General features: G+C 40.6%; 54 protein-coding genes, 1 tRNA gene and 16 pseudogenes (2 of these 71 cut by a window edge). 11 read left to right on the forward strand and 60 right to left on the reverse strand.

Going from position 1 to position 57,671, the window contains the following annotated elements:
* The 3 genes in view from NYR89_RS08185 to glyQ are tightly spaced (at most 49 nt apart) and all read right to left on the reverse strand, a layout consistent with a single transcriptional unit that may run on beyond the window.
* Positions 1–128 carry the start of a PDDEXK nuclease domain-containing protein gene (locus NYR89_RS08185; RefSeq protein ID WP_279445434.1) on the reverse strand. The gene continues 898 nt to the left of window position 1, outside the view, so 128 of the gene's 1,026 nt are visible here — the first part of the coding sequence; it begins with the start codon at positions 126–128; the stop codon falls past the left edge of the window.
* A 23-nt stretch (positions 129–151) separates the two neighbouring features.
* On the reverse strand, positions 152–775 hold the full coding sequence (locus NYR89_RS08190; RefSeq protein WP_279445435.1) for a DUF1349 domain-containing protein: 624 nt from the start codon (positions 773–775) through the stop codon (positions 152–154).
* A gap of 49 nt (positions 776–824) precedes the next feature.
* Entirely contained in the window at positions 825–1,733 is a 909-nt protein-coding gene (glyQ, locus tag NYR89_RS08195) for a glycine--tRNA ligase subunit alpha (protein ID WP_279445436.1), read from the reverse strand.
* 191 nt (positions 1,734–1,924) lie between these two features.
* Here glyQ and NYR89_RS08200 point away from each other — a divergent pair, with 191 nt between their 5' ends.
* The 3 genes and pseudogenes from NYR89_RS08200 to torD all read left to right on the forward strand — a co-directional run bounded on the left by NYR89_RS08200 (position 1,925) and on the right by torD (position 5,631).
* The gene (locus NYR89_RS08200) at positions 1,925–2,545 is read left to right on the forward strand and encodes a pentahemic C cytochrome (RefSeq protein WP_279445437.1); all 621 of its coding nucleotides are present in this window, start codon (positions 1,925–1,927) and stop codon (positions 2,543–2,545) included.
* A 9-nt stretch (positions 2,546–2,554) separates the two neighbouring features.
* Positions 2,555–5,035, forward strand: a pseudogene (torA, locus tag NYR89_RS08205) (trimethylamine-N-oxide reductase TorA).
* On the forward strand, positions 5,035–5,631 hold the full coding sequence (gene torD, locus NYR89_RS08210) for a molecular chaperone TorD (protein ID WP_279445438.1): 597 nt from the start codon (positions 5,035–5,037) through the stop codon (positions 5,629–5,631). Before torA ends, torD begins: the two are co-directional and overlap by 1 nt.
* A gap of 42 nt (positions 5,632–5,673) precedes the next feature.
* On the opposite strand, the pseudogene NYR89_RS08215 reads toward torD, so the two are convergent.
* The 6 genes and pseudogenes from NYR89_RS08215 to NYR89_RS08240 form a co-directional block, all read right to left on the reverse strand.
* Positions 5,674–6,526, reverse strand: a pseudogene (locus NYR89_RS08215) (ATP-grasp domain-containing protein).
* 55 nt (positions 6,527–6,581) lie between these two features.
* A pseudogene (locus tag NYR89_RS08220) lies at positions 6,582–7,687 on the reverse strand (ABC transporter substrate-binding protein).
* Positions 7,688–7,695: 8 nt separating this feature from the next.
* Positions 7,696–8,127, reverse strand: a complete 432-nt coding sequence (locus tag NYR89_RS08225; protein ID WP_279445439.1) for a pseudoazurin — start codon at positions 8,125–8,127, stop codon at positions 7,696–7,698.
* A 9-nt stretch (positions 8,128–8,136) separates the two neighbouring features.
* Positions 8,137–8,904 (reverse strand): ABC transporter ATP-binding protein, encoded by a 768-nt coding sequence (locus NYR89_RS08230; RefSeq protein ID WP_279445440.1) that lies wholly within the window; start codon positions 8,902–8,904, stop codon positions 8,137–8,139.
* A gap of 15 nt (positions 8,905–8,919) precedes the next feature.
* Positions 8,920–9,957: a FecCD family ABC transporter permease gene (locus NYR89_RS08235; RefSeq protein WP_279445441.1), complete on the reverse strand. Its 1,038-nt coding sequence runs from the start codon at positions 9,955–9,957 to the stop codon at positions 8,920–8,922.
* A gap of 2 nt (positions 9,958–9,959) precedes the next feature.
* Positions 9,960–11,075: an ABC transporter substrate-binding protein gene (locus tag NYR89_RS08240; RefSeq protein WP_279445442.1), complete on the reverse strand. Its 1,116-nt coding sequence runs from the start codon at positions 11,073–11,075 to the stop codon at positions 9,960–9,962.
* Positions 11,076–11,301: 226 nt separating this feature from the next.
* Between NYR89_RS08240 and NYR89_RS08245 the strand changes: the two genes are divergently transcribed.
* A complete protein-coding gene (locus tag NYR89_RS08245; RefSeq protein ID WP_279445443.1) occupies positions 11,302–12,495 on the forward strand; it encodes a ribosomal protein uL16 3-hydroxylase in 1,194 nt (397 codons plus the stop codon).
* 189 nt (positions 12,496–12,684) lie between these two features.
* On the opposite strand, the gene rplS is transcribed toward NYR89_RS08245, so the two are convergent.
* The 34 genes and pseudogenes from rplS to rpsJ all read right to left on the reverse strand — a co-directional run bounded on the left by rplS (position 12,685) and on the right by rpsJ (position 31,221).
* The gene (gene rplS, locus NYR89_RS08250) at positions 12,685–13,035 is read right to left on the reverse strand and encodes a 50S ribosomal protein L19 (protein WP_279445444.1); all 351 of its coding nucleotides are present in this window, start codon (positions 13,033–13,035) and stop codon (positions 12,685–12,687) included.
* A 25-nt stretch (positions 13,036–13,060) separates the two neighbouring features.
* A pseudogene (trmD, locus tag NYR89_RS08255) lies at positions 13,061–13,814 on the reverse strand (tRNA (guanosine(37)-N1)-methyltransferase TrmD).
* A gap of 56 nt (positions 13,815–13,870) precedes the next feature.
* A complete protein-coding gene (gene rimM, locus NYR89_RS08260) occupies positions 13,871–14,398 on the reverse strand; it encodes a ribosome maturation factor RimM (RefSeq protein ID WP_279445445.1) in 528 nt (175 codons plus the stop codon).
* A gap of 33 nt (positions 14,399–14,431) precedes the next feature.
* Positions 14,432–14,680, reverse strand: coding sequence for a 30S ribosomal protein S16 (gene rpsP / locus NYR89_RS08265; RefSeq protein WP_279445446.1), 249 nt, complete (start codon positions 14,678–14,680; stop codon positions 14,432–14,434).
* A 240-nt stretch (positions 14,681–14,920) separates the two neighbouring features.
* Positions 14,921–15,304 (reverse strand): 50S ribosomal protein L17, encoded by a 384-nt coding sequence (rplQ, locus tag NYR89_RS08270; RefSeq protein WP_279445447.1) that lies wholly within the window; start codon positions 15,302–15,304, stop codon positions 14,921–14,923.
* A gap of 35 nt (positions 15,305–15,339) precedes the next feature.
* Positions 15,340–16,329, reverse strand: a complete 990-nt coding sequence (locus tag NYR89_RS08275; RefSeq protein ID WP_279445448.1) for a DNA-directed RNA polymerase subunit alpha — start codon at positions 16,327–16,329, stop codon at positions 15,340–15,342.
* A 67-nt stretch (positions 16,330–16,396) separates the two neighbouring features.
* The gene (gene rpsD / locus NYR89_RS08280) at positions 16,397–17,023 is read right to left on the reverse strand and encodes a 30S ribosomal protein S4 (RefSeq protein WP_279445449.1); all 627 of its coding nucleotides are present in this window, start codon (positions 17,021–17,023) and stop codon (positions 16,397–16,399) included.
* A gap of 28 nt (positions 17,024–17,051) precedes the next feature.
* Positions 17,052–17,441, reverse strand: a complete 390-nt coding sequence (gene rpsK / locus NYR89_RS08285) for a 30S ribosomal protein S11 (protein WP_279445450.1) — start codon at positions 17,439–17,441, stop codon at positions 17,052–17,054.
* Between the two features lie 16 nt (positions 17,442–17,457).
* Entirely contained in the window at positions 17,458–17,814 is a 357-nt protein-coding gene (gene rpsM, locus NYR89_RS08290) for a 30S ribosomal protein S13 (RefSeq protein WP_005599322.1), read from the reverse strand.
* Positions 17,815–17,950: 136 nt separating this feature from the next.
* Entirely contained in the window at positions 17,951–18,064 is a 114-nt protein-coding gene (gene rpmJ, locus NYR89_RS08295) for a 50S ribosomal protein L36 (RefSeq protein ID WP_005599318.1), read from the reverse strand.
* Positions 18,065–18,089: 25 nt separating this feature from the next.
* Positions 18,090–19,412, reverse strand: a complete 1,323-nt coding sequence (secY, locus tag NYR89_RS08300; RefSeq protein WP_279445451.1) for a preprotein translocase subunit SecY — start codon at positions 19,410–19,412, stop codon at positions 18,090–18,092.
* 3 nt (positions 19,413–19,415) lie between these two features.
* Positions 19,416–19,850, reverse strand: a complete 435-nt coding sequence (rplO, locus tag NYR89_RS08305; RefSeq protein ID WP_279445452.1) for a 50S ribosomal protein L15 — start codon at positions 19,848–19,850, stop codon at positions 19,416–19,418.
* Positions 19,851–19,854: 4 nt separating this feature from the next.
* Entirely contained in the window at positions 19,855–20,034 is a 180-nt protein-coding gene (gene rpmD / locus NYR89_RS08310) for a 50S ribosomal protein L30 (protein WP_005599315.1), read from the reverse strand.
* Positions 20,035–20,040: 6 nt separating this feature from the next.
* Positions 20,041–20,541: a 30S ribosomal protein S5 gene (gene rpsE, locus NYR89_RS08315; RefSeq protein WP_279445453.1), complete on the reverse strand. Its 501-nt coding sequence runs from the start codon at positions 20,539–20,541 to the stop codon at positions 20,041–20,043.
* Between the two features lie 14 nt (positions 20,542–20,555).
* Positions 20,556–20,908, reverse strand: a pseudogene (gene rplR / locus NYR89_RS08320) (50S ribosomal protein L18).
* Between the two features lie 14 nt (positions 20,909–20,922).
* Positions 20,923–21,456: a 50S ribosomal protein L6 gene (gene rplF, locus NYR89_RS08325; RefSeq protein WP_279445454.1), complete on the reverse strand. Its 534-nt coding sequence runs from the start codon at positions 21,454–21,456 to the stop codon at positions 20,923–20,925.
* A gap of 16 nt (positions 21,457–21,472) precedes the next feature.
* A complete protein-coding gene (rpsH, locus tag NYR89_RS08330) occupies positions 21,473–21,865 on the reverse strand; it encodes a 30S ribosomal protein S8 (protein ID WP_279445455.1) in 393 nt (130 codons plus the stop codon).
* A 36-nt stretch (positions 21,866–21,901) separates the two neighbouring features.
* Positions 21,902–22,207 (reverse strand): 30S ribosomal protein S14, encoded by a 306-nt coding sequence (rpsN, locus tag NYR89_RS08335; protein ID WP_279445456.1) that lies wholly within the window; start codon positions 22,205–22,207, stop codon positions 21,902–21,904.
* 11 nt (positions 22,208–22,218) lie between these two features.
* Positions 22,219–22,758 carry a 50S ribosomal protein L5 gene (gene rplE, locus NYR89_RS08340; RefSeq protein WP_047977345.1) on the reverse strand — a complete coding sequence of 180 codons (540 nt, stop codon included), beginning with the start codon at positions 22,756–22,758 and terminating at the stop codon, positions 22,219–22,221.
* Between the two features lie 17 nt (positions 22,759–22,775).
* Positions 22,776–23,088: pseudogene (gene rplX, locus NYR89_RS08345) on the reverse strand (50S ribosomal protein L24).
* Positions 23,089–23,098: 10 nt separating this feature from the next.
* Positions 23,099–23,470 (reverse strand): 50S ribosomal protein L14, encoded by a 372-nt coding sequence (rplN, locus tag NYR89_RS08350; RefSeq protein ID WP_005619403.1) that lies wholly within the window; start codon positions 23,468–23,470, stop codon positions 23,099–23,101.
* A gap of 265 nt (positions 23,471–23,735) precedes the next feature.
* Entirely contained in the window at positions 23,736–24,869 is a 1,134-nt protein-coding gene (locus tag NYR89_RS08355; protein ID WP_279445457.1) for a leucine-rich repeat domain-containing protein, read from the reverse strand.
* Positions 24,870–25,016: 147 nt separating this feature from the next.
* On the reverse strand, positions 25,017–25,523 hold the full coding sequence (locus NYR89_RS08360; protein ID WP_279445458.1) for a hypothetical protein: 507 nt from the start codon (positions 25,521–25,523) through the stop codon (positions 25,017–25,019).
* A 730-nt stretch (positions 25,524–26,253) separates the two neighbouring features.
* Positions 26,254–26,508, reverse strand: coding sequence for a 30S ribosomal protein S17 (gene rpsQ, locus NYR89_RS08365; protein ID WP_010945713.1), 255 nt, complete (start codon positions 26,506–26,508; stop codon positions 26,254–26,256).
* A complete protein-coding gene (rpmC, locus tag NYR89_RS08370; protein WP_279445459.1) occupies positions 26,508–26,699 on the reverse strand; it encodes a 50S ribosomal protein L29 in 192 nt (63 codons plus the stop codon). Before rpmC ends, rpsQ begins: the two co-directional genes overlap by 1 nt.
* Positions 26,699–27,110: pseudogene (gene rplP, locus NYR89_RS08375) on the reverse strand (50S ribosomal protein L16). Before rplP ends, rpmC begins: the two are co-directional and overlap by 1 nt.
* 13 nt (positions 27,111–27,123) lie before the next feature.
* Positions 27,124–27,831 (reverse strand): 30S ribosomal protein S3, encoded by a 708-nt coding sequence (gene rpsC, locus NYR89_RS08380; protein WP_279445460.1) that lies wholly within the window; start codon positions 27,829–27,831, stop codon positions 27,124–27,126.
* Between the two features lie 18 nt (positions 27,832–27,849).
* Positions 27,850–28,182 (reverse strand): 50S ribosomal protein L22, encoded by a 333-nt coding sequence (gene rplV, locus NYR89_RS08385; RefSeq protein WP_279445461.1) that lies wholly within the window; start codon positions 28,180–28,182, stop codon positions 27,850–27,852.
* 10 nt (positions 28,183–28,192) lie between these two features.
* The gene (rpsS, locus tag NYR89_RS08390; RefSeq protein WP_005539416.1) at positions 28,193–28,468 is read right to left on the reverse strand and encodes a 30S ribosomal protein S19; all 276 of its coding nucleotides are present in this window, start codon (positions 28,466–28,468) and stop codon (positions 28,193–28,195) included.
* A 27-nt stretch (positions 28,469–28,495) separates the two neighbouring features.
* Positions 28,496–29,317: a 50S ribosomal protein L2 gene (gene rplB, locus NYR89_RS08395; RefSeq protein ID WP_014992368.1), complete on the reverse strand. Its 822-nt coding sequence runs from the start codon at positions 29,315–29,317 to the stop codon at positions 28,496–28,498.
* A 20-nt stretch (positions 29,318–29,337) separates the two neighbouring features.
* The gene (gene rplW / locus NYR89_RS08400; protein ID WP_279445462.1) at positions 29,338–29,643 is read right to left on the reverse strand and encodes a 50S ribosomal protein L23; all 306 of its coding nucleotides are present in this window, start codon (positions 29,641–29,643) and stop codon (positions 29,338–29,340) included.
* Entirely contained in the window at positions 29,640–30,242 is a 603-nt protein-coding gene (rplD, locus tag NYR89_RS08405; RefSeq protein ID WP_279445463.1) for a 50S ribosomal protein L4, read from the reverse strand. The genes rplW and rplD overlap by 4 nt, the downstream gene beginning before the upstream one ends.
* Positions 30,243–30,257: 15 nt before the next feature.
* Positions 30,258–30,884, reverse strand: a complete 627-nt coding sequence (gene rplC, locus NYR89_RS08410; RefSeq protein ID WP_005599280.1) for a 50S ribosomal protein L3 — start codon at positions 30,882–30,884, stop codon at positions 30,258–30,260.
* A gap of 25 nt (positions 30,885–30,909) precedes the next feature.
* Positions 30,910–31,221: a 30S ribosomal protein S10 gene (gene rpsJ, locus NYR89_RS08415; RefSeq protein ID WP_279445464.1), complete on the reverse strand. Its 312-nt coding sequence runs from the start codon at positions 31,219–31,221 to the stop codon at positions 30,910–30,912.
* A 411-nt stretch (positions 31,222–31,632) separates the two neighbouring features.
* Between rpsJ and NYR89_RS08420 the strand changes: the two genes are divergently transcribed.
* On the forward strand, positions 31,633–32,277 hold the full coding sequence (locus tag NYR89_RS08420) for a TfoX/Sxy family DNA transformation protein (protein WP_279445465.1): 645 nt from the start codon (positions 31,633–31,635) through the stop codon (positions 32,275–32,277).
* A gap of 164 nt (positions 32,278–32,441) precedes the next feature.
* A pseudogene (gene fumC, locus NYR89_RS08425) lies at positions 32,442–33,836 on the forward strand (class II fumarate hydratase).
* A gap of 118 nt (positions 33,837–33,954) precedes the next feature.
* On the opposite strand, the gene NYR89_RS08430 reads toward fumC, so the two are convergent.
* Positions 33,955–35,022, reverse strand: a complete 1,068-nt coding sequence (locus NYR89_RS08430; protein ID WP_279445466.1) for an MFS transporter — start codon at positions 35,020–35,022, stop codon at positions 33,955–33,957.
* Positions 35,023–35,043: 21 nt separating this feature from the next.
* On the reverse strand, positions 35,044–36,612 hold the full coding sequence (gene murJ, locus NYR89_RS08435) for a murein biosynthesis integral membrane protein MurJ (protein WP_279445467.1): 1,569 nt from the start codon (positions 36,610–36,612) through the stop codon (positions 35,044–35,046).
* 372 nt (positions 36,613–36,984) lie between these two features.
* Here murJ and rpsT point away from each other — a divergent pair.
* Positions 36,985–37,250 (forward strand): annotated as a pseudogene (rpsT, locus tag NYR89_RS08440) (30S ribosomal protein S20).
* A gap of 56 nt (positions 37,251–37,306) precedes the next feature.
* On the opposite strand, the gene trkA reads toward rpsT, so the two are convergent.
* From trkA to selA, 4 genes and pseudogenes are all read right to left on the reverse strand, one after another.
* Positions 37,307–38,683, reverse strand: a complete 1,377-nt coding sequence (gene trkA / locus NYR89_RS08445) for a Trk system potassium transporter TrkA (protein WP_279445468.1) — start codon at positions 38,681–38,683, stop codon at positions 37,307–37,309.
* A 48-nt stretch (positions 38,684–38,731) separates the two neighbouring features.
* Positions 38,732–40,030 carry a 16S rRNA (cytosine(967)-C(5))-methyltransferase RsmB gene (rsmB, locus tag NYR89_RS08450; RefSeq protein ID WP_279445469.1) on the reverse strand — a complete coding sequence of 433 codons (1,299 nt, stop codon included), beginning with the start codon at positions 40,028–40,030 and terminating at the stop codon, positions 38,732–38,734.
* Positions 40,031–40,043: 13 nt separating this feature from the next.
* Positions 40,044–41,879: a selenocysteine-specific translation elongation factor gene (gene selB / locus NYR89_RS08455; RefSeq protein WP_279445470.1), complete on the reverse strand. Its 1,836-nt coding sequence runs from the start codon at positions 41,877–41,879 to the stop codon at positions 40,044–40,046.
* Positions 41,876–43,262 (reverse strand): annotated as a pseudogene (gene selA / locus NYR89_RS08460) (L-seryl-tRNA(Sec) selenium transferase). Before selA ends, selB begins: the two are co-directional and overlap by 4 nt.
* Positions 43,263–43,328: 66 nt before the next feature.
* Between selA and NYR89_RS08465 the strand changes: the two are divergent.
* Together NYR89_RS08465 and mioC are read left to right on the forward strand one after the other, a co-directional pair.
* Positions 43,329–43,423 (forward strand) — tRNA-Sec (locus NYR89_RS08465).
* Positions 43,424–43,438: 15 nt separating this feature from the next.
* Positions 43,439–43,882, forward strand: coding sequence for an FMN-binding protein MioC (mioC, locus tag NYR89_RS08470; protein WP_279445471.1), 444 nt, complete (start codon positions 43,439–43,441; stop codon positions 43,880–43,882).
* Between the two features lie 70 nt (positions 43,883–43,952).
* On the opposite strand, the pseudogene NYR89_RS08475 reads toward mioC, so the two are convergent.
* From NYR89_RS08475 to NYR89_RS08485, 3 genes and pseudogenes are all read right to left on the reverse strand, one after another.
* Positions 43,953–45,410: pseudogene (locus tag NYR89_RS08475) on the reverse strand (FGGY-family carbohydrate kinase).
* Between the two features lie 75 nt (positions 45,411–45,485).
* The gene (locus tag NYR89_RS08480) at positions 45,486–46,514 is read right to left on the reverse strand and encodes an ABC transporter permease (protein WP_279439589.1); all 1,029 of its coding nucleotides are present in this window, start codon (positions 46,512–46,514) and stop codon (positions 45,486–45,488) included.
* A gap of 8 nt (positions 46,515–46,522) precedes the next feature.
* On the reverse strand, positions 46,523–48,013 hold the full coding sequence (locus tag NYR89_RS08485; RefSeq protein ID WP_279445472.1) for a sugar ABC transporter ATP-binding protein: 1,491 nt from the start codon (positions 48,011–48,013) through the stop codon (positions 46,523–46,525).
* 217 nt (positions 48,014–48,230) lie between these two features.
* Here NYR89_RS08485 and NYR89_RS08490 point away from each other — a divergent pair.
* Positions 48,231–49,168 (forward strand): annotated as a pseudogene (locus tag NYR89_RS08490) (substrate-binding domain-containing protein).
* A gap of 93 nt (positions 49,169–49,261) precedes the next feature.
* Here the strand turns inward: NYR89_RS08490 and NYR89_RS08495 are convergent.
* From NYR89_RS08495 to yiaK, 6 genes and pseudogenes are all read right to left on the reverse strand, one after another.
* A pseudogene (locus NYR89_RS08495) lies at positions 49,262–50,247 on the reverse strand (TRAP transporter substrate-binding protein).
* Positions 50,248–50,362: 115 nt separating this feature from the next.
* Positions 50,363–51,349: a TRAP transporter substrate-binding protein gene (locus tag NYR89_RS08500; protein WP_279445473.1), complete on the reverse strand. Its 987-nt coding sequence runs from the start codon at positions 51,347–51,349 to the stop codon at positions 50,363–50,365.
* Between the two features lie 141 nt (positions 51,350–51,490).
* Positions 51,491–52,764: pseudogene (locus NYR89_RS08505) on the reverse strand (TRAP transporter large permease subunit).
* Positions 52,761–53,243 (reverse strand): TRAP transporter small permease, encoded by a 483-nt coding sequence (locus tag NYR89_RS08510; RefSeq protein WP_279445474.1) that lies wholly within the window; start codon positions 53,241–53,243, stop codon positions 52,761–52,763. The pseudogene NYR89_RS08505 and the gene NYR89_RS08510 overlap by 4 nt, the downstream one beginning before the upstream one ends.
* A gap of 149 nt (positions 53,244–53,392) precedes the next feature.
* A complete protein-coding gene (locus NYR89_RS08515; RefSeq protein WP_279445475.1) occupies positions 53,393–53,857 on the reverse strand; it encodes a NanQ anomerase/TabA/YiaL family protein in 465 nt (154 codons plus the stop codon).
* Positions 53,858–53,939: 82 nt separating this feature from the next.
* Positions 53,940–54,937 (reverse strand): annotated as a pseudogene (gene yiaK / locus NYR89_RS08520) (3-dehydro-L-gulonate 2-dehydrogenase).
* Between the two features lie 229 nt (positions 54,938–55,166).
* Here yiaK and NYR89_RS08525 point away from each other — a divergent pair.
* Positions 55,167–55,718 carry an RBBP9/YdeN family alpha/beta hydrolase gene (locus NYR89_RS08525; RefSeq protein WP_279445476.1) on the forward strand — a complete coding sequence of 184 codons (552 nt, stop codon included), beginning with the start codon at positions 55,167–55,169 and terminating at the stop codon, positions 55,716–55,718.
* A gap of 69 nt (positions 55,719–55,787) precedes the next feature.
* Here the strand turns inward: NYR89_RS08525 and nagA are convergent.
* Together nagA and nagB are read right to left on the reverse strand one after the other, a co-directional pair.
* A pseudogene (gene nagA / locus NYR89_RS08530) lies at positions 55,788–56,931 on the reverse strand (N-acetylglucosamine-6-phosphate deacetylase).
* Positions 56,932–56,982: 51 nt separating this feature from the next.
* Positions 56,983–57,671, reverse strand: partial view of a glucosamine-6-phosphate deaminase gene (gene nagB, locus NYR89_RS08535; protein WP_279445477.1) — the 3' portion only. 115 nt of this gene lie beyond the right edge of the window; the window shows 689 of its 804 coding nt (coding positions 116–804); the start codon falls outside the window, past its right edge; the stop codon is at positions 56,983–56,985.

A 57,671-nucleotide genomic window follows, 5' to 3' on the forward strand; every position in this document is an offset into this window, starting at 1 on the left:
CGCCCAATTTCCCAATAACTCTGAACCATTGCTGTATTAACTGTTTGGCGAACTTGGCTTTTGGCTTGTTCGATAATTTGGGCAATGTTTTGAATTAAGTTGTCATTCGCTGTGATTTGCTTACTCATTCGTTTGCTCCACACACTTCCACTTAATCATCATCAGGCAATTGCCCCACGTGGGCTTGCCACTCACAAGAGGTTATTTTTAAATCGGTAAATACCGCTTTAAATGAGGAATCTTCAGGACTACAGGCATAAACACCGAAGTGGATTTTCCCTGTGGCGTTTGCCATATGGCAAATTCGCATTTGGCTGAAATTCACGCCGTCTAGCGAACATTCAATACGAAAATCTTGTCCCCTACGGCTAAGACGATACCACATTGCTTTTACACTTGCGGGAATTTCTGTGGTAGCCCAATCGGAATAACCTTGATTGGTTACCACCGAACCTAAATGCTGAAAATCACCGTTTTCATATTCCACCGAGGCTTTGAGCCAATTTTCGCTGTCGAGATACATTACCACACCACATTGGTCAAAGCGGTGTTGGCTACCTGAAAAATCGGTTTTTACCACAAAGGAAAAGTATTGCTCTTCCGTGTCAATTTGTAGCATTGGGGCATTATCATTTTTGAAATGATAGTAAGTTTTCTGCCACAAATCGGTGTGCGGTTCGGTGGTAATTTCGATCTTTCCTTCGCTAATGAAATAAGATTTCGGTTCATTCCACCACATTAATTTACTGCTCTCAAACTGCATTTTCTGGCTCATTTGCAAAATCTCCGAGACATTTCACCGCTTGTCGCAAACACACCCTACATTATTTTTTACAGCCTGGGAAACCAAGAGCCTCACGGCTTGCGTAATACGCCTCTGCCACACCTTTGGTTAAGGTGCGAATGCGTAAGATATAACGTTGGCGTTCGGTTACCGAAATCGCTTTGCGAGCGTCTAACATATTGAAGCTGTGTCTTGCTTTTAAAATGCGTTCGTAAGCCGGTAATGGTAACGGTTTTTCTAATGCTAATAATTCAGTCGCTTCTTTTTCGTATTGTTCGAACGCTTTGAATAAGAAATCCACATCTGCGTATTCAAAGTTGTAAGTTGATTGCTCTACTTCGTTTTGGTGGAATACGTCGCCGTAAGTAGTTTTTCCAAGTGGACCGTCGGACCATACTAAGTCGTACACGCTGTCCACGCCTTGAATATACATTGCTAAACGTTCTAAACCGTAGGTCACTTCGCCAGTGACTGGTTTACACTCTAAACCACCCACTTGTTGGAAGTAAGTGAATTGGGTCACTTCCATACCGTTTAGCCACACTTCCCAGCCTAAGCCCCACGCACCTAACGTTGGGTTTTCCCAGTTGTCTTCCACGAAACGAATATCGTGTTGAGTCGGGTCGAAACCTAACATTTTAAGTGAGCCTAAATAGAGTTCTTGAATGTTATCCGGAGACGGTTTGATGACCACTTGGAATTGGTAGTAATGTTGTAAACGGTTTGGGTTTTCGCCATAGCGACCGTCAGTCGGGCGGCGTGAAGGTTGAACGTAAGCGAACGCCATTGGCTCAGGGCCTAAAGCACGAAGTGCGGTCATCGGGCGAGAAGTACCTGCGCCCACTTCCATATCAAACGGCTGAACAATAGTGCAACCTACGTTTGCCCAGTAATCTTGTAGGGCTAAAATCATACCTTGGAATGTTTTTACATTAAATTTTGTTGTCATTTTGCTATTCCTAAAAAATTCGTTCAAAAATACTGGTTATTATAGCCTGTAAGCGGTCGAATTTTGGAAATTTTTTGCAAATTTCTTTCCGAATAATAATAGTTATTATTTTATGACTTATATCAACATAGTTTTAAGCCTCTTTTTGTTAAAATAGCTGAATAATTAAACATTATCCTCCGAGGTTTTCTATGAAATCTGTTTGGTCGCTTGGCGTAAGTTTGCTGACATTCTGTTCTGCAAGTTTCGCCAAAAATTCAACCGCTTACACTCCCTCCGAATTAGCCCTTTTCGCTGACGAATCACTCAAGCAATCCATTGGGCGACTTGAAGCCGGTGTGCCGATTAAACTATTGCAATCCAAACAAGACGCCTCACAAATTGAGTTGGAAATGTGGCGTAAAACCAAAGGTTTCGGCCGCATTTGGTATAACCAATTTTCTAAACAAATTACCGATGCGGTAATGGATAAAGACTTTATGCAAAATAACCCTACGTTTGAAGTGCTTGAGAAGAAAGAAGATCCGCTTACCGGTTTAGTGTGGCAGAAAGTCAAACTACAAGCGTGGGTAAAAAATTCTAAATTCATTGATAGCCTGACCGATTTTTGGGCGAATGCGGAACAAACCTTTAAGACCGAATGTAGCGTTTGTCACAAACAACGTGATACCAAAATGCACGATGCGAATGAATGGGTTGCCGTATTTAACGGTATGGTCGGCTTTACCGATATGGACGAACCGACCCGTAAACAGGTGCTACGTTATTTACAAATGCACGCTTCAGACAGCCAACCGAAAGCCGCTAAATAAGGAGTTTGTATGTCATCATCACTTTCAACTTCACGCCGTCAATTCTTAAAAAATATGTCGCTGATGGCGGCTTCTATGGTAATGCCGAATTTTCTTGTGCCAAGAGCAAATGCTGAGGCTTCACAAGCGGTCGAAAACGGTTGGAAAATTACCGGTGCACAATGGGGAGCGGTACGAGCAAAAATTGAAAACGGTCGCATTGCCGAAATTAAGCCATTTGAGTTAGACAAACACCCGACCGAAATGATCAACGGCATCAAAGACTTGGTGTACGGTGAAGCACGTATTCGTTATCCAATGGTGCGCTTGGATTGGCTCAAAAACCGTCACAACAGCAACAGAACACAACGTGGCGATAACCGTTTTGTGCGTGTCAGTTGGGACGAAGCGCTTGACCTTTTCTATGAAGAACTTGAGCGTATTCAGCAAAATTACGGCCCTTGGGCATTACATACCGCCAACGTCGGTTGGCGTTCTTCCGGTCAATTCCATAGTCGCGGTAACCATATGATCCGCGCAATTGCGATGCACGGCTCGAGCGTTGGCACTGTCGGCGATTACTCGACCGGTGCGGGACAAACCATTTTGCCTTATGTGTTAGGTTCAACCGAAGTGTATTCACAAGGAACATCATGGGAAGTTATTCTTAAAGAAACCGAGAATTTAATTTTCTGGGCAAGCGATCCTGTCAAAAACTTGCAAGTCGGCTGGAATTGCGAAACACACGAATCTTACGGCTATTTGGAACAGCTCAAACAAAAAGTAGCGGAGCAAAAAATCAATGTGATTAGCATTGATCCGGTGAAAAGCAAAACGCAAAACTTCCTTGGTTGTAAACAGCTTTACATCAATCCGCAAGCGGATGTGCCGTTTATGTTGGCGATTGCTCACACCTTATATCGTGAGAATTTATACGACAAAGCGTTTATTGATATGTACACGCTCGGCTTTGAACAATTTGTGCCTTACTTACTCGGCGAAACCGAAGACAAAATTGAGAAAACTGCCGAATGGGCGACTCCGATTTGCGGTATTGAAGCGGAAGAAATCCGTAAATTTGCCCGTATGTTAGCCGGTAAACGTACCCAACTGATTTTCGGTTGGGCGATTCAACGCCAACAGCACGGCGAACAGCCTTACTGGATGGGTGCGGTTTTAGCCGCTATGCTCGGACAAATCGGGCTTGCCGGCGGTGGTATCAGTTATGCACACCATTACAGCTCTATCGGCGTGTCTAGTTCTGGTGCGGCAATGCCAGGCTCCTTCCCGTCTAATTTGGACGAAGGACAAACCGCTAAATATACTAATAAAGATTACCAAGGTTATAGTGAGGTGATTCCGGTCGCTCGTACTACCGATTCTTTACTTCACTCCGGCGAAACCATTGATTACAACGGCAGAAAAATTACCTATGCACCGTATAAAATGGCAATTTTCTCCGGTTGTAACCAATGGAGCCAAATCCGATTTGAATAAGATGAAACGTGCCTTCCAAAAATTGGAAACTGTGGTGTCGATTAACTATAGCTGGACCGCAACCTGTCGTTTCTCCGATATTGTTTTACCGGCTTGTACGCCGTTTGAACGTAACGATATTGATGCCTACGGTTCTTACAGCAATCGAGGCGTTTTAGCGATGCAAAAATTGGTTGAGCCGTTATATGAATCCCGCCCTGATTTTGAAATTTTCAAAGACTTATGTCGCCGATTCGGCAAAGAAAAAGAATATTGCCGAGGCATGGACGAAATGGCGTGGTTAGAACGTTTATACAAAGATTGTCGCAATGAAAACCGTGGTAAGTTTGAGATGCCACCTTTCGCTGAATTTTGGCAAAAAGGTTATGTGCTGTTCCCAGAAGGCAAACCTTGGGTTCGTCACGCTGATTTCCGTGAAGATCCGGAATTACACGCACTCGGTACACCTTCCGGCTTTATCGAAATCTTTAGCCGTAAAATAGCGAGTTTCGGTTATGCCGACTGTAAAGGTCACCCGATGTGGTTTGAAAAAGCGGAACGTTCGCACGGTGGGCCGAAATCGGATAAATATCCGTTCTGGCTACAATCCGTGCATCCGGATAAACGCTTACATTCACAATTGTGTGAAGCCAAATCGTTACGTGAAACCTACAGCGTGCAAGGACGAGAACCGTTTTATATGAATCCGCAAGATGCGCAAAATTAGGCATTAAAGACGGCGATTTAGTACGTGTCTATAACGAACGCGGGCAAGTATTAGTAGGTGCGGTGTTATCCGATAACTTCCCAAGCGGTGTCGTGCGTTTACAAGAAGGAGCGTGGTTCTCACCGCTTGATGAAAGCGTGGGAGCGATTGATACTTACGGTCGCCCGAATACGCTAACACTGGATATCGGTGCTTCAAGTTTATCACAAGCGACTTGCGTCAGCACCTGTTTAGTGAATGTAGAAAAATGGCAAGGCGATGCACCGGCGGCGAACGGTTTCAGCGGTCCGACAGAGGTAACTCGTTAATGGCAACGCAATTACTCAGTTCGGAAGAACGACTATTTTGTTATCGCTGGTTCCATTCGTTACTCGCCAAAGAGCTATCGGAACCGCGACTACAGGCATTACAAGCGGGTCAATTTGCCTCATTTTTTGCATTTCTTACCGAGCTTGGTTTTCAGCCACAGGTTGCCGACTTGCAAAATGAATTGGCAAAATTGACCGCTTACGATTCACCTCGCTTAGAACTGGCGGCAGATTTTGCACAATGCTTTTTATTGGAGGGCAAATTAAGTGCGGCGCCGTACGCCTCTTACTATTTGGATGAACGAGATCTTAGTGAAAATCTTACGGTAATGGATCAATGGCTAACGAAATTTCAGCTTAAAATCAATCGGTTACATAATGAACCGAGTGATCACCTCTGTATTTATTTAGAAGTATTGATCAAACTGATTGAAACGGAACAGCCGGTTCAGGTTCAGCAACAATTTATCCGACAGCAATTACTCGGCTGGCTACCGCAATGGGCGGAGAAAACCGCCCAAATTCACAGTAGTACCGCGTTTTATCAAATCATTAGCAATTTGTTGCTTGGTTTTCTACAACAAGATATTGCTTAACCATAAAGCTTAACGGACGCTAATTTAGCGTCCGTTAAGCGGTCAAATTTCTGTTATTTTTTGCATAAGTACCTGTGCAAATCGTCTTTGCCGCTTGCGGATCCGTATGCAGGTACAACGCCGGTTCGATCAATTCCAATTCATTCAGCAAAAATCGATCACCAATAATAGTGCCGTCCACCCGTGCATAGCTTGGTATTTCAGGCAATCTCATCAAAACATCTCGTGCTTGTCGAATAATATTTTGTGGAGGAACTACTGGTAAGATTGTTACGCCATAAGCTGAATTTGCCCGCCATTCGCCTTTGGGCGGTTGGCGTCTTACCGCATGACTAAACTCACCGGCAAAGAAAATCAAACTGGTTTCGCCATACTCCGCCACTTCCGCAATATAGGGTTGTAACACGATTTGTTGTCCCAAATAGGAGCTAAAATTCGGTATGGGTTGATCCGCTTGCCATTTGATGACCGCATTACCGCTCTGCCCGATCGCTGGTTTGATCACCACAGCTTGTCCGTTTTGGTGATACGGCTGACAAGCGGTCTGGATTTGGGCGAGATCCGCCAATAACAGTTGGCTTGGAATCACATCTACGCCCATTTGCTGTAAATCCAGTAAATAGCTTTTGTGCATATTCCAATCCATTAACCGAACGGGATTTGCAAATTTTTGCCCGAATTCGACCGCTTGTTGCGACCATTGGCGGAAGCATTCCGACTGTTGGGCGTAGTCCCACGCACAAAGCGGTAAGATAACATCAGCTTGCGGCTGATTTTGCCAGCAGTCCACTTTGACTTGCAGTCCGTTAGCTTGTAATAAGCGAATCAGCGGTTGTAAATTATCAGGAAGATTGGGGTAAGTTTGGCAGGTAATAATAGCTATCGAATGTGACATAATCGGCTCAAAAAAGGCAAGTGAGCCAAAGCCCACTTGCCATTAAATTGAATGGTTATTTTAACTTAATAAAAAATGTGCCTTGCGGTACAACCGGCAAATATTGGCGGTGGAAATCCAAATAGGTTTTCTCCGGATCAATATCTTTAAACTGTTCAGGATAAAGCGTTTTTGCCATAAATTGTGCGCTAGCTAAGTCGGTAATCGAGCGAGATGCTGTGTGATAAATGCCGTACACATTGCCTTTTTCACCGCCGGTACATTCGACCAACCGGCACGCTGAGTAAAACCGGCAAGGCGTTTTTGTGCATCCGCTTCACTGATATTAATCCCCATCGCCATAATTTCGGCATTTTTATCAGTACCCATTTCCGTACCGGAAATAATTACTACTTCCGGATTAGACGATAAGAATTGTTCCGGATTAATCGGTCCCCAGTTTTCAATAAACGGTGCGGCAATATTATCGCCTCCGACCGTATTCGCAATCGCTCCCCACATATTTTTACCGAAAGTGAAGCTATATTCCGCCGGACCTTTGTTACCAAATTCAACGTAAATTTTCGGTGGTTTTTGACCGCTTGCCGCTACACGTTTTTGGATCTCTTTGATACCTTCTTCATATTCGCTGGCGATCTGATTTGCACGTGTTTCCGTACCGGCTAGTTGCCCGAAAAGTTGGATACTCTTCGTGTGTTTCGCTACGGTTTGTGCATTGAAATCCACCACAACGATCGGAATACCCGCCTGTTCGATACGGGGAATATCGGCGGCGATCGTTTGATATTGCCAATCGGCTAACACCAATACATCCGGTTTTAACGCTAAGGTTTTTTCTAGCGAGAATGTACCAGTATTGATATTACCGATATCCGCCATTTCCGCTAAATTCGGTAACGCTTTACTAAACAATGCCCAACTACCTGGATTAAATTTTTCCCAAAACTCACGCGAAATGCCGACGACATTTTTAAAATTCTCCGAACCGGTTGCGGCAATATAATCCGGATAATAAAAGCCAAGTACAATACGTTTCGCCGGTACATCAACTTTCACTTGGCGATCCAATACGTCTTGTAACACTTTTACTTCCGCTTGTGCTGAAACACCGGCAAATAGTAACGTGCTAGCAATAAGATGTTTAAAATACTGCTTTTTCATTGTCATCCTTATTTCACTTGCTCGAGATATTCAAATAAACGGCCTTTATGCTCTGTGGTACGCTTTTCAATTTTCTCAACTTCTTTGGTCGCATTTTCTAAATTGGTCGGTTTGCCTACTTGGATAATACCGCTCATATTCATCATACGATGTGGAGGGCAAACATATACGTAAACCCCTTCATGAGTAAGCGTTAAACTAAATTGTTCATCTTCTTTCGAGAGGAATTTCTCTGCGCCTTCCGGCACTGCTTTACTTTGCACCCAATGACCTTTATTAGTCGGCACGAAAGTGACCGTATCGCCAACTTCCGCTTTTAAAAAGCCCGGTTCAAACACCATACCACCGTCTTTACCGTTATCTAACATTTTAACTTCGTGATCTGCGACCAATACACTGCCTGAAAAAGCGAGTAAGGTTGCTAATAATACTTTTTTCATTTTTTACTCCTAATGTGAATGACGTAACGGACGAATCACCGGTTGTCCAGTACTGTCATATAAAATTTCAATCTCAACGTTATACAACTGACGAATAAGATCAGCCTGTAACACTTGTTTTGCGTCACCGAAAGCTTGTAATTTACCGTTACCCAATAAAATCACCTGATCAGAAAATTGTGCGGCAAGGCTCAGGTCATGCAATACCATGATCGTAATCAGATTATTTTGTTGCGTATATTGGCAAACGTGTTCCAATAAATTGATTTGGTGGTGCATATCCAACGCACTGACCGGTTCATCCAACAATAAGATTTCCGGCTGACGCAATAATACTTGGGCAAACATCACCATTTGTCGCTGACCGCCACTTAGCCGCATGACATCTTGATGAGCGAGATGTGCAATGCCGAGTTTCTGCATAATGGTGGCGACTTCGGTCAACAACTCGTCACTCACGTGCATATTTAGAGCTTCCATTCTGCCGAGTAAAATCACTTCTAATGCGGTTAACGATGCGTCAACTTGCGTATCTTGCGGCATATAGCCGATACGTTTACGCCATACCGAAATAGCTCGTTTATGCAGTGTCTGATCCGCATAATGAATTTGCCCTTTACAGCCGATTTCACCAAAAATCGTTTTTAATAGTGAGGATTTGCCCGCCCCGTTTGGACCTAATACCGTATAGACTTTACCCTTTTCGAGCGATAAATCTAATTGGTCGGCAATAACAAGCGAGCCTCGCTTAATATGTACATTTGCAAGTTTTAACATAAATTCTACCGCTTGTTATTTCTTAGTAAGCACAATCCAAAAGAAGAAAGGCACGCCAACAAATGAGGTAATAATGCCCACCGGAAACAATGCGCCGGGTACAATCACTTTGGATAATACCGATGCAACCGATAAAAACAGCGCGCCGATAAGCATTGCACCGGGTAGGAAAAAGCGTTGATCTTCGCCCAATAACATCCGCGCCACGTGCGGTGCGACCAAACCGATAAAGCCGATAATGCCGACAAAACTAATCGCAGTGGCAGTCATAATCGCTACCAAGACTAACGTTTTTAAACGCAAGCGTTGCAAGTTGATCCCTAGACTCAGCGCACGTGCCTCACCTAAACGTAAAGCGGTCAATTTCCATAAATCTTTTGCAAGTAAGCTAACGCACACAATGGTAACCACAGTTGCAATCGAGAGGTTTTCCCAAGTCGCTTTGGTTAAACTACCGAATAACCAAAACAGAATTTGTTGCGAAATTTCCGGTGCGGCAATAAATTGAATCAACGATAGCAGTGATTGGAATAAAAACAATAACGCAATACCGACTAATACCAACATCGCCGAACTAAAACGGCGCATTGAAGCAAACACAAATAAAATACCGGATGCCAACATGGTCATCACAAAGGCGCCTAATGGTACGGCAAACGCCGAAGGTAAACCGAAACCACCGAATGCAATGACCGTTGAAGCACCTAAACCAGCCGCTGCGGCTAAACCTAAGGTATAAGGGCTTGCCATCGGGTTATTCAGCAAGGTTTGAATCTCCGCACCGCCAACGCCCAATGCCGCCCCAACTACCAATGCCATTAATGCCATGGGTAAACGTAAGTCATAAACGATAACGTTTGTGGTAGTTTCCACATCTTCAAAACGTAATAACGCTTTTACCACTTCATCCAGCGGTAACATAGAAGGGCCGGTGACAATATCAAATACCAAACCGATTAAACTAATCGCAAGGAAAATAAGAACAATAAACCAACGCTTGCGTTCCAGCTTGCGTTGGTTTTGAACGATATTTTCAATCGTTATCTGGCTCATGACTATTTACTCTCTGAATAGAGGTAGAAAGTCCCTTGCGGCACGAGAGGTAAGTTTTTACGGTAAAACTCTTGATAAGTTTTGGTCGGGTCTAAATCTTTGAATAGTTCCGGATAAATTGCTTTCGCTACAAATTGAATTGAAGCACTATCGGAAAGTGTACGCGAATTGGCATGATATACACCATATAAGCGATGGTTTTTAATTGCCGGCAATTCAGACCAACCTGGGCGTTTAGCAAAACCGGCTAAGCGTTTTTGCGCTTCTTGTTTATCAATATTAAAGCCTGCCACCATCGCTTGTGGATTTTTCTTCAACTCGGTTTCACGTCCGGAAATAATCACCACATCCGGTTTAGTCGCAACCACCAATTCCGGATTAATCGGGCTATAAAATTCCACCGCATTTTTTGCAATATTTTCCGCACCGACCAAATCAATCATTGCCCCCCACATACTTTTACCGAAGGTAAAACTATGCTCCGCCGGCCCTTTATTACCGAATTCAACATAAACTTTCGGTTTCGGTAAATTTGCCCTCGCAACACGATCTTGAATATCTTTCACAATCGCTTTGTATTCATCGTTTAACTGTTTTGCTTTAGCTTCTTGTCCGGTTAATTGACCGATAATCTCGGTGGATTTAACGTGTTTATCGACCGTTTGCGCTAAATAGTCCACCACCACGACCGGAATCCCCGCTGTTTCTAACGGTTCTAAATCCGAATCTAACGCTTTAAATTGCCAATCCGCCATCAGCACAAAATCCGGTTTAAGTGCTAAGATTTTCTCGATCGAGAAAGTCCCGACTTCTACTTCACCGATATCTTCTAACTGATTTAGTTTCGGTACCGCTTTGCTAAATTCCGCCCAACTTGCCGGCGCCCAATCAGACCAAACCGCTTTAGAAAAGCCCACCACATTATCTAACGCCTTTTCACCACCGACCGCCATATAATCTTGATAGTTAAACGCAAGTACCACTCGTTTAGCCGGCAATTCAACCGTCACTTTACGCTCAAGTATATCGGTAATTTCAGTTGGCTTCGCATTAGCCAATCCGGATAATGCAGATAATGTTGCCAATGCAACTGCTGTTAATTTTATTGCTCGTAACATAAACACACACCTTATAAAAAATTAAACTCAAATCATTCTTTCTATATTTATTTTAATATATTTTCAGCAAATGAAAATCATTACTAACTAATCCTAATCAAATTTTGTGATATTGATCACAAAAGTAAGCTACTTTCCTCACCAATAAACTGACATAACACAAGAAATTCAAACATTTATCAGGTAGAATAGTTTTAATCAAAGAGAAAAGACATGAGGAGCATCTATGAACATTCCATTCTGCTTACCTGAAAATATTAGCCCGGAAACTTTCTTACGTGATTATTGGCAAAAACGACCGCTGTTAATCCGTAACGGCTTACCGCAAATTGTCGGATTATTCGAGCCGGAAGATATTATGGAGTTAGCGTTAGAAGAGGAAATCACTGCTCGCTTAATCAAATGTGAAAATGAGCAATGGTCGGTCAAAACCAGTCCGTTTACGGAAAGCGATTTACAAGATTTACCGGCGCAATTCTCAGTTATGGTACAAAACTTAGAGCAATGGTCACCGGAACTCGGTGCATTGTGGCAAGCGTTTAGCTTCTTACCGCAATGGCAACGTGACGACATTATGGTCTCTTGCTCACCTAAAGGTGGTACCGTTGGTAAACATTATGATGAATACGATGTTTTTCTCGTGCAAGGTTACGGTCAGCGCCGTTGGCAACTCGGTAAATGGTGCGATCCTTCCACCGAATTTAAACCAAACCAACCTATCCGTATTTTCGATGATATGGGCGAATTGGTGTTAGATGAAGTGATGAATCCGGGCGATGTGCTTTATGTGCCTTCTCGTATGGCTCACTATGGTGTATCGGAAACCGAAGGGCTAACATTCTCATTCGGTTTACGCTACCCGAATGCGGCGGATTTACTCGAAAACTTCTGCAAAACATTGGAACACCATTCGGAAGTGATTGCAGGCTCGGAATTTAATATCCCGTTCCGCCTTGCACCACATGAACAACCGAATGCGTTACTTGATCCGAAAATGGTAAAAGTGTTGAAGCATCAATTAATCGACTTATTACAAAACTCTGATCAATTTGATGAAATCTTTACTCACAGCGTTGCTACTGCGGTAAGTTCTCGTCGTTACGATCTACTACAAACGGATAACGAATACTATCCGGATGAAGTACAAGGTATTTTGGAAGAAGGTGGTTGGATTCAACAAGATGCGAATGTCAAAATGCTTTATACCGAAAATCCGCAACGTATTTATGTAAACGGTGAGTGGATTGACGAGCTAAATGAAGCGGAACAAAACTTGTTAATTCGTATTGCCAACGGTGATGCAATCTCTTGGAACAAGCTAGCGTCAAAAGTAAAAAACCAAGAAGAGCTTGAATTATTGTTAGATACTATTTGTGATTGGCTTGATAACGGTTGGGTGATTTTAGAAGAATCGGAATAAACCGTTCATTTTATTTTTAGTGTTCAGCAAAGGCGGGTAAATACCTGCCTTTATTTTTACAAGCGGTCTGATTTCCATAAACTTTTGCAAAAGATTAGCTAAAATTGACCGCTTGTTACATTACGTACATAAAAGAAAAGGCCTGGGTTTCCCCAAGCCTTTTTATCTTTCGCATTAAGCGTGTGCGAATTATTCGCCAAGACGCTCTTTGATACGTGCAGATTTACCTGAACGCTCACGTAAGTAGTAAAGTTTAGCTTTACGTACCGCACCTTTACGTTTAACAGAGATGCTGTCAACTACCGGTGAGTGAGTTTGGAATACACGTTCAACGCCTACGCCGTTTGATACTTTACGTAGAGTGAATGCAGAGTGCAAGCCACGGTTACGAATTGCAATAACCACGCCTTCGAACGCTTGCAAACGTTTTTTACTACCTTCTACTACCCATACCTTAACTTCTAATGTGTCGCCTGGACGAAAGCTAGGTACGTTTTGTTTTAACTGTTCTTGTTCGATTTGTTTGATGATGTTACTCATTTTAAAAACCTTCTAAATCCTAGAATTAACTGATTTTGTGTTGTTTCTTAATTTTAGCTAACAACACGCGTTGTTCGTCAGTCAGAGCTAGGCCATCCAATAGCTCAGGGCGTCTTAACCACGTACGTTCAAGCGATTGTTCTAATCGCCATTTACGAATATTTTCGTGATGACCCGACATCAGCACTTCAGGAACAGGAATACCGTCTAACACTTCTGGGCGAGTATAATGTGGACAATCCAATAAACCTGTCGCAAATGAATCTTCATCTGCAGAGGCCTGTTTGCCTAACACTCCGGGCACAAATCTCGCAACAGCATCAATCAATGTCATTGCGGGCAATTCGCCCCCTGTAAGCACATAATCACCGATTGACCATTCTTCATCAACTTCTGTTTGAATCAATCGTTCATCAACTCCTTCATATCGTCCACAAATTAAAATGAGTTTCTGATTTGAAGCCAGTGTTTTCACACCTTGTTGATCCAGCTTACGCCCTTGTGGTGAGAGATAAATAACTTTTGCCTCTACACCGTCTTCTGCTTTTGCCGCGCTTTGCCGCATGAATCGCATCACGCAAAGGTCGCACCATCATTAACATTCCCGGCCCACCGCCATAAGGGCGATCATCAACCGTTTTATGTCTATCAAACGTGAAATCACGAGGATTCCAACATTGAATTTTCAGAAGATCTTGTTTTACTGCACGTCCTGTCACCCCAAAATCGGTAATTGCTTTAAACATTTCAGGGAACAGTGAAATGATACCAATCCACATAAATTATCCTCAAATGTTCTTACTACTTAAAGCTAAAGCTCACTGCATACCTGAGGTTAGAAACCAGCGTCCCAATCCACCGTAATTGTTTTGGTGGCGAGATCTACTCTTTTAACTACTTGTTCATATAAGAACGGAATTAATCGTTCTTGCTTACCAAAAGCATCTTTATTGTTAGCGCGTACAACCAAAACATCATTTGAACCTGTTTCCATTAATTCAGTCACAATGCCCATCGTATAGTTTTCAAGATTCACTACTTGGCAACCGATTAAATCGTGCCAGTAATAATCTCCTTCTTCCAATTCAGGAAACACAGACAAATCTACACCAATTTCGGCATTCGTTAGTAACTGTGCAGTTTCACGATCGTCGGTACCTTTCAATTTCACAATCAAATCATTGCTGTGGTAACGCCAACTTTCTAATTCGACTGGTTGCCATTGTCCCTTAATTTTTAAGAACCAAGGCTGATAATCGAAAATGCTTTCAGCTTCTTCAGTTGATGAATAGAGACGTAACCAGCCACGAATCCCATAGGTAGCCCCTAGTTTTCCGACAACTTCAATTTTTTGTTCGCTCATACTATTCACCTACTTTGCAAAATTTTTAAGAAATTAAGCCGCTTGACGAGCTTCTTTCACTAAAGATGCAACACGGTCTGAAAGTTCAGCACCTTTAGCAACCCAAGCATCAACTTTAGCCACATCTAAACGTAAACGTTCAGCTTGACCAGCCGCTAATGGATTGAAGAAACCGATACGCTCGATGAAACGACCGTCACGTGGTGAACGGCTGTCAGCTACCACGATTTGATAGAATGGGCGTTTTTTAGCTCCGCCACGAGTTAAACGAATGGTTACCATAACCTTCCTCTAAAATGTTGATAGTAAAAATAAAACCCTCGTTCGAGGTGAGGGTACTGATATACTTTAACTATCTAAAAAAGATAGAAAAAGCGGATAGATTATACTGATTTTTAGCAAAATTACAAGAAAAGATCTTCTCTGCAATCATTCAAATATAACAAAGAAACTGCTCAGCTCATTCTTGTTAAAAAAGAAAAGCCCGAGAAATACTCGGGCTTTTACTAAGCTATTTAGCTATTATTCCGCAATTGCTTCAGCAACTTCTGGACGATCAACTAATTCAATGTAAGCCATTGGCGCATTGTCGCCTGCACGGAAACCACATTTTAAGATACGAGTATAACCACCCGCACGTTGTGCAAAACGTGGACCTAATTCATTGAATAATTTAGCAACTGTTTCTACGTTGCGTGTACGAGCAAAAGCTAAGCGACGATTTGCAACGCTATCTTCTTTTGCTAAAGTAATTAATGGTTCAACTACACGACGTAACTCTTTAGCTTTAGGTAAAGTTGTTTTAATGATCTCGTGACCGATTAAAGCACTTGCCATATTACGAAACATCGCTTGGCGATGGCTACTGTTACGGTTTAATTGACGTCCACTCTTACGATGGCGCATAACCTATTCCTTCTTAGAAAATCTAATACCTAAAATTAGTCTTCAGCAATACTTGCTGGAGGCCAATTCTCAAGGCGCATACCCAGTGATAAGCCACGAGAAGCAAGTACATCCTTAATCTCAGTAAGTGATTTCTTACCAAGATTAGGCGTTTTTAATAACTCAACTTCTGTACGTTGTACTAAATCACCGATATAGTGAATTGTCTCTGCTTTCAAACAGTTAGCAGAACGAACTGTCAACTCTAAATCATCTACTGGACGGAGTAAAATCGGATCAAATTCCGGTTTCTCTTCCTTAATTTCAGGTTGACGAACATCACGTAAATCAACGAATGCATCTAATTGTTCTGCTAAAATTGTAGCAAGACGACGAATGGCTTCTTCTGGATCGATTGTGCCATTTGTTTCCATCTCAATAATGAGTTTATCTAAGTCTGTACGCTGTTCAACACGTGCGGCTTCAACATTATAAGCAATGCGATCTACCGGACTGAAACGAGCATCGACTAATAAACGACCAATTGGTCGATCTTCATCTTGAGAATGTACACGAGCAGACGCTGGTACATAACCACGACCACGTTGAATACGGATACGCATACTAATTGATGCGTCTTTATCTGTTAAATGACAGATAATATGGTGTGGATTTACAATTTCTACGTCACCATCATGCGTAATGTCGGTCGCAGTTACAGGGCCAATTCCAGACTTATTTAGTGTCAAAATAATATCATCTTTACCTGACACTTTTACCGCTAGACCTTTAAGGTTTAACAATACTTCAAGAATATCTTCTTGTACGCCTTCTTTGTCGCTGTATTCATGTAATACACCATCAATTTCAACTTCTGTAACGGCACAACCCGGCATAGACGAAAGTAAAATGCGACGAAGTGCGTTACCTAATGTATGGCCAAAACCACGTTCTAACGGCTCTAAGGTCACTTTTGCGTGAGTTGAACTAATTTGCTCAATATTCACTAAGTGCGGCTTTAAAAATTCTGTCACAGAACCCTGCATTTTATCCTCTCTTTGTTTTTAAGCTTTATTTACTAATTTAATAATATAATTTTTAAAAAATTAACTATTATTTAGAGTAAAGCTCAACGATCAGATGTTCGTTAATATCTGCTGATAAGTCAGAGCGTTCAGGAGTACGTTTAAATACACCTTCCATTTTAGTTGCATCAACTTCTAACCAAGTCGGTTTTTCACGTTGAGTTGCTAATTCTAATGATGCTTTAATACGTGCTTGTTTTTTAGATTTCTCACGAACAGCAACTACATCATCAACAGAAACTTGATAAGAAGGAATATTCACTACACGACCGTTTACTACGATAGATTTGTGGCTTACAAGTTGACGTGCTTCTGCACGAGTTGCGACAAAACCCATACGGTAAACTACGTTGTCTAAACGACCTTCTAATAATACTAATAAGTTCTCACCTGTATTACCTTTTAAGCGGTTTGCTTCTGCATAGTAATTACGGAATTGACGTTCTAAGATACCATAGATACGGCGAACTTTTTGTTTTTCACGTAACTGACTACCATAGTCAGATAAACGTGGCTTGCGTGCACCGTGTTGACCTGGTGCTACATCAAGACGATTTCTACATTTTGATTCAATCGCACGAACGCCTGATTTAAGGAATAAATCAGTACCTTCACGACGGCTTAGCTTGAGCTTAGGACCCAAATATCTTGCCATTTTCTTTCTCCAATTATTCTAACGTCAATTATACGCGACGTTTTTTCGGTGGACGACAACCGTTATGAGGAATCGGAGTCACGTCAGTAATATTCGTGATACGGAAACCTGCGGCATTTAATGCACGGATTGTCGATTCACGACCTGGACCCGGACCTTTAACCATAACTTCCAAGTTCTTTAAGCCGAATTCTTTAACAGCTTCAGCACAACGTTCTGCGGCAACTTGTGCGACAAACGGAGTTGATTTACGAGAACCACGGAAACCTGAACCACCTGCAGTTGCCCATGCTAGAGCATTACCTTGACGGTCAGTAATAGTCACGATTGTGTTATTGAAAGATGCGTGGATATGAGCTACGCCATCTGCAATCTGTTTTTTAACGCGCTTACGTGCGCGAACTGGTGTTTTAGCCATTATTTATCTACTCCGATTATTTTTTGATCGGTTTGCGTGGACCCTTACGAGTACGCGCATTAGTCTTAGTACGTTGACCACGTACCGGTAAACTACGACGATGACGTAAACCACGATAGCAACCTAAGTCTAAAAGACGTTTGATGCTTAATGTTACTTCACGACGTAAATCACCTTCGACAGTAAATTTACCAACTTCTTCACGCAGTTTTTCAATCTGCTCTTCAGACAATTCTCTGATCTTTACATCTTCAGCAATACCCGTTGCCGCACAGATAGCTTTAGCACGAGTTTTACCGATACCGTAAATTGCAGTTAATGCGATTACAGTGTGTTTTTGATCAGGAATGTTAATGCCTGCAATACGGGCCACTATGCACTCCTATTATTTAAGTTTATTGATATGCTGATCTTGAAAAGCCCGTTTCAGGATACTCAAACAGCATATCAGGACGAATGAGCTGAGCAGTATACCTGCTCAGCGGGTTCTTTGCAAGAAAGAATACTAATTAACCTTGACGTTGTTTGTGTTTAGGATCGCTACAAATTACGCGAACAACACCTTCACGTTTAACAACTTTACAGTTACGGCATAATTTCTTAACTGAAGCACGAACTTTCATTGCTTATCCTTTTTGATCTAAGGGACTATTGCCCTAAGCCTTTCAAATTGGCTTTCTTCAACACAGAATCATATTGTAATGACATTAAATGACTCTGAACCTGTGCGATGAAATCCATAATAACTACCACTACGATTAATAAAGAAGTTCCGCCTAATTGAAACGGTACTTTCCATAAAGATGTAATGATATAAGGAACCAAACAAACAAAAGCAATATACAACGCACCAATTAAGGTCAAACGTGTCATTACTTTATCAATATAACGAGATGTTTGTTCGCCTGGTCGATAACCTGGTACAAACGCACCTGATTTCTTCAAATTATCCGCTGTATCACGTGGATTATACTGCATTCCAGTATAAAAGAATGCAAAGAAAATTACTGCCATTGTGAATAACACAATATATAAAGGTTGTCCTGGCTGTAATAATTGGGATAAATCAAATAACCACTCAAGCCCTTCGCTCTGACCAAACCACTGCGTAATACTTGCAGGGAATAAAATGATACTAGATGCAAAAATCGCAGGAATTACACCTGCCATATTAACTTTCAAAGGTAAATGAGATGTTCTAGCAGGTGCCATCATTCTACCTTGTTGGCGACTTGCATAATTTACCACAATTCTTCTTTGTCCGCGTTCAACAAAGACAACAAAATATGTTACTGCAAATGCGATTACAGCTACTAATAAAAGTACAAGTAGAGAAATTTCGCCTTGACGAGCTTGCTCAATTGTCTGCCCAATTGTCGCCGGTAAATCAGCAACAATACCTGCAAAGATAATCAAAGAGATACCGTTACCGATACCACGCTCAGTGATTTGTTCACCTAACCACATTAGAAACATTGTTCCAGTGACTAAGCTAATTACAGAAGTTACATAGAATAAGATACTTGGATTAGGAACTAATCCCTGTAACATATTCGGTAGGGCAATAGAAATACCAATAGACTGAATAAATGCTAATAACAATGTGCCATAGCGAGTATATTTACTAATTTTACGACGACCTGCTTCACCTTCTTTTTTCAATTCAGCTAAAGGAGGATGAATTGCAGTCAATAATTGTACAATAATTGACGCCGAAATATAAGGCATAATACCTAGAGCAAATATAGATGCTCGGCTTAAAGCACCACCAGAGAACATATTAAACATATCAATGATGGTGCCTTGCTGTTGTCGAACTAATTCGGATAATACAGAAGCATCAATGCCAGGAACAGGTATAAAAGAACCGATACGGAAAACGATTAACGCACCTAAAACAAATAATAATCTTGATTTAAGCTCGCCAGTCCCTTTTTGTGTACTACCTTGGTACCCTGGTTGCTTTGCCATCTATTATTCCTCGATAGAACCGCCAGCAGCTTCGATAGCAGCTTTAGCACCTTTAGTTACACGTAAGCCTTTAACAACAACCGCTTTTTCAACTTTACCTGCTAAGATTACTTTAGCAGATAAAATATCTTTCGTGATTACGTTAGCCGCTTTAAGTGCATCTAAAGTAACTTCGTTACCATCTACTTTAGCTAAGTCGTTTAAACGAATTTCAGCAACGTGGAATGATTTTAATGAAGTAAAACCAAATTTTGGTAAACGACGGTATAAAGGCATTTGACCACCCTCGAAACCACGACGAACACCGCCGCCTGTACGAGATTTTTGACCTTTATGACCGCGACCACCAGTTTTACCTAAACCTGAACCGATACCACGACCTAAACGTTTAGCACTGTGCTTAGCACCTTCAGCCGGAGAAAGAGAATTTAAACGCATTCTATTATTCCTCCACTTTAACCATATATGACACTTGATTAATCATACCGCGAACCGCTGGAGTATCGATTAATTCAACTGTATGACGAATATGACGAAGACCTAAGCCTTTTAACGTTGCTTTATGTTTCGGTAAACGAGCGATAGAGCTACGAGTTTGAGTTACTTTAATTGTTTTTGCCATATTCAATTACCCCAAAATTTCTTCAACAGTTTTACCACGTTTAGCGGCAACCATTTCAGGTGATTTCATATTTGCAAGTGCATCAATTGTTGCACGAACAACGTTGATTGGGTTGGTTGAACCGTATGCTTTAGAAAGAACGTTGTGAACGCCTGCTACTTCTAACACAGCACGCATTGCACCACCAGCGATGATACCAGTACCTTCGCTAGCTGGTCGCATGAATACGCGTGAACCAGTGTGTGAACCTTTAACAGGGTGTTGTAATGTACCTTCGTTTAAAGCTACGTTAATCATATTGCGACGAGCTTTTTCCATCGCTTTTTGGATCGTTGCTGGAACTTCACGTGCTTTACCGTAACCAAAACCAACACGACCGTTACCATCACCTACTACTGTTAAAGCAGTGAAGCTCATGATACGACCACCTTTTACGGTTTTAGATACACGGTTAACCGCGATTAGCTTTTCCTGCAGTTCACCAGCTTGTTTTTCGATGTTTGACATCTCAAATTCCTCTATTAGAACTGTAGACCAGCTTCACGAGCAAGCATCTGCTAATACTTGCACACGACCGTGGTATTTGAAACCTGAACGATCAAATGCAACTGCTTGAATACCTTTAGCTAAAGCACGCTCTGCAACTAATTTACCAACCACTGCAATGCGTCTTTATTACCAGTGTATTTAACTTGCTCTTTAATTACTTTCTCAACAGTTGAAGTGCCGCTAGTACTTCTGAGCCATTAGGTGCAATAACCTGCGCATAGATATGGCGAGGTGTGCGATGCACAACCAAACGGGTTGCACCTTGCTCTCTCATTAAATGACGTGCACGGCTTGCACGACGGATACGAGCTACTTTCTTATCCATAGTGTTACCTTACTTTACTTTTTCTTCGCTTCTTTTGTACGAACTACTTCATCAGAGTAACGTACACCTTTGCCTTTATAAGGCTCTGGACGGCGATATGCACGAATATCAGTCGCTACTTGGCCGATTAACTGTTTGTCTGCACTCTTAAGAATAATTTCTGTTTGAGATGGACATTCACCAGTCACGCCAGCTGGCAACGCATGTTCAATTGGGTGTGAATAGCCTAAACTTAAAGCAACTACGTTACCTTTCATTTGTGCTCTATAACCAACACCTACTAATTGCAATTTTTTAGTAAAGCCTTCAGTAACACCGATAACCATAGCATTAACAAGTGCACGAGCAGTACCTGCTTGAGCATCTGCATTTGCAACACCAGCACGTGGTGCGAAAGTTAATGCGTTAGCATCTTGATTTACTTCAACTGCATTATGAATTTCACGAGATAACTCGCCGTTTTTACCTTTAACTGTTAATAGCTGACCGTTGAGTTTTACTTCAACACCGGCAGGAATATTAACAGGTGCTTTTGCAACACGAGACATTCTTCCTACCTCTCTATTATGCTACGTAACAGATAATTTCACCGCCGAGGCCCGCTTGACGCGCCGCACGGTCGGTCATTACACCTTTAGATGTAGAAACAACTGCGATACCTAAACCACCCATAACTTTTGGTAATTCGTCTTTACGTTTGTAAATACGAAGACCTGGACGGCTTACGCGTTGGATACTTTCTACAACTGGTTTGTTTTGGAAATATTTTAAAGTGATTTCCAATTCAGGTTTTGAACCTTCAACAATTTTGAAGCTCTCAACATAACCTTCTTCAGCTAAAACGCTTGCAATAGCAACTTTTAACTTAGATGAAGGCATACTGATTGCAACTTTATTCGCGACTTGACCGTTACGAATACGGGTCAGCATATCTGCGATTGGATCTTGCATGCTCATGTATTTACTCCCATGATTCCAAATTAAAAGAGGTTATTACCAGCTTGCTTTCTTAAGGCCTGGAATTTCACCGCGCATTGCGCCTTCACGTACCTTAATACGGCTTAAACCAAACTTACGAAGTACACCGTGTGGACGACCAGTTTGGCGGCAACGGTTACGCTGACGGCTAGGACTTGAATCGCGTGGAAGTGTTTGTAATTTTAACACTGTCGCCCAACGATCTTCGTCTGAAGAATTTACATCAGAGATGATTTTCTTTAATTCTTCACGTTTAGCGTAGAATTTATCAGCTAATTTAGCACGTTTAACATCACGTGCAATCATTGATTGTTTTGCCACGATAACCTACCTTATTTACGGAATGGGAAATTGAAAGCCGCTAATAAAGCTTGGCCTTCTTCATCGCTTTTCGCAGTTGTGGTAATAGTAATATCTAAACCACGTACACGATCTACTTTATCATAGTCGATTTCTGGGAAAATGATTTGTTCACGAACACCCATACTGTAATTACCACGACCATCGAATGACTTCGCATTTAAACCGCGGAAGTCACGGATACGTGGAACAGCGATAGTAATCAATCTTTCAAAGAATTCCCACATACGTTCGCCACGTAGGGTTACTTTGCATCCGATTGGATATCCCTGACGGATTTTAAAGCCTGCAACAGATTTGCGTGCTTTAGTAATTAAAGGTTTCTGACCGCTAATTGCTGTTAGATCTGCTACTGCGTTATCTAAAAGTTTTTTATCGGTCAATGCTTCACCCACACCCATATTCAGGGTAATCTTTTCGATTCGTGGGACTTGCATGACAGATGAGTAGTTGAATTTCGCTTTCAATTCATTAACTACTGTATCTCTGTAGTAATCATGCAGTTTCGCCATCGCATTACTCCAGTTAATTAAATAATTTCATTATTAGATTTGAAGAAACGTACTTTTTTACCATCTTCGAATCTAAAACCTACACGGTCAGCTTTATTTGTTTTCGGGTTGAAAATTGCAATGTTTGACGCATCAATTGCGGCCTTCTTTCTTCACTAAGCCACCAGCTTTACCTAAAGCAGGAACTGGTTTTTCATGTTTAGTGATGATTTTAACACCTTCAACAATCACTTTACCGTTTGGTAACACTTGAGTTACCTTACCACGTTTGCCCTTATCTTTACCGGTAAGAACAATTACTTCATCATTTTGACGGATTTTAGCGACCATTACATTCCCCTTACAGTACTTCTGGAGCTAATGAAATGATCTTCATAAACTTCTCAGAACGAAGTTCACGAGTCACAGGTCCAAAAATACGAGTACCGATTGGTTGCTCAGTGTTATTGTTTAAAATTACACAAGCATTACCATCGAAACGAATAACTGAGCCATCTGGGCGACGAACACCCTTCTTGGTGCGCACAACAACTGCTTTTAACACATCACCTTTTTTAACTTTACCGCGTGGAATTGCTTCTTTCACAGTAACTTTGATGATATCGCCGATAGCGGCGTAACGACGGTGCGATCCACCTAGAACCTTGATACACATTACGCTACGAGCCCCTGAGTTATCAGCAACATCCAGCATAGTCTGTTCTTGGATCATATTAGTGCTCCGTTAAATAAAAAAACACCCTTTCGGGACGAAAACCTACCTACCCTATGTAAGTAGGTGGTGGATTATACCCCAACAGCTCGTCATAAATCAAACAAAATTTACTAACAAGCGGTAATATTTCGCCAAATTATTGCAAATTAGCACAATGTCATATTGTGATAAATTTGCAAAATACAAGCAATTTTAGACTGCTTGTTTGTTTTGTGCCTAAATGAAAAAACCGAACCAGTTTACTGATTCGGTTTGGGTTATACTAATATAACTTTTTATCTGCTTCTTCAAATCTCTCTTTTAGTTTCTTAAATACCTCACTATCACGAATTGCACTCGAATCCGTCAAACCTATTGAAATATAGTCTTCTCGATTAATAAAGCTTTCTAAAACTCCTAACTGATCTTCAGAAATATTATTACCCCTAATATCCAAACCATGTAAGTTAGGCAATTGAGTTAATAAATCGAACTCATCCCAACTAATATTGATAGACGTTTTTGGCAAGTAAAGTGTTTCTAAGTTTAGTAATGTCGCTATTTGAGCTAAAGCATCAGCTGTTACTTGTCTTTCATCAAGATATAACCCTTTCAGTTTAACCAGTTTCCCACAGTCAAATGCCTCAATCGCATTACAGTGATATTTCTCATCAAAATATCTACCGCCTAAATAAAGCGTTTCTAGATTTGAGAGTTGGCTAATTTCTGCCAATAAATGTGCAGACATATTGAGTTCGTGTAACGTTAAATCTTTGAGGTGCGTTAATTTGCTCAATGCAACATTTTCAAATGCTTTATCTTGCTTCTCTGCTTGACCATAAGAACCGCTAAAAAACAATCTTTCTAAATTTGGAATCGTCACGATTGCCGATAACAATTCCGCACTTACAGATTCATAATTTAGATTAAGTGTTTTGAGTGAAGTCAGGTTACTTAAATCAATACCCGATTCTTTTACTGCTACGTCATTGCCAGATAAATCCAGCTCTTCTAGTTTAGTAATCCTATTAATACCTAAGTTTAGATCTTCCAAACTAACCAATTTAGTTAATGGCTCAAAAGTATCCACCCCGCTTAGTAAATTGTTTTCTAAATTAAGGCTACACAAATTAGTCAGCGTTGATAATTCATTTAAACCACCTAAATCCTCAGAGATCTCATTACGAGATAGATTTAACCAGTAGAGTTGGGTAAGCTTACCTATGCCTTTTGGAACCGCTTCAAGATAATTGTAATAGAATGATAAACCCTCTAGCTGTTTTAGATAAGCCAATTTGTCAAGATCTTCTAAACCAAACAAATCGTCAGGTACCGTAATATCTTCTAGCGATCCGTCTGTAAAGTCACCTTCTTCATCGTAGTAGCCTGTGAAATAAGTCGCAACGAAGTTACCCATTATTGCTCTATCGTTCAGATCGACTTCACATTCCAATTCGTCGTTGTCGTTCCAAGTAGGGAATTCATCACAAATCTCATCTTCAAATTCCCACTTGCCATTACTTTTTAATAAAAGGAATTTTACAGAATTAGATAAACTAACCCACTAATCCCAATCAGCGTCAGAAATAAGATTATCTTCATCGAAGGGTTTACTGGGCGTAGTGGTTTGTTGAACATTTTGCACTTCATCGCCTTGCGAATCCCCATTCAAGAAATTGATTAAACGGCTACCGAATTGTTGTGTCGTCCAGCCATTGTCATATGCCATGCCGATTTTCTCAGCAATTTGGCGTAGCCCCGCTTTGGTATTATCGCAGGTAATCGCAATGCTATTATCTTCCGCTTGCTCAATCACAAAGTTACCGTGCTTGGCAGACTTTTTCACACCGCTTTCATCTTCAACTCGCACGTTGCGTTCTACGCCATTAAGATGATTAATCAATTTGCTACCCAAAGATTGCGTATTTTCTGCATCATAAGCCATTCCGACTTCGTCAGCAATTTGGCGTAACCCTTCTTTGGTGTTATCACAAGTGATAGAAATTGCGTTGTTTTTATCTTGTGCAATGACAAAATTGTCGTATTTTGCAGATTTTTTAATTTCAGACATAATTTTTCCCTTATTGGAATTTTGAAATAATTTAAATTTGAGTTGTTGCAATAAGGTAGCCACATTTAAGAAGCTACCTTTAAATTGTTAAAGAGCTTTTGAAGAAATTTGTCTCCCTTTTTCGTCGAAAGTGAAAACTGTCTTATTTCTCACAACACTCAACGTAGTTGAGGTATAACCGTGTAGCTCACATGGTTTACAAAAAAGCTGTCTATTTCCGTTATAAACATAAACGGTGGAACCTTTTTGAACTGCTGATGTAATTGCCATCATTTTCTCCATTGTTGGCTAATTAAATAAATAAAAAGATAAGAATTAATAATTTGATTAAATATGAAAAACTTTCGTAAAAAAGAAATTTTGTGCTATTTAAGCAAATAATTCATCGGTGATGACCTCAACGCCTCTTTATCTATTCATCAGCCTAGCAACAAAATCAAAAAACTCCTTGGAGGGATAATCAATGAAATGGATTTTACAGTTGTTTTTTTTTTGCACAATATTTTATCATAAAATCGCCAAACAACTGATTGAATATCAAGCAATCGATTACTTTTGGCAATAATGTTGATAGTAAAAATAAAGGCTAAGATTGAAAAATCTTAGCCTTTTCACGATTAAATCACAAAAATACAAGCGGTCTAATTTAGGAAAAAATTGACAAATGAAAGGGAATACAAAAACAAAACCCCCAGCATTGCGCTGAGGGTTTTTTAATTAATTTTGTTGATTAAGCTACTGCTTTTTCAACAACACGAACTAATTTATGTGATTTAGTTTTAGAAACAGGACGACATTCCTGAATTTCTACTACATCACCTAATTTAGCTTCGTTGTTTTCATCGTGTACGTGTAATTTAGTAGTACGACGAATGAATTTACCGTATAAAGGGTGTTTCACTGTACGTTCGATAGCAACTACAAATGATTTGTCCATTTTGTCGCTAACTACTTTACCTTGTACTGTACGAATTTTATCAGTCATTACTCACCCGCCTTTTCGGTTAATACAGTTTTAACTTGTGCAATACTACGACGCACTTGTTTTAACTGATGGGTTTGTTGAAGCTGACCGGTGGTCGCTTGCATACGCAATTTGAATTGTTCACCTAAAAGGTTGATTAATTCAGCATTCAGCTCTTCAACATTTTTGTTACGTAGTTCTTGAGCTTTCATTACATCACCGTCTTAGTTACAAATGTGGTTTTAACTGGTAATTTCGTCGCCGCTAACGCAAATGCGTGACGTGCGATTTCTTCAGAAACACCATCCATTTCATATAAAACTTTACCCGGTTGGATTAAAGCTACCCAGTACTCAACGTTACCTTTACCTTTACCCATACGGACTTCTAATGGTTTTTCAGTAATTGGTTTGTCTGGGAACACACGGATCCAGATTTTACCTTGACGTTTAACCGCACGTGTCATTGCACGACGTGCTTGCTTCGATTTGACGAGCTGTTAAACGGCGGCGACCAACTGCTTTTAAACCGAATGTACCGAAGCTCACTTCTGTACCGCCCGCGATACCACGGTTACGGCCTTTGTGTACTTTACGGAATTTTGTGCGTTTTGGTTGTAACATTCAGTGATTCTCCTTATTTACGACCTTTGCCACGTGGCGCCTTTTTAGGCTGTGCCGCTGGTTCTTTTTCAGATTCAATCACTGCGACCATACCACCGAGGATTTCACCTTTGAAGATCCACACTTTAACGCCGATTACGCCGTAAGTTGTGTGAGCTTCTGCAGTGTTATAGTCGATGTCTGCACGAAGTGTATGTAATGGCACACGGCCTTCACGATACCACTCTGAGCGAGCGATTTCTGCACCACCTAAACGACCGCTAACTTCAACTTTGATACCTTTAGCACCTAAACGCATTGCGTTTTGTACTGCACGTTTCATTGCACGACGGAACATTACACGACGTTCAAGTTGAGAAGCGATGCTATCTGCTACTAATTTCGCATCTAGCTCAGGTTTTTTCACTTCAGCGATGTTGATTTGAGCAGGAACGCCAGCAATTTGAGATACTGCGTTACGTAATTTTTCAACATCTTCGCCTTTTTTACCGATAACGATACCAGGACGAGCTGTGTGGATAGTTACACGAATGCTTTTTGCAGGACGTTCAATAGTGATACGTGATACTGAAGCGTTCGCTAACTCTTTATTTAAGAATTTACGTACTTTGAAATCGCCGTCTAAGTTATCAGCGAAATCTTGTGTATTCGCGAACCAAGTAGAGTTCCATGGTTTAACAATACCAAGGCGAATACCATTAGGATGTACTTTCTGACCCATTTGTTATTCTCCTACCGATTAACGATCTGACACAACCACAGTAATGTGGCTTGTACGTTTTAAGATACGATCTGCACGACCTTTAGCACGTGGCATAACACGTTTCATGCTTGGACCTTCATCTACGAAGATTTTAGCAACTTTAAGATCGTCTACATCTGCACCATCATTGTGCTCTGCGTTTGCAATAGCTGACTCTAATACTTTCTTAACTAAAGCGTACGCTTTTTTGTTAGTGAAAGTTAAAATTTCTAATGCTTGCGCAACTTTTTTACCGCGAATTAGGTCAGCAACTAAGCGAGCTTTTTGTGCAGAGGTACGAGCGTAACGATGTTTAGCAATAGTTTCCATCTTTTACCTCTTATTTCTTAGCTTTCTTATCTGCGGCATGACCGCGGTATGTACGAGTCGGTGCAAATTCACCTAATTTATGACCGATCATTTCGTCTGATACATAAACTGGAACGTGCTGACGACCATTATGGACTGCGATGGTCAAACCAATCATTGATGGAATGATCATTGAACGACGGGACCAAGTTTTAATTGGTTTTTTATCCCCGCTTTCCACCGCCTTCTCTACCTTCTTCAACAAGTGTAGGTCAAGGAAAGGACCTTTCTTGAGGGAACGTGGCATTGGACTATCCTATATTATTGAATAAAATTATTTGCCACGACGACGTACGATATATTTATCAGTACGTTTGTTGTGACGAGTTTTCTTACCTTTGGTTTGAACGCCCCAAGGTGTAACAGGGTGTTTACCGAAGTTACGACCTTCACCACCACCGTGTGGGTGGTCTACCGGGTTCATCGCAGTACCACGAACTGTTGGGCGAACGCCTCTCCAGCGGTTAGCACCTGCTTTACCAAGAACGCGAAGCATATGTTCTGAGTTACCTACTTCACCGATGGTTGCAGTACACTCAGCTAATACTTTACGCATTTCGCCTGAACGAAGACGTAAAGTTACATAGTTACCTTCACGAGCGATAATTTGTACATAAGCACCAGCAGAACGTGCAATTTGACCACCTTTACCAGGTTTTAATTCAACGTTATGAACTGTAGTACCTACTGGGATATTACGCATTGGTAACGCATTACCTGCTTTAATTGGAGCTGAAGCACCTGCTTGAATCGTATCACCAACAGATAAACCTTTTGGTGCTAAGATATAACGGCGTTCACCATCTTTATAAAGCACTAATGCAATGTTCGCAGAACGGTTTGGATCGTATTCTAAACGCTCAACTACTGCTGGGATATCTAACTTGTTACGTTTGAAATCCACTAAACGGTAGTGTTGTTTGTGACCGCCACCAATGTGACGAGTTGTGATACGACCTAAATTGTTACGACCACCAGTTTTAGATTTGCTATCTAATAAAGGTGCATAAGGTTTACCCTTATGTAATTCTGCGTTAACAACTTTAACTACGTGACGACGACCAGCGGAGGTCGGCTTACATTTAACGATAGCCATTTATAAATTCTCCTCCGTAATTACTCTGCCGCACCTTCAACGAAGTCAAGTGATTGACCTTCTTGAAGAGTAACATAAGCTTTTTTCCAGTCACTACGACGACCTGATTTAGCACCGTGACGTTTAGTTTTACCTTTAACAACAACAGTACGTACAGAATCCACTTTCACTTCAAATAGTTGCTCAACTGCGTTAGCAATTTCAACTTTGTTAGCATCTAATGCCACTTTGAAAACGATAGTGTTGCCTTTTTCAGCATTATTCGTCGCTTTTTCAGAGATATGTGGTGCTTTAAGCACTCTTAGCAAACGTTCTTGTTGAATCATGCTAACATCTCCTCAATTTGTTTTACCGCATCAGCTGTGATAACCACTTTATCGAAAGCGATTAAACTTACTGGATCGATACCTTGAACATCACGAACGTCTACTTTGTATAAGTTACGTCTTGCTAAGAATAGATTCTCATCTAAGTTTGCAGTAATGATTAAAGCGTCGTTTAACGCTAAATCTTTTAATTTTTGTACTAATACTTTAGTTTTTGGTGCTTCGATTTCGAATTTCTCAACAACCACTAAACGTTCTTGACGAACTAATTCAGAAAGGATGCTTTTGATTGCACCACGGTACATTTTTTTGTTCACTTTTTGGCTGTGATCTTGTGGTTTCGCGACGAATGTGATACCACCTGAACGCCAGATTGGTGATTTGATATCACCTGAACGTGCGCGACCTGTACCTTTTTGACGCCAAGGTTTTTTACCTGAACCAGACACTTCAGCACGAGTTTTTTGAGCACGTGAACCTTGACGAGCACCTGTCGCATACGCAACAACTACTTGGTGGATTAACGCTTCGTTAAACTCACGTCCGAAGGTAGTTTCAGAAACAGTTAGTGCGTTTGCACCTACAACTTGTAATTCCATCTCTATCTCCTAGACTTATGCTTTAACTGCTGGTTTTACGATAACATCACTATTAGTTGCACCTGGAACAGCACCTTTAACTAATAATAATTTACGCTCAGCATCTACACGAACAACTTCAAGTGATTGAACGGTTACACGCTCAGCACCTAAGTGTCCTGCCATTTTTTTACCTTTAAACACACGACCCGGAGTTTGGTTTTGACCAATAGAACCAAGTACACGATGTGATAAAGAGTTACCGTGGGTAGCATCTTGGGTACGGAAGTTCCAACGTTTAACACCACCTTGGAAACCTTTACCTTTAGAAGTACCAGTAACATCTACTTTTTTAACATCTGTGAAGATGTCAACATTGATTTCTTGACCTAAAGTGAATTCTTCACCTTCAGTACGAAATTCCCATAAACCGCGACCAGCTTCAACACCTGCTTTCACGAAATGGCCTGCTTCCGGCTTAGTTACACGATTCGCTTTTTTCGAACCTGTAGTAACTTGAATTGCAGAATAGCCATCGTTTTCAAGGGTTTTAACTTGAGTAACACGGTTGGCTTCGATTTCGATAACGGTAACTGGAATTGACACGCCGTCTTCAGTGAAAACGCGGGTCATACCAACTTTACGACCGACTAAACCAATCATTGTAATAACCTCTTAAAATTCCCAATTAACCTAGACTAATCTGAACGTCAACGCCAGCGACTAGATCTAAACGCATTAATGCATCAACAGTTTTTTCTGTTGGTTCAACGATATCAACTAAACGTTTGTGAGTACGGATTTCATATTGGTCACGTGCGTCTTTGTTCACGTGTGGAGAAATCAATACAGTAAAACGTTCTTTACGAGTTGGTAAAGGAATTGGACCACGAACTTGTGCACCAGTACGTTTAGCTGTTTCTACGATCTCCGCAGTAGATTGATCAATTAAACGATGATCAAATGCTTTTAAGCGGATACGGATTCTTTGGTTCTGCATTAGACCAGAGCTCCAATTAAAATTTAGCTAATAAAAAAACCGAACTACCACTTAAGCCATATAGCATAAGGGAGCGCAGTTATACCTATATAGTTTCCAAATCGGAAACATTGTATGTACTACAATATCTGTAGTACCGCTTGATAAATGATTACACCAAGCGACTTTAAAATCTTCGTATCTACATCGTAAATACGATGAGCGTTAAAGTGTGCGTATTCTATGCGAATCTATTTTAAAAAGCAAGCATTAAGCTCTAAATTTTTCAGAAGTGGACTGACCTTTTTGTTATTTCAAAATTTACATTATTGACATTAATTGATTTTATTTGCAATAATATTTCTCAAGCTATCAACACTACCTAATTAAACCAAGATAGTCGTTTTTATTTAATGTATTAAGGAGATGATAATGGCAATATCAACAAAAAAGTTACAAGATTTAAAAGATCTGTTTTCTACACTTGGACATATCAGTTTTAGAAACTATTTTTCTTATATCGGTATTTTTAAAGATAATACGATGTTTGCACTCTACGATCAGAAAAATGAGGCAATTTATATCCGTAAATCCATAAAATATTATCCTGAAATTTCTCAGACGATTCCGGTTCATTTTTTAGTAGACCGCCGTATAGGTTCACAACAATCACGTATTTTCTATCATCTTCCCCAAATCATTATCGATACTATTGATACATACTTACATTGGATTCAGTCTGCGATTGAAGAATATCAAGTGACAAAAACAAAATTGGAAGACCAAAATAAGAATAAAATTCGCTTATTACCGAATATGAATATTAATATAGAGAGACTGCTCTCTCGTATTGAAATTTATACTGTTGATGATCTAAATAGTGTAGGTATTATCAACGTCTTCGTTAAGCTTATTTCGCAAGGTGTAGAAGTCGGTGAATTATTACTCTTTAAACTTTACGGAGCGATTAAGCATAAATATGTTTATATGATTTCTGAACAAGAAAAACGCACATTGTTACTTGAAGCAGATTCAGCATTATATAGTGCTGGTTTACGTAAACGCTTTACTATCTAAATTCCCTCTAACTTTTATCAATTTATGATCCATATCACAAAACCAATAAAAAACCAGAAAGGAATGTTTTAAGCCTGTTCCTTTCTTCCGATCTCGGTGCTACCATCCTACCTATAAATCATTAGTTTTTTAATTAAATCTATTTTTATCCATAGGAGAACACAATGGAATTCCGTATTGAAAAAGATACCATGGGCGAAGTTCAAGTACCGGCTAATCGTTATTGGGCAAAGACAAACCGAACGTTCACGTAATAACTTTAAAATTGGTCCTGAAGCGTCAATGCCAAAAGAAATTATTGAAGCATTCGGATACTTGAAAAAAGCAACGCATTTGCAAATACAGATTTAGGTGTTTTACCTGCAGAAAAACGTGATTTAATTGCTCAGGCTTGTGATGAAATCCTTGCCGGTAAATTAGACGCAGAATTTCCACTCGTAATTTGGCAAACCGGTTCAGGTACACAATCTAATATGAACCTAAACGAAGTGATTGCAAATCGAGCACATGTTATTCACGGTGGTAAATTAGGTGAGAAATCAGTTATTCACCCAAATGATGACGTGAATAAATCACAATCATCAAATGATACCTATCCAACAGCAATGCATATTGCGGCTTACAAAAAAGTTGTTGAACAAACGATTCCTGCAGTAGAACGTTTACAAAAAACTTTTGCAACAAAATCAGAAGCCTTCAAAGATGTGGTAAAAATCGGCCGTACTCACTTAATGGATGCGACACCGTTAACTTTAGGCCAAGAGTTTTCCGCTTATGCAACACAATTACATTTCGGTTTAATCGCATTAAAAAATACCTTACCGCATTTACGTCAAATGGCATTAGGCGGTACAGCGGTAGGTACTGGCTTAAATACTCCGAAAGGTTATGATGTAAAAGTTGCAGAATATATTGCCAAATTTACCGGTTTACCGTTTATTACCGCAGAAAATAAATTTGAAGCACTTGCAACTCACGATGCTATTGTTGAAACACATGGTGCGTTAAAACAAATTGCGATGTCTTTATTCAAAATCGCAAATGACATTCGTTTATTAGCTTCAGGTCCTCGTTCTGGTATCGGTGAAATCTTAATTCCTGAAAATGAACCGGGTTCATCAATTATGCCGGGTAAAGTAAACCCAACCCAATGTGAAGCAATGACAATGGTAGCAAGACAAGTATTAGGTAACGATACCACTATTTCATTTGCAGGTAGCCAAGGTCACTTCCAATTAAATGTGTTTAAACCGGTGATGGCGGCAAACTTCTTACAATCTGCTCAACTTTTAGCGGATGTTTGTATTTCATTTGATGAACATTGTGCGACTGGTATCGAACCGAACTATCAACGTATTAAACAACAACTTGACCAATCATTAATGTTAGTGACTGCATTAAATACGCATATCGGTTATGAAAATGCGACTAAAATTGCAAAAACTGCACATAAAAACGGTACAACCTTAAAAGAAGAAGCAATTAACTTAGGTTTGGTGACCGCAGAACAATTCGATGAATGGGTTCGTCCTGAAGATATGGTGGGTAGCTTAAAATAAGCTATACATATTAAATATATTAAGTTAAGGGCTATCGGATGATAGCCCTTTTTTATGCTTAATAAGCGGTTTGATTTTGCCCAAATTTTACAAAATTTTGTCTAAAAACGACCGCTTGTTACACAAGGAATATATAGGGCAATATATTCATTATCCCAGCAGTTGTGATCGCCAAAATAAGCTTAGATAAACCAAACATTAGCCCTTGGTTTTCACCTTTATCCAATTTAACCAACATATTCGCTAAGGCGGTATTAGCAAATAAACTAACCAATGCAAAGATTATCAGGTATAAAAAAGCCGTAAGTTCCGAAATATATTCCAACGCATAAAACCACGGCACAATCAGTAATGCAATAAGTATCGGTGCAATATAATTTAGTTTGACCACACCAAGATTGACCTTACGAGAGAACTGTGCCTGCGGCAGTACCGCAATCAGATTATTGATAAAAAATGCGATTGGCACTAATTCTTGCTGATCCAAAAGCTCAGTAAAAATGTAAGGAAAAATCACATAAAATGCTGACCCCATACCGAGCGGAATAAATAGTAATAAATGCACAAAAATAAACCGCTTGTTAATCACTTCGCTAAACTGAGCAAAGCGGAAAGGAGTAAACCGGAAATTGCACTTTCTTCTCGGCATAGTTTGCCACATAAAAAGTAACATCGTCACTTCAATTGCACAGCTACACCAAATCAACCATTCCGCTTTTTGATAATGAATAAACGGAATGGACACTAACGGTGCAACCATAGACGCCATACTGGAGATTTTGAGAAACTTCCCTTGCGCTTTGGTTTTAGACGCATAATTATCCTCGGCAGAAGAGAGTAAAAATGCCCTCGCATTCGTACTAAACAGTGTGCTACCTAAACCAAAACAGAATGTCGCAAGTAGTAGTAACGCATAATGATCGGTCGTCAGTAACAAAATATAGGCCAATGAATCGAGTAAACATCCGAACAGCATAATCGGCATTCGCCCAAAACGATCGCCCCACGAGCCGGCAAATAAAGAAAAGGCTTGGCTAGCAAAAACCAATAACGAAAATGCACTAGCAATTTGTGTCGTGTCAAACCCTTTATACTTTGTGAGATAAATAAAAAATACGCTCTGCATTGCGGTATAGGCGAGTCCGGAAAAGAACCTACGCCATAAAATAATATTTTGCATATCCATATTATTTACCTTCTATATTTATTAAGCTCTGAAATCTCGCTTACGAATCCCAAGTACAAATAATGAACTAAAATAAACAATCGTCGCTAGTACGATTAGCCAAACTAGCCAGTATACTTTTACCCAAGTTGTCATCGCATGCCACCCTTCTAAACTTGGTGAGAAATAAGCAACTAATGCCCCCATTAAGCAAGCCGAAATAGCGACTTTTAATACAAAGAGCGCAGTTTTTACGGTAATACGATAAGCTCCTTCTTTAGCAAGACCACGATAAAGTAACGAAGCATTTACCGGCGCCGAAAGTGCCGATGCCATTGCCAAGCCTAGATAGCCGAATGGAATGGCTAACACACCAAAACAAATATTACAAATGGTGGCGATAATGCCGATTTTGACCGGTGTTTTGGTATTTTGGCGGGCATAGAAACCGTTTGCCAAAATACTGATTAACATATAACTGTTTAAGCCTAGGCACATAATCCATAAGGCATGAGAAGTAGCAACTACATCAGATAAACTGAATTTGCCTCGCATAAAGATAGTCATCATTAACGGCTGTGCCAATACCGCGATACCAATCATCGCAGGAATACCGAGTAATAACACCATTCTCACTCCCCAATCCATCGTACCTTGAAATTCCACCGCACGTTGTACTTCGTCAATTTCTTTCTTTTTCGCAATACGGGATAAACTCGGTAACACCACCGTAGAAATCGCAATACCGAATAGCCCAAGTGGAAACTCAATTAAACGATCGGAATAATATAACCAGGTAATCGAACCGGTCACTAAAAAGCTAGCGATCACTTGATTGATTAATAGGTTGAGCTGGGTAACGGAAACCCCGAACAACGCCGGAAGCATTAAGTTACGAACTTTAGTGACCCCTTCATCTTTCCACGCCCATTTCGGTTTAACGAGTAAACCTTCTTTTTTCATAAATGGAATTTGGAATAGGAATTGCAACAAGCCGCCGAGAAAGATCCCCCAAGCTAAGGCAACATCAGGTTGTTCGAAGTAATCCGCACCAAATAACGCCATACTGATCATCGCAATATTCAGTAATACAGGCGAAAATGCCATTACGCCAAACTTACCTATAGTATTTAATACTGCCCCCGAAAGTGCCACAAAGGTAATAAACCATAAATAAGGGAAAGTGATTTTCAGTAATAATGAAGCTTGAGTGAATTTTTGGGCGTCTGGACCGTCATTGACCCAATCCATAAACCAGCCGGTACCGAATAAAGCGGCAACTACCGGTGAGCCAATCATTGCCACTAAGGTGACAATTGTGACTAAACCACCTAATGTGCCAGACACTTTGGCGACAAATTCACGGGTTTTATCTAAATCGTTATCGGCATTATATTCGGCAAGTACCGGCACAAATGCCTTTGAAAATGCCCCTTCTGCAAATAAACGGCGTAAAAAGTTCGGGATACGATTGGCAAAGAGAAAAACATCCGACATTGCACCGGCACCAAGTAAGCCGGCGATAACCACATCACGCACTAATCCGAGAATACGAGAAATCAGCGTCATTGAACTGACGATCATTCCTGACTTTAAAAGTTTTTTGCTCATAGCGTTAAATTAAAATAAATTAAAGAGTGACAGTTTAACAAAACCATTTGGATAACAGGAAATAAGTTAAACTTTTTTGATCTTTATCGGATTTAATACAAGCGATTTACTTTAATAACTTTTTACAAAATTCTTCGCAGATCCGACCGCTTATATTAAGATCCTTATATAAATTGCATAGAATTTTATCAGTTTGTTATAGGAAAATCAGAAAAAAACTGTTAAAATCTCCGCCTATCGTTTTCTTACTAGCAAAACGGTGTTATTTTCAAGCACGTGTCTCGTTGAAAATGAATTTAAACTATCGATAGCTAAACATAAACCAAAGTTTATGTTTTTTAATTTTTACACAGATATTTTAGGAGTTTGACCTTGGCTAATATCAAGTCAGCAAAAAAACGTGCGGTTCAATCTGAAAAACGCCGCCAACACAACGCAAGCCAACGCTCAATGATGCGTACATTCATCAAGAAAGTATACGCGAGCAGTAGCGACGAGGCGATAAAGCGACTTCACAAGCGACTTTCGTTGAAATGCAAAAAGTAGTGGACCGTATGGCATCTAAAGGCTTAATCCACGCTAACAAAGCGACTAACCACAAAGCAAAATTAGCGACTCAAATCAAAAAATTAGCGTAATTGCTTTTTGTATAAAAGAACCGACCAAATGGTCGGTTTTTTTATCTCTATTGTCTTTATAGGAAGAATGTGCCTAATTGGAATAGCTTCTCAATTTCCCCAACCTGTTTTTTATCGTTCACAAAAATAATCACACTATCATTTTCCTCAATTTCGGTAGATTTATGTGCAATCAGCACCTCATCACGACGCACTATCGCTCCAACTACTACGCCCTGTGGTAATTTTAATTCTCGAACAGCTCTGCCTACCACTTTTGACGATTCTTTATCACCATGTGCAATCACTTCGATACATTCCGCTTGTCCTTGTTTGAGCGAAGCGACTTGTACAATATCACCTTTACGGACATGACTAGATAAGGCGGAAATCGTCGCTTGTTTTGGAGAAAGTGCAATATCAATCGTGCCGCCTTGGATCAAATGAAGATATGCGTTGCGTTGCACCAATACAATCGCTTTCTTTGCCCCCAAGCGTTTTGCCAATAGTGCTGACATAATATTGGCTTCATCATCACCGCTTAATGCAAGGAATAAATCAATATTCTCAATATGTTCTTCAAACAATAATTCCTGATCGGAAGCATCGCCACATAAAACTAAGGTTTTTTCTAATTTCTCTGCCAACTTTTCAGCCCGTTTCGGATCTCGTTCGATCATTTTCACACTATATTGCTCTTCAAGATCCTTTGCTAGCCCCATACCGATACTACCGCCGCCGACAATCATGACTCGCTTATGCGGCTTATCCAAGCGTTGCAATTCGCTCATCACCGCTTTTATATTATGGGTCGCACAGATAAAGAACACTTCATCACCGGCTTCAATAATCGTTGAACCTTGTGGCAAAATCGCACGTTCTTGACGGAAAATTGCCACAACACGTGCTTCGATATAAGGTAAATGATCACGTAACGCCGAAATCGGATAACCGACCAATGGTCCGCCATAATAGGCTTTTACACTAACCAAACTCACTAATTCATTCGCAAAGTGTGCAACCTGCAATGCACCGGGATAGTTAATCAGACGCAAGATCTCTTTTTTAACCAAGACTTCCGGGGCAATAATATGATCAATGGGTAACGCCGCATCATTAAACAGCTGATCTTTCTCACGCACATAATCGGAATTACGAATACGGGCGATCTTAGTCGGAATGTGAAATAGCGTATGAGCAATTTGACAAGCAATCATATTGGTTTCATCACTTTCTGTCACCGCGACCAACAAATCCGCATCACTCGCCCCCGCATCACGTAAAATTCTCGGTGATGCGCCATTTCCTTTTAGAACCTGTAAATCGTGCTTATCTTGCGGCGTGTTCAAACGACTTTGATCGTCATCGATTAACGTAATATCGTTATCTTCGCTCACTAAATTTTCCGCAAGCGTTGAACCAACCTGACCTGCACCTAAAATAATAATTTTCATCTTAAAATCCAATCACGCAAATAACGTAATCCGCTATCTTCTTGTGATTTATTGTTTAATTAATTTGGCATAAAAGAAGCCGTCACCACCCTGTTCTTGAGGGAAAAATTGCTTCATTGTGGTTTTTTCGCCATTGAAATCCATCTCCGCTAACACAGCATCCGTGTGACTTTCAATAAAGCGGTTAATTTGCTCACTATTTTCTTCCAGCAAAACCGAACAAGTCGCATAAACTAATATGCCATTCGGTTTCAATCTGTCCCATAACGCCTCAAGAATTTTTGCCTGCAAGGCGACTAATTCATCAATATCATTTTCTTTACGTAGCCATTTGATATCCGGATGACGGCGAATAACGCCGGTCGCAGAACAAGGTGCATCGAGCAAAATACGATCAAACATCACGCTATCCTCCAACCATTCTGTCGGTTTGGAAGCATCGCCACAAATTACTTTTGCCGTTTGCCCAAGACGAACTAAATTCTCACGCACACGTTTTAGGCGGCTTTCCTCAATATCCAATGCAATCACATTTGCCTGCGGAGCGACTTCTAGAATATGTGTGGTTTTACCGCCCGGTGCGGCACAGGCATCCAAAATTAATTCACCATTTTGGGCTTCCAATAAGGTTGCTGACCACTGAGCGTGTGCATCTTGTACCGTTGCCCAACCCTGTTCAAAATTCATCAATTTATGCACCGCTACCGGCTCTGCTAATAAGATTGCTGATTCAGGCACGCAAGCGGTCGTATTTTCTGGATTTTTTGCCACTAAATCACCTAATAACACGCGATAATCTTGTGGCTTAATCTGCTGAATATTGCTACGAATCCACATTGGTGGACGCTGATTATTTGCTTCAATAATCTCTCGCCAATTCGGATAAGCTTTTTTTAGTTTATTCACAAACCATTCCGGATGAAGCGTTTGCCAATTTTTATCAAATTTAGCTAACAGGGCCTCTTTCTCACGTAAAAAACGGCGTAATACCCCATTAATAAGTGCTTTAAAATTGTCCAATTTAAGCGATTTTGCCGCATTAACCACTTCATCAACTGCGGCAAATTCTGGCACGCGCATATAAAGTAGCTGATAAAGTCCGACTAATAACAGGCAATGCACCAAACGTGTTTTGCCTTTTAATGGCTTTTCCACCGCTTGTGCAATGACCGCCTCAAGGCGTGGTAATGTGCGGCACACACCAAAGCTAATCTCTTGTACTAATGGTAAATCTTTCGCCTCTAATTTTGTCTGTGCTTCGGGAATTAAGGTGGCAAGTGATTTCCCTTGATCGAGAACTTGTAAAATAATTTGTGCGGCAACCGCACGAGCATTTTGTTTTTTCATTAATATATTCTTGTTAGAAAGTGTCTTGATCACGTAATAAATGAATATTACCTTTTCGTCTTAAAAAGCCCGAACGGTCAAAATATTCAATCAGCTGAACGGTTAGCTTACGTCCCCACTGAATCTCATCACGAAGTTGATTTACTGAAACAGAGCCATTTCGTTCTACAATATCTTTCACTAATTGAGCCAATTCAGTCATTCTCTCGCTGAGTAAGAAACGATCTTTCACAATCGGAATTAAGTAACCTAATTTACCGGCTTTATATAACAAGTTTCGCATTTCGGTTTCATCACAACATAATTCAGTAGCAATATCTCGGACCCAAAGTGCTTCACTTTTGCTTTCAAATAGCGGTCGAATTTGTTGCCAAAGTTGCAATTCCTCTGCAGAAAATTCAATACGATGACTCGGTAAATGGATCCAGCCTCGAGTTTGTGCCAACTGTTTGCTTTCGATTAAATCATCAATAAATTGGTAAGCTAACTGCTCCGGCTGATCTAATACAGCAATGCGATACAATCTCGCTTTAGTCACGCCTAATTGATCATTGTGATTTTGATGATACTCAGCGAGTTTTTCGATAATATTTTGTTGAATTTGTTGCTTAAATTCAGCGGTAAAAATCCATTTTGATTGCACATCAAAACCAAGTTGTGCCAGATCTTGAATAAAACATTGTTCACGCCACAGCAATCCCTCAACCTGTTCCGCTCTCATATTTAAATAAAGTGCAATACGTTGAGAACAAGCGGTCATTTTTGCCAAATTGTTTACCAGCTCAAGGCGTTTCTCAGTGCGCTTATGGCGTTTCGGAGAATCAATTTCTAAAACTTCCGCTCCTGCTAAGGTTTGACTGTCATCGCCACTACGAATAATCAGTTTATCCGTAACCGCCATTGCTAACGGCTCATCTAAAATCATTTCTGCAAACGTTTCGCTGTTTTTGACCGCTTGTTTTTCGGTTAAGAGATTCAGCTTACCGGTCACGTGCGAAGCAAAATGGTATAAATGTACAATATGATTTTCTTTTAGGTTTTGTGCTGTCTGAATTTTAACCGTAATTCTATCGATAAATTGTGGCATTAGTTCGGTAATCCAATCACCACGCTGAATTTGTGCTTTTTCCACATTAGCAATATTTAGTGCCAAACGTTGTCCTACTGTACCAATTTCTGCCGGCTGATTTTGTGCGTGAATTTGTTTAATTCTAACTTTTTGACCGTTGGATAAATAAAACTCATCGCCAATTTTGACTTTACCCGCTACCACTGTTCCGGTCACGACTAAACCGGCACCTTTAATATTAAATACTCGGTCAATCGCATATCGAAACGGTTTTTCCAAAGGTAACTGTCGTCGGCTTAACTGAATTAATTGATTTCTTAATGATTCGATACCTTGCCCGGTTACCGCAGAGGTCAAGAAAAATGGTGCATCAGCTAAAAAGGGGTAAGTGGTTTTAATTGTTGCGATAAGCTGTTCTGTTTGACTTGCTTCCACACGATCCACTTTAGTTAACACCACTAAAATATTAGTAAAATTCAATACACGCAGAATTTCCAAATGCTCTGCCGTTTGCGGTTTAATTCCTTCTTCAGCCGACACAATTAATAAGGCATTTTGTACACCGCCCAGTCCGGCAAGCATATTCGACAAGAATTTCTGATGCCCCGGCACATCAATAAAACCTAACACATCATCTTCAATCGGCAAGTAGGCATAGCCCAAATCAATCGTTAAACCGCGTTTTTTCTCTTCCGGTAAATGAGCGGTATTTGTGCCGGTTAAGGCTTGTAACAAGGATGTTTTTCCGTGGTCAACGTGTCCGCTTGTAACAAAAATCATGCTTCCTCCAACATATTCAGCAACATCTCAAACTGTGCGACCGAACGCACATCCAGCCAAAATTTTTGCTGAGCAAATCGTCCGATTATCGGGCTTGGCAAGACTTTAAATTTTTTCTCTAACTCAAGTAAATCACTCTGCTTATCCGCAAAAATCGTAACCGCAACTGAAGCTAAAGTTTCCGTCGGCAATGCTCCGCTACCGATTTGGGCAAGGCTTGGTTCCACTTGTAAATTATAACGAGAATCTAACCGCTTACTCAGCACCGCTTTTAAACGTTCCGCTTTGGTTTGCAAGGTTGCAATAGATTGAGTTAATAAATGAAAAGTCGGTAACTCATCGGTTAATTTTTCTGGAAAAAGATAATGACGCAGTGTTGCTTCTAATGCGGATAAAATTACTTTATCACAGCGTAATACACGCTTGAGCGGATGTGATTGAAGTTCATCAATCAATGCTTTTTTCCCGACAATAATACCGGCTTGTGGCCCACCTAATAATTTATCACCAGAAAATGACACCAAATCGACACCTGCCACAACCTTCTGCTGTACCATAGGCTCTGGCGGTAAACCAAGTGCGACCATATCCGTCAGCGAACCACTACCTAAATCACTCATCACCGGCAAATTAAATTCTTTCGCTAATTCAACCAATTCCTCTTCAGATACCGATTTAGTAAAACCTTGAATATGGTAATTACTGGTATGTACTTTCATTAAGAAAGCGGTATTTTCATTAATTGCATTGCGATAATCACGTAAATGAGTGCGATTGGTCGTGCCGACTTCCACTAATTTACAACCGGCTTGAGCCATAATATCAGGGATACGAAACGCACCGCCGATTTCTACCAATTCGCCACGAGAAACTATCACTTCTTTACCCTGTGCAAACGTAGCTAACATCAATAATACTGCCGCAAACATTATTATTCACAACGCAAGCGGCTTCCGCTCTGGTAAGTTGCTGAATCAATTGAGAAATATAAATATCTCGATGACTACGCTTCCCTTCATCAATATCAAATTCCAACGCAACATTATTTCGCATCGCATTCGTCGCCGCTTGCACTGCATTTTCCGACCACAATCCACGACCTAAATTAGTATGTAACACCGTACCGGTAAGATTAAAGACCGTTTTACTCGATACAGTACATTTTGTCCGTAAATTTTGCTCAATTACACTAAAAATTGAAGACTGCTCAGTAATAAAATCCGGTAAACATTGTTGTTTAACAATCTGCTCACGTACATTTTCTATTAGTCGCCTTGCCTCTTGAACAAAGGCTTGATGACCGAATTGTTCAATTAAATCAGCACCTTGAGTACTTTTGACCAATTTATCTATAGAAGGGATAACTCGAAATAATGTTTGCATAGTAAAAAGCGTTAAGAAATTTTGGACAATTTTAATAAATAAAGTAGAATATCGCCACTCTTTAAAGGAAGCGAGTCATCTCCGGTGAGGTGGCAGGACTTCAAATCCTGTTGAGGACGCCAGCGTTCTTGGGTGGGTTCGACTCCCATTCGCTTCCGCCAATCATTCCTAATTCTATGACCAAATCTATTTGTATTATCACAGGCAGTACCCTCGGTGGTGCAGAATACGTTGCCGATCATCTTGAAAGTTGTTTAACCGCACTAGGATTTTCTGTCGAACTCTTTAATCAAGCAACCTTAGCAGATATTCAACATCAAACCCATTTAATTGTCGTCACTTCGACTCACGGTGCAGGCGAGTTACCGGATAACATTAAACCGTTATTTGACGAACTGACGGCAAGCGATTTAGATCTCAGCGGTATGAAATTCGGTGTGGTCGGTTTAGGCGACACTGATTACGATACTTTCTGCCATTCGGTTGATATTGTTGAAAACGGACTAACCGCCAAAGGTGCTAAACAGATATGTGAATCAGTTCGCATTGATGTGGCAAACAATTTTGACCACGACAGTACGGCGGAAGAATGGTTGCCAAGTTTTGTTGAGCAGATATAGCGAACAGTTTGAAATGACAGGCGGTCGGAATTTGCAAAAAGTTTGCAGATTCCAACCGCTTTTTTTAATCTTAAAGCATCGCTTTTAACGCTTCAGTGAGCTGTTGATAACGCTGATATTTTTGTTGGTAAGCGGTGAAATTTACCGGATTCGGTTGCACTTTTAACATTTCCGCTTTTAATGCCTGCACTTGGTTGATCTCTGCACCAGTGCCTTGCATCGCCATTAATGCCGCACCTAAACAACCGGTTTCTTCCACTTGTGGAATTTCCAATTGCATACCGGTTAAATCGGCGAGCATTTGTAGCCAAATCGGTGATTTGGTCGGTCCGCCGGTTACACGTAATACATTTGCATTCGGGAAACGTAGCTTCATACGGTTGAGGTGGTGCATAAGACTAAACAGCACACCTTCATAAATCGCCTGCAATAAATGTGCTTGGCTGTGGTGCGATTGCAAACCGTAGAAGCCCGCTTGCATACCTAAGCCGGCATTCGAGCCGTATAAAAACGGCACAAATAACACAGAACTGGTCGCCGGCGGTAAGCTCGCCACTTGTTGATTAATTTCTGCATAATCTAATTTCCATTGTTTCACAAACCATTCCAAATTACCGGCAGAAGTCGGGCTGGCTTCGTGTACGATAAATTTACCTTCGTCTGCATAGCGACCATAGACAAACGGCAAGGTTTGAGTCGGGTCGAGATTATCGGTAATGCCGCTGACAACCGACCATGTGCCTAATACCGCATTCAGTTTGCTTTCGTCATCTAAGTTGGCACAACGTGCGGTGGAAACTACATCAAATAAACCGCCGACCACCGGCGTTCCTACCGCTAAGCCGGTTAGTTCGGTCACGCTTCGGTAACATAGCCGGCAATCTGATTCGGTTTAATCACAGGCGGTAGCTTTTCTAAAATATTTTGCAAACCGAGTAAATCAGCTAATGTTTGGTCGTATTCGCCGGTTGCCATATTGTAGAGATTGCTTTCGGAAATATTGGTTTCTTCGGCAAATAATTCGCCGGTTAAACAGAAACGTAAATAGTCGTGCGACATCAGGACCGAGCCAATTTGTGCATAACGTTCCGGCTCATTGTCTTGTACCCAACGCAAAATCGAAACAGGATGTCCGGTCCATAACGTCTGGCGGGTAATCGGATAAAGTTTTTCCGGAATACCGTCCGCCTGCCACTGTCTCACAATTGAAAGCGAACGTTGATCGGAAGACAAAATCGCTCTGCCAAGCGGTTGGTTTTGCTGATCAAGTAAAAACGCACCTTTGCCTTGTGCTGAAATGCCCACCCCTTTGATAGCAGTCGGATTTACTCCGCTTTTTGCAATGGTTTGACGTACTACCTCGGCACACACTTGCCAAAGTTGTTGCATATCTCGTTCGGCATAACCCGCCTGTTCGCTGATAACCGCCACATTCTCACGATGAATGCCGTGCAACTCGCCAGTTTGATCAAAAAGTGCGGCTTTGACAAAAGTACCAGCCGCAGTCTATGCCTAGGTAGTAGTTCATAATGTTATCCTTATTGTTTAAATTAAATTTCACCGGAATAAGTAGTCTTAAGTTTGGCTTGTTTTTAAAGAACGGCTATTCTCTAAAGAAAATACGTTTTAACTGACCTGTAGAAACCTTGCCGCGTCTTACTTGGTCAAAGAATACTGCAAGGATAATAACAATACCAATAATTAAACGTTGTAGATAAGATGTTACATTTAATAGTGTTAGACCGTTTTGCAATACTCCCATAATTAGTGCGCCGATTGATGTTCCAATGACAGAACCGAATCCGCCAATTAGGCTCGTACCGCCAATAACTGTTGCCGCAATGGCGTCTAATTCATATCCCGTACCGGCTATAGGTTGTGCCGCATTAAGCCGTCCGACTAAAATAACCGCACCTATTGCCGCTAACGCGCCATTAATAACATACGTTTTCACTTCAAGTTTATCGACATTTACACCCGATAAACGAACCGCTTCTCGATTTCCACCTAAAGCATAAATCTGACGACCAAAAATAGTTTGCGTCAGCACATAAAAACTCACTAAAACGACTAAAATAGCGATAATTACAGGAATCGGAATAGAAAAAGACTCTGAAACGGGAATACGTCCGTTACCAAAAAATCGTAAAGCATCAGGGAAATTGTAGATGGTTTTCCCGTCCGATAAGGTTAAAGCCAATCCTCTGGCAATCCCCATCATTCCAAGGGTCGCAATAAATGATGTGACTTTACCATATACAATAATAATGCCATTTACATACCCACATAGCGCACCGACCAAAATACTCCCTAATATGGAAAGTAAAACTACGCCTAATATGGTTATATCCGAAGCGTTCTCTCCCAACCACTTAACCCCTGCATGAGTAAACAACCCCAAGCAAACGGCACTTAGTGCCACAATAGAACCGACGGAAAGATCGATTCCTCCTGTCAGAATAACGTAGGTCATACCTACTGCAATAATACAAATGACAGAAACTTGTAATAAAATATTCAAAATATTATTGGTAGATAAAAATGCATCCGAAGCAAATGACATTCCAATAATCATTACAATCAGCGCAATACCAATCCCTAATTTTGAAAAAATTGATTTTAAATTATCCATTCTTTACCTCACACACCAATCATAGCTTTCATTAAGTTCTCTTCCGTAATTTGAGAACGTTCTTTCACTTCTTCTACAATTTCACCATTTCGCATAACCATCACTCTGTCTGACATTGTGATTAACTCCGGCAAATCCGACGATACCATAATGATAGTACCTCCATTATCGGTAAACTCTCGCATAAGATCATAGATTTCTGACTTTGCTCCCACATCAATGCCTCGTGTAGGCTCATCAAAAAACAGAATATCGACTCCACTTTCTAACCAACGCGCAATCACCACTTTTTGCTGGTTTCCTCCCGAAAGTGTTCTTGTATTTTGTTCACTATTGTTTGATACAATCCTCAAACGGTTCCGCTGGTTTTCCGCCACATTTTTTTCTTTTGTCTGATCTAATTTCAATCCCGTCCAAAAACGGCTTAAAATAGGTAAGGTAATATTTTTGCGAATACTTTGATCTAGTACCAATCCCTGTAGTTTTCGATCTTCTGTAATAAAACCGATATTATGTTTGACCGCTTGTTCGGGAGAATGAATAAAGACTTCGATTCCATCAATAAAAATGCTTCCTTGTGCCTCATCCGCCCCATAAATTGCTCTTAATAATTCGGTACGTCCTGCTCCGACCAAACCGGCAAAACCTAATATTTCTCCTTTATATACTTTAAAAGAGGTCGGTTTAACATTTTTATTGGTTATATTTTCAATACGCAACTTTTCTTGAGTAAACGTAACCTCTCGTTGATAATGGCTTAAATTAATTTCTCGACCGACCATTAGCTTAACGATTTCTTCTACGGAAGTATCTTTATATGGCATGGTACCTGTAATGCTACCATCTCGTAATACGGTGACTTTATCCGAAATATACTGAAATTCTTCTAAGCGATGTGAAATATAAATCATCGCGACACCCTTTTCTTTTAATTGATGAATGATTCTAAAAAGGGTTTCGGTATTTTTACGAGAAATAGAAGAAGTAGGTTCATCAAAAATTAATACTTTATATTCACTAAATATAGCTTTAGCAATTTCAACCATTTGCTGTTGAGCAATTGAAAGATCTGAAACCAAATCATCCGGTTTTATATCAAGCTCTAATTCATTAATAATCTTTTGGGTTTTCTCCCGCATAGTCTGCCAATCCATACGGTTTCCGAAAGTCGAATGTTCTTTACCTAAAAAGATATTTTCTAATACGGTGAGCTGAGGGACTAACATTAACTCTTGATGAATAAACCCAATCCCATATTTTTGTCCGTCTTTCACATTACGAGGCGCATAGATTTTGCCGTGAAAAGACATTTCACCACTATCCGCATCATAAATACCGGCAATGATCTTACATAAAGTCGATTTTCCCGCCCCATTTTCACCAATTAAACAATGAACCTCTCCAGCATATATATCTAGATCAATCTTATCTAACACAGTGACACCATAGAAACTTTTACTAATGTTTCTAAGAGATAAAATAGGTAAATCATCCGACATAATGGTTATCCTCTTAGCAAATTTTATATTAACGATAATATAAAAATAGGAATTAAACCGTGAGTAACATCACATAATCCAAACTCTATAGCGAAATTTTTTATTTAAGGAATTACTTATTTCTTTCTAAATTTTGCGAGCCATATCACTGTTTTCAAATTAATTTTCTTTTAGGATTATGATTAGTTATCTGACCATAAACCCAATGGAGTTAATTATGAAAGCTAGATTATTCAAAACAACGCTTATCGCAAGTGCATTAGCGATTTCAACTTCTCTTTTTGCCGCGGAAAAACCTCAAATTGCTTTACTGATGAAAACATTAAGTAACGAATATTTCATTTCTATGCAAAAAGGGGCTGAAGAAACAGCTAAAAAATTGAATGTAGATTTAACAATTCAAGTTGCGGAAAAAGAGGATTCTACGGAGCAACTTGTCGGTTTAGTTGAAAATATGATTGCGAAAAAAGTTGATGCAATTATCGTTACCCCAAATGACTCTATTGCTTTCATTCCGGCTTTCCAAAAAGCAGATAAAGCAGGTATTCCTATTATTGACTTAGACGTACGCCTTGATGCGGAAGCGACTAAAAAAGCAGGCTTAAAATTTAACTATGTCGGAGTTGATAATTTCAACGGCGGTTACTTAGAAGCTAAAAATCTTGCCGAAGCTATCGGCAAAAAAGGTAACGTAGCTATGCTTGAAGGAATACCCGGTGTAGATAATGGTGAACAACGTAAAGCCGGCGCATTAAAAGCATTCTCAGAATATCCGGATATTAAAATTGTTGCTTCTCAATCTGCGAATTGGGAAACAGAACAAGCCTTAAACGTCACAACCAATATTTTAACGGCTAATCCAAACATTCAAGGTATTTTCGCGCAAATGATAATATGGCTATAGGTGCTGTCACTGCGGTTGAAAATGCCGGTTTAGCCGGAAAAGTCCTAGTAACCGGCTATGACGGTATTCCACTTGCGATTGAATACGTCAAACAAGGTAAAATGCAAAATACTATCGACCAATTACCGAAAAAACAAGTCGCTGTAGCGATTGAATATGCAATCAAAAAAATTAATAAACAAGAAATCCCTGAAGTTTACTACATTGACCCTGTAGTTGTTGATCAAGCCGAAGCGAAGAAAAATTATTAATACCTAAATTGTAAATTCAACTTTATAACCAGTCCTATTTTAGTTGTAGGACTGGTTATTTTTTACCTAACCAGTTGACATAATAACGTTAAACTACTTCGCTAACGCATCAATTTGTTTGATAAGACTGTCGCCATTTTTTTCAATAAAGGCTTTGCGAGTTTCGCCTTCAACCGCCGCTTTAAACGGAGCAGTATCCAGTTTTTCGACAAATTCTACACCGGCTTTTTTCATTTTCTCGATAATGCCTTGTTCATTATCTAAATTGAGTTGGCGTTGGTATTTGCCCGCTTCGAGGGCGCTTCGCTAAGTGCTTTTTGTTGCTCCGCCGGCAGTGCATCGAATTTGGCTTTGTTCATCACCACAATCAGCGGTGTATAGCCGTGATTGGTCGGGCTGAAATATTTTTGCACTTCATATAGTTTTGCTGACCATACAATACCAATAGGGTGTTCTTGCGCATCTACCGCTTTGGTTTCTAATGCGGTATAAAGCTCGGAAAGCGGCATCGGCACCGGATTTGCGCCTAAAATCGAAAATGCTTTGATATACATCGGGTTTTGGTTGGTGCGAACTTTCAAACCTTTAATATCTTCCGGTTTGGCCACCGGATGTTTGGAGTTGGTAAAGCCACGGAAGCCCACTTCCCAGAACGCTAAACCTTTTAAGCCGTGTGCTTCGAGTTTTGCCAACAGTGTTTGTCCGATTTCGCCGTCTAACACTTGGTAGGCGTGGTCGCGATCTTTAAAAATAAACGGAATATCAATCACGTTTAATTCGGAGGCAAGCCCTGTGAAGTTTGAGGAGCTGGACATCGCTAAATCAATCGTACCGCCACGTACACCGCTAATTGCCGTTTGCGCATTACCGAGCGTGCTATCGGGGAATAAGCTCAGTTTTAATCCTTTATTGGATTTTTGTTGTAATAACTCGTTAAATTTTTTGGCGGCAATATGTTGGCTGTCGGAACGTGGTGCTTCATAGCCGAAACGGAAAGTGGTCTCCGCCGCCTGAACGCCGCTAAATAAAGAGAAACTCGCAACCAATGTCGCAAGTGCTTTAAGATTAAAACATTTCATAACGTTCTCCAAAAAGGTACTAAGCAGTTTCCTATACACCCTCTCCCCTTGAGGGAGAGAAGAACAAGCGGTCTGATTTACAAAAAATTTTGTAAATCAAACCGCTTGTCATGGCTTATTTAGCTAGGGCATCTACTTTTTCGACTAATTCTTTGCCGTGTTTTTCGATAAAGTCTTTACGAACTTCCGCTTCAATTGCCGCTTTAAACGGTGCGTTATCTACTTGTTCGATCACTTCTACACCGGCTTTGCGAAGTTTTTCGATAATGTCTTTTTCGTTTTTCACGTTGAGATCACGCTGGAATTGACCCGCTTCTTTTGTTGCGTCTAACACCGCTTTTTGCAATTCCGGTGTTAAGCCGTCAAATTTAGCTTTGTTCATCACGACGATTAATGGTGTGTAGCCGTGGTTGGTTAAGCTTAAATGTTTTTGCACTTCATATAATTTTGCCGACCAGAAAATACCGATTGGATGTTCTTGTGCATCCACCGCACGGGTTTCAAGTGCGGTATAAAGTTCGGAAAGCGGCATCGGTACCGGGTTGCCGCCCAATAAGCTGAATGCTTTAATGTACATTGGGTTTTGGTTGGTGCGAACTTTTAAGCCTTTGATGTCTTCAGGTTTATTAACTGCGTGTTTTGAGTTAGAGAAGGCACGGAAGCCGACATCCCAGAATGCTAAGCCTTTTAAGCCTTGTTTTTCAAGGTCTTGTAATAAACCTTGACCGATTTCACCGTCTAACACTTTGTAAACGTGTTCACGATCTTTAAAGATAAACGGGATATCAATCACGTTTAATTTCGGTTCTAGACCGGTGAAGTTCGGTGAACCTGACATTTCAATATCAATCGTACCGCCACGCACACCGCTGATCATAGTTTGTGCGTTACCTAATGTGCTGTCCGGGAACAATTTAAGTTTAATTTCCCCTTTGGTTTTGTCTTTCAATAATTCATCAAATTTTTTCGCCGCAACGTGTTGGCTGTCGGAACGTGGTGCTTCATAACCGAAGCGAAGCGAAATTTCCGCATTTGCTACACCTGAAAATGCCACTGCACTGGCAACGAAAGCTGATAAAGTTTTTAGATTAAAAAATTTCATAGGGGTCTCCTAAGTAGGTTGGGAATTTGTTGTCTAGTTCCCCTCTTTAGTAAAGAGGGGTTAGGGGAGATTTGTACAATATTGAAGAGCCTAAAAATCTCCCCCCAGCCCCCTCTTTACCAAAGAGGGGGAGCTAATTTTTTACTGCATCCAGCTTAACGGTACTAAAATTAAATCCGGTACGAATACGAAGAGCAGTAATAAACCAATCATCATAAATAGGTACGGCATAATGCCTTTTGCCGCTTGGTCAAACGGTAGTTTTGACACGCCGGTAATTACGTTTAATACATTACCGACCGGTGGAGTAATTAAGCCGATTGAGGTGTTAAGAATAAATAACACACCGAAGTAAACCGGGTCGATTCCCGCTTCTTCAATTAACGGCATTAACACCGGGGTTAAGATTAAAACGGTTGGAGTTAAATCCATCACCATACCGATCACGAATACCGCTAACATCACCACTAATAATAACGTTGTCGGGCTTTCGATTAACGGCTCAAGCAATTCGGTTAACATAGTCGGTAATTCCGCCACGGTAATTAACCAGCCGGTTACGTTTGCCGCGCGACTAAGAACATTACCACTGCAGTGGTTTTGGCCGCTAAAATCACTTTGTAGAGGTCTTTGAATTTCAATTCACGATAAACGAATAGTGAAACCACTAACGCATAGAAAGTTGCTACCGCACCGGCTTCGGTTGGGGTGAACATACCTGAACGGAAACCACCGATAATAATCACCGGCAACATTAACGCCCAAATACTGTTTTTAAATGAAATACAAAGTTCTTGTTTAGTCGCCTTTGAGAAGGTCATTAAATCAAGGCGTTTGGCTTGCCACCACCAGAGTGCGGCTAAACAGATCCCCATCATAATGCCGGGGAAAATCCCCGCTAAGAATAATTTTGTGATGGATACACCACTTGCAACGCCGAATACGATAAACGGAATACTTGGCGGAATAATCGGTGCGATAATACCTGCGGTACCGATTAAACCGGCTGAGCGGTCAATCGGGTAGCCGGTCGTTTTCATCATCGGTAATAACATTGCCGCCACAGCCGCAGTGTCCGCTACTGCCGAACCGGAAAGGCTCGCCATAATCATCGCGGCAAGAATCGCTACAAAACCTAAACCACCGCGTTTATGACCGACTAATTTCATCGGTAAGTCGATAATACGTTTAGAAAGTCCGCCTTCATTCATTATTTCACCAGCGAGAATAAAGAACGGAATCGCCATGAGCGAAAAGCTATCTGCACCGCTAACAATTTGTTGGGCAAGAATTTGTGCATCAAATAAATCTAAGTGAAGCATTAATGCTACGCCACAAATCAATAAAGCAAACGCAACCGGAATCCCTAAAATAATTGCACCAAGTAATACCGAAAGGAAAATTACGACAGTCATTGTGCTTCTCCTTTAACTAAAGCGGTCACATTTGTCACCATTCTTGCAATAATCAAAATACCGATTAACACACCTGAAACCACACTTGCAAGGAAAGTAATACCTTGTGGTAAACCTGAGATAGGTGCAAGATTTCCAAGATTGAGTTGGAATTGAATCCAACTACCATCAACGATGAGGTAGCAACAGAATAACATTGCCGCATCGGTAAACAATTTTAAAACATTACGTGCAATAGGAGAGAGTTTCTCAGTTAACACGGTAACACTAACGTGTTGATTTTCACTAAATGCCAATACTGCCCCTAAAAAGGCAAGCCATACAAACATATAGCGAGAAACTTCTTCTGTTACATTAATACTGCTGTTAAAGCCATAACGCAGTACCACATTAAGGAAAACTAAAATTGACATTGCCGATAAAATAATCACGGCAAAGGCTTCAATAGCTTTTCCAACGAATTGAGCGATGGGTTTCATCTGTTGCTCCTTGAGTTTGTAAAAATCTAGAATTTTTTTACTACTTGTAAGATCCCCCTCTTTAGTAAAGAGGGGTTAGGGAGATTTGTACGATATTGAAGTGTCTAAAAAATCTCCCCCAGCCCCTCTTTTTCAAAGAGGGGAGCGTTTTACTTAATTTCAGACATTGCAATTTTTACTACTATTTTGCGGATTTTCTCCGTACCGTTAAAAATCGCTGTTCTATGGCAATCTTCCGGGAAAAACACGGCAAAATTACCAACTCCACAGGTAAAAATTTGCTCATTTTCGACCGTTTGATAATACTGAATATCTCGTTCCGGTAGATAAGCAGTGTGAATCGGATTCTTACCACTATCTACTGCAAATGCCATTTTCTCTTTACCTTTGTGAAGATATTGCACATCTAAGTAATTACGGTGAACTTCGGGTTGGAATGCTGAAATGTCTTTGGTTTCCAAATCCAATACTTGGACATAAATATCTCTGCCTTTCAGCTCGTAAACTCCGGCTTCCATCGCATCAAAATCGGTGTTTTTTAAATAATGCAATGCGTATTGAATCGCTTCAGGATATTGTTTTGGGTTGTAGTTTGAAATGTGTCCGAAAAACATCGTTTGTTCCTCGTAAAATGTTTAAAGAATTTGACCGCTTGTATTAGTTCCTCTCTCCCGCAAGGGGAGAGAGTTATGTCATTTACAACGATTTCAATTTCGCCCATACGGTTTCATCCACCGGAATACCGTTTGCGATGTTATCGGCAAGAATGGTGGTGAACTCGTGTCCCGGTAAACGTACCGGTACATTCGGATCTGCCGGTTCGGCGGTTTTTACATAATCCATAATGCGGTTAAGTTTTTCGTCTTTGGTTTTACCGTCGATTAAACGATCCACTTCAATCGCAATGAATACTTGTGAAACACAATATTCGTCATCTTTATCTTCGGTTACCGCCGCAGTAGATTCACCGTTAGAAAGTAAGGTTGCAATCATATCTAACACGATTGATAGGCCAGAACCTTTCCAGAAGCCCATTGGCATTAAACGGCGGTTTTTCTCAACGGTTGCTGGATCACGGGTCGGATTACCGTCATCATCAAAACCAGCATCAACAAAAGTCTGACGGCCTTGTAAGCGATGAACTTCCAACATACCGTAGGAATACATTGAGCAAGACATATCCACCATTGTGATTGGCGTGGTCGGTACGGCAACAATTAACGGGTTAGTACCGACACGGCATTCTTTTGCCCCCAAGGCGGCATTACCGCTAACGCATTGGTCCAGCAGATACCGATATAGCCTTTTTCCGCCGCTTGCCAGCCATAAGAACCGCCACGCATCCAGTGGTTTGCATTACGCAACGCCACCACTCCGATACCATTTTGTGAAGCGAGTTCCATCGCTCTATCCATCATTTTTTTCGCAGTGAGGTTACCAATGGCTTGATGAGCATCCCATTGCTCGATTGCACCCAATGAAAGCACTTTAGTCGGAACAGCTTCCGGTACAATATCACCGTTTTCCAACTGCTGAATAAAACGTGGGAAGCGGTTTACCCCGTGTGAATACGCACCCGCCTGAGTGGTATCGGCAAATACGGTTGCACATTCTTCGGCAATTTCTTCACGTACGTTACGAGCCAATAAAACACGTTTAAATTCAGCTTTTAAATCTTGATAAGAAACTCTCATTGGACACCTCTAATTTATGTCGTTTCAAATAGTAAAATGGTGTTTCATAAGTTACGCTTCGCCACTAAGGAAGTCAATTAAATGAGAAAAATAAAAGTTCTTTATAATCAAGCAGTTATAAAATTTTTTGTCAATTTGTGACAGAGATCTCACTTTCCAAAGTCAATTTTTTGGGCTAAATTAAGTACAAAGCAAACGTTTTCGCAATGACAAGTAAAAAGGATAAATAATGAAAAAAGTATATGTAACTCATGGTTATACGGCGAATCCGAGCCGAAATTGGTTTCCGTGGTTAAAACAAGCATTGGAAAAATTGGGGGTTGAGTGTGAGTGTTTGGCAATGCCGGATGCCAATAACCCGAATCCGCAAGCGTGGTTGGAACATCATAAAAATACACTGAAATTAAATGAAGAGACTGTGTTGATCGGGCATAGCTTGGGCTGTATTGCGTTACTGAATTATCTGGCGGCGACACAACAAAAAGTGAATACCGCAATTTTTGTTTCCGGCTTTTATGAAAAATTGCCGACTTTGCCGGAGCTGGATTCATTTGCAACTTTTTACGCAAATCAGACCGCTTGTTTGCCGACAAAATCTTATGTGATTTCTGCCTTAGATGATGAGATTGTGCCACATTTATTTAGCGATAGGTTGGCACAATATTTACAGGCGGACTATATTCGTTTGGCACAGGGTGGACATTTTATTGACCGACAAGGTGTAACCGAGCTACCTGTTTTATTAGATTTACTCAAAAAGGTGTTAATCCTTAAAGCGTAAGCGGTCAAATTTTTCTTATTCTTTACCAGATAAAAATGACCTTCTCAATTGAGAAGGTCAATCATTTGATTAATTAAAAACTTGCCATTCGCCGTTTACCGCACAACCAATTACCTCAAAACGGTTGGTAAAAACGGTCAGATTCGCAATTTTGCCCACTTCAATCGAACCTAAGCGATCCTCAACACCAATCGCTTTCGCCGGATAGTAATTACACATTCTCAGCGTTTCATCTAACGGAATCCCCACTTCCTGTACCGCATTTTTAACCGATTCGATCATCGTAATTGATGCACCGCCTAAAGTGCCGTTAACGTCATAGCATTTACCGTCACGCACATACACCGTGGTACCGACAAAATCAAATTGTTCGATATCCGCACCTGCCGCGCGGTAGCATCGGTGACGATACAAAGCTTGTCACCTTTAGCTCGTTTGGCGATTTTGACATTACCAAATTCTACATGTAAACCGTCCACGATAATACCGGTATAAACCTCATCGCTGTCTAACACAGCGCCGACAACGCCCATTGCACGTCCGGAACTGATCGGCGACATCGCATTGTGTAAATGGGTAGCAAAGGTTGCACCGTTAGCAAACGCTTGTTTTGCCACTTCATAAGTCGCGTTCGAATGCCCAACCGACACAATAATGCCGCTTTTCACAAAATCGGGAATCGCTTTTGCGGTCGGGTTTTCCGCCGCTAAGGTAATTTTGGTGATCACATCAGCGTTATCACATAAAAACTGCGCATTTCAGGGCTGATTTCACGCACATATTCAGCACGGTGTACGCCTTTTTTCTCAAGGCTGAGATAAGGGCCTTCCAAATGCAAGCCGAGCGCTTGGTTTTGATATTTCTGCAAATAATCACGCATCGCCGCGACTACTTGCTTCATCCCCTCATCAGGTGCAGTAATAAAGGTCGGCAAATAACTTGTCGTGCCGGAACGTAAATTGGTTTGTCGCATAATTTCAAAAGTGTGAACTGTTGGTTCACTGTTTACCATTACGCCGCCACAGCCATTTAGCTGTAAATCAATAAAACCGGCGGTGAGATTATGCCCTTTTAAATCAATACGTTGGATATCGTCCGCTAATTGTTCTTCGCGTACAATCGCTTGAATTTTGTCATCTTCAATAATAACTGCGTGCCCATATAACACATCTTTAGCGGTATAAATTACACTGTTGGTGAAAGCATATTTCATTCTTGTTCTCCAAAGGAAAAGGTCTGTTAATAGTGTAACAGACCTTAAAACTTACAACACGCTTTGAATTGCATTGGCTTCTAATTGGGTGAAATATTTCACGGTTTTGACTTTGAGTTCTTGAGTTGCCGGTTCGTCACACACCACAATACCTCGTTCATGCAGTTGCAAAGCACTGACCGTCCACATATGGTTTACCGCTCCTTCAACGCAAGCCTGTAATGCCAACGCTTTATTATGGCCAGTAATCAGTAACATCAATTCTTCCGCATCAAGTAATGTCGCCACCCCAATGGTTAACGCATATTTCGGTACTTTGGTAACATCATTGTCAAAAAAGCGAGAATTTGCGATCAAAGTATCTTCAGTAAGAGTTTTAATCCGAGTACGTGAACGTAAAGAAGAAGCCGGTTCGTTAAACGCAATATGACCATCCACACCGACACCGCCCATAAACAGGTGAATTTTGCCGTACGACTGAATTTTCTCTTCATAACGGCGACATTCCTCATCATGATCCTCGGTATTGCCGTCCAAAATATTGATATTTTGCGGTTGAATATCGATATTGTCAAAGAAGTTACGGTGCATAAAAGTATGGTAACTTTGCGGATGTTTCTTAGGTAAGCCGACATATTCATCCATATTAAACGTAACTACATATTTAAAGCTCACTTCACCGGCCTGGTATAAACGAATCAATTCCTGATAGGTTTGTAGTGGCGTACTGCCGGTCGGCA

The organism is Actinobacillus arthritidis (assembly GCF_029774155.1).
Taxonomy (GTDB): Bacteria; Pseudomonadota; Gammaproteobacteria; order Enterobacterales; family Pasteurellaceae; genus Actinobacillus; species Actinobacillus arthritidis.

Bases quoted from the DNA above. Each gene is read 5' to 3' on its own strand.
- NYR89_RS08190 (WP_279445435.1), bottom strand. From the start codon at position 775: ATGAGCCAGAAAATGCAGTTTGAGAGCAGTAAATTAATGTGGTGGAAT.
- glyQ (WP_279445436.1), bottom strand. From the start codon at position 1,733: ATGACAACAAAATTTAATGTAAAAACATTCCAAGGTATGATTTTAGCC.
- NYR89_RS08200 (WP_279445437.1), top strand. From the start codon at position 1,925: ATGAAATCTGTTTGGTCGCTTGGCGTAAGTTTGCTGACATTCTGTTCT.
- torD (WP_279445438.1), top strand. From the start codon at position 5,035: ATGGCAACGCAATTACTCAGTTCGGAAGAACGACTATTTTGTTATCGC.
- NYR89_RS08225 (WP_279445439.1), bottom strand. From the start codon at position 8,127: ATGAAAAAAGTATTATTAGCAACCTTACTCGCTTTTTCAGGCAGTGTA.
- NYR89_RS08230 (WP_279445440.1), bottom strand. From the start codon at position 8,904: ATGTTAAAACTTGCAAATGTACATATTAAGCGAGGCTCGCTTGTTATT.
- NYR89_RS08235 (WP_279445441.1), bottom strand. From the start codon at position 9,957: ATGAGCCAGATAACGATTGAAAATATCGTTCAAAACCAACGCAAGCTG.
- NYR89_RS08240 (WP_279445442.1), bottom strand. From the start codon at position 11,075: ATGTTACGAGCAATAAAATTAACAGCAGTTGCATTGGCAACATTATCT.
- NYR89_RS08245 (WP_279445443.1), top strand. From the start codon at position 11,302: ATGAACATTCCATTCTGCTTACCTGAAAATATTAGCCCGGAAACTTTC.
- rplS (WP_279445444.1), bottom strand. From the start codon at position 13,035: ATGAGTAACATCATCAAACAAATCGAACAAGAACAGTTAAAACAAAAC.
- rimM (WP_279445445.1), bottom strand. From the start codon at position 14,398: ATGAGCGAACAAAAAATTGAAGTTGTCGGAAAACTAGGGGCTACCTAT.
- rpsP (WP_279445446.1), bottom strand. From the start codon at position 14,680: ATGGTAACCATTCGTTTAACTCGTGGCGGAGCTAAAAAACGCCCATTC.
- rplQ (WP_279445447.1), bottom strand. From the start codon at position 15,304: ATGCGCCATCGTAAGAGTGGACGTCAATTAAACCGTAACAGTAGCCAT.
- NYR89_RS08275 (WP_279445448.1), bottom strand. From the start codon at position 16,329: ATGCAGGGTTCTGTGACAGAATTTTTAAAGCCGCACTTAGTGAATATT.
- rpsD (WP_279445449.1), bottom strand. From the start codon at position 17,023: ATGGCAAGATATTTGGGTCCTAAGCTCAAGCTAAGCCGTCGTGAAGGT.
- rpsK (WP_279445450.1), bottom strand. From the start codon at position 17,441: ATGGCTAAAACACCAGTTCGCGCACGTAAGCGCGTTAAAAAACAGATT.
- rpmJ (WP_005599318.1), bottom strand. From the start codon at position 18,064: ATGAAAGTTCGTGCTTCAGTTAAGAAATTATGCCGTAACTGTAAAGTT.
- secY (WP_279445451.1), bottom strand. From the start codon at position 19,412: ATGGCAAAGCAACCAGGGTACCAAGGTAGTACACAAAAAGGGACTGGC.
- rplO (WP_279445452.1), bottom strand. From the start codon at position 19,850: ATGCGTTTAAATTCTCTTTCTCCGGCTGAAGGTGCTAAGCACAGTGCT.
- rpmD (WP_005599315.1), bottom strand. From the start codon at position 20,034: ATGGCAAAAACAATTAAAGTAACTCAAACTCGTAGCTCTATCGCTCGT.
- rpsE (WP_279445453.1), bottom strand. From the start codon at position 20,541: ATGTCAAACATCGAAAAACAAGCTGGTGAACTGCAGGAAAAGCTAATC.
- rplF (WP_279445454.1), bottom strand. From the start codon at position 21,456: ATGTCTCGTGTTGCAAAAGCACCTGTTAATATTCCTGCCGGTGTTGAA.
- rpsH (WP_279445455.1), bottom strand. From the start codon at position 21,865: ATGAGCATGCAAGATCCAATCGCAGATATGCTGACCCGTATTCGTAAC.
- rplE (WP_047977345.1), bottom strand. From the start codon at position 22,758: ATGGCGAAACTGCATGATTACTACAGAGATACAGTAGTTAATGAATTG.
- rplN (WP_005619403.1), bottom strand. From the start codon at position 23,470: ATGATCCAAGAACAGACTATGCTGGATGTTGCTGATAACTCAGGGGCT.
- NYR89_RS08355 (WP_279445457.1), bottom strand. From the start codon at position 24,869: ATGGGTAACTTCGTTGCGACTTATTTCACAGGCTACTACGATGAAGAA.
- NYR89_RS08360 (WP_279445458.1), bottom strand. From the start codon at position 25,523: ATGTCTGAAATTAAAAAATCTGCAAAATACGACAATTTTGTCATTGCA.
- rpsQ (WP_010945713.1), bottom strand. From the start codon at position 26,508: ATGACTGATAAAATTCGTACAGTACAAGGTAAAGTAGTTAGCGACAAA.
- rpmC (WP_279445459.1), bottom strand. From the start codon at position 26,699: ATGAAAGCTCAAGAACTACGTAACAAAAATGTTGAAGAGCTGAATGCT.
- rpsC (WP_279445460.1), bottom strand. From the start codon at position 27,831: ATGGGTCAGAAAGTACATCCTAATGGTATTCGCCTTGGTATTGTTAAA.
- rplV (WP_279445461.1), bottom strand. From the start codon at position 28,182: ATGGAAACTATTGCTAAACATCGTTACGCTCGTACCTCTGCACAAAAA.
- rpsS (WP_005539416.1), bottom strand. From the start codon at position 28,468: ATGCCACGTTCCCTCAAGAAAGGTCCTTTCCTTGACCTACACTTGTTG.
- rplB (WP_014992368.1), bottom strand. From the start codon at position 29,317: ATGGCTATCGTTAAATGTAAGCCGACCTCCGCTGGTCGTCGTCACGTA.
- rplW (WP_279445462.1), bottom strand. From the start codon at position 29,643: ATGATTCAACAAGAACGTTTGCTAAGAGTGCTTAAAGCACCACATATC.
- rplD (WP_279445463.1), bottom strand. From the start codon at position 30,242: ATGGAATTACAAGTTGTAGGTGCAAACGCACTAACTGTTTCTGAAACT.
- rplC (WP_005599280.1), bottom strand. From the start codon at position 30,884: ATGATTGGTTTAGTCGGTCGTAAAGTTGGTATGACCCGCGTTTTCACT.
- rpsJ (WP_279445464.1), bottom strand. From the start codon at position 31,221: ATGCAGAACCAAAGAATCCGTATCCGCTTAAAAGCATTTGATCATCGT.
- NYR89_RS08420 (WP_279445465.1), top strand. From the start codon at position 31,633: ATGGCAATATCAACAAAAAAGTTACAAGATTTAAAAGATCTGTTTTCT.
- NYR89_RS08430 (WP_279445466.1), bottom strand. From the start codon at position 35,022: ATGGATATGCAAAATATTATTTTATGGCGTAGGTTCTTTTCCGGACTC.
- murJ (WP_279445467.1), bottom strand. From the start codon at position 36,612: ATGAGCAAAAAACTTTTAAAGTCAGGAATGATCGTCAGTTCAATGACG.
- trkA (WP_279445468.1), bottom strand. From the start codon at position 38,683: ATGAAAATTATTATTTTAGGTGCAGGTCAGGTTGGTTCAACGCTTGCG.
- rsmB (WP_279445469.1), bottom strand. From the start codon at position 40,030: ATGAAAAAACAAAATGCTCGTGCGGTTGCCGCACAAATTATTTTACAA.
- selB (WP_279445470.1), bottom strand. From the start codon at position 41,879: ATGATTTTTGTTACAAGCGGACACGTTGACCACGGAAAAACATCCTTG.
- mioC (WP_279445471.1), top strand. From the start codon at position 43,439: ATGACCAAATCTATTTGTATTATCACAGGCAGTACCCTCGGTGGTGCA.
- NYR89_RS08480 (WP_279439589.1), bottom strand. From the start codon at position 46,514: ATGGATAATTTAAAATCAATTTTTTCAAAATTAGGGATTGGTATTGCG.
- NYR89_RS08485 (WP_279445472.1), bottom strand. From the start codon at position 48,013: ATGTCGGATGATTTACCTATTTTATCTCTTAGAAACATTAGTAAAAGT.
- NYR89_RS08500 (WP_279445473.1), bottom strand. From the start codon at position 51,349: ATGAAATTTTTTAATCTAAAAACTTTATCAGCTTTCGTTGCCAGTGCA.
- NYR89_RS08510 (WP_279445474.1), bottom strand. From the start codon at position 53,243: ATGAAACCCATCGCTCAATTCGTTGGAAAAGCTATTGAAGCCTTTGCC.
- NYR89_RS08515 (WP_279445475.1), bottom strand. From the start codon at position 53,857: ATGTTTTTCGGACACATTTCAAACTACAACCCAAAACAATATCCTGAA.
- NYR89_RS08525 (WP_279445476.1), top strand. From the start codon at position 55,167: ATGAAAAAAGTATATGTAACTCATGGTTATACGGCGAATCCGAGCCGA.